The organism is Bifidobacterium apri (assembly GCF_009299485.1).
In the GTDB taxonomy this organism is placed as follows: domain Bacteria; phylum Actinomycetota; class Actinomycetes; order Actinomycetales; family Bifidobacteriaceae; genus Bifidobacterium; species Bifidobacterium apri.
Genome location: NZ_WBSO01000011.1, coordinates 1 through 57671 on the forward strand (window position 1 = coordinate 1; position 57671 = coordinate 57671).

A 57671-nucleotide genomic window follows, 5' to 3' on the forward strand; every position below is an offset into this window, starting at 1 on the left:
GGCCTTGGCCCAGGGGAGACGCCCGGCTCCATTCCGAACCCGGAAGCTAAGACCTGGCACGGCGATGGTACTGCATCCGGAAGGATGTGGGAGAGTAGCACGCCGCCGCACCAACACCTACGAGGGGTGGGACGCCACACGGCATCCCTCCCCCTCCTTCTTATTCCCAAAACACACACGCGCGCGGGCGGGATGACACGGGGACGCCCGACACAGGTGATAACCAATCGGCCGCATGCCGCGAAACGCACGAGGGCGGGACGACGCGATGATGCGACGACGCACCCCCGGACCGCATGCCGCCACGCACTGGCGGAAGCCCACGCCGACGAACGACCGACAGAAACCCGAACACCCGCACATCACCACATAGGGATACATTGTTAGGTGCACAGAAGCACCATATATCAGTGACGCGTGCAATATATCTGCGACGCTTGCAACGCCTGAAAACCTCTTGATTTGCCGAACAGTATATGATTCCCCAACACCATGTGTTCTTGAGCTGGATGGAAATACGGTCTGCTTTATGAACATGTATACTTCATGCGTATTCAACTTCAAGTGCATGTCACCTCAGCATATATTGCCTCTGCTTACAGGCTATGAAGCCGAAAGCACCATCGGGGAAGTGTGGTACTCAAGATATCCGACGTGTGATTAGACTGTTCTTGTAAGCGTTCGTGACGATGCCCCGCAGAGAATGTGCCCTGCATCCGTGACGACCATATTGTTTGGAGCATGTATGACCACCGAGATGATCAAGGAATATAGTGAACCGCTCACTCAACCCATTGACTCGGACCGGAGTATTTTCACCATCCTGGAGGAGCGTGCCGAGCGCACTCCCAATGAGCATCTCATCGAGTATCGCGATGCACAGGGAGCGTGGCAGCATTTCACCGCGCTCGAGTTCAAAGACAAGGTGATTGCACTTGCCAAGGGACTGATCGCTCGCGGCGTGATGCCGGGGGATTCGGTCGGTATCATCGCGCACACGTCATGGCAGTGGACGGCACTCGATTTGGCTATCATGTCCATCGGCGCGGTGACGGTCCCTGTGTATGAAACCAATTCACCAGCCCAAGTCCGTATGATCTTCAACGATTCCAATGTCCGTATGGCATTCGCCGAAGACGACAGCCAACGTGACAAAATCGAATCCGTCCGCAACGAGTGCAAAGACTTGGGCGACGTGTACGTCATCGCCATCGACGCGCTTGATGCGATCGAAACCTTCGGCAAAGGGGTATCCGACAAAGAGTTCTATGAGCGTGCCCGCGCTGTCAAGGGCGATGATTTGGCAACCATCGTGTACACATCAGGCTCGACCGGCACACCGAAGGGCATCGAACTGAGCCACGGCAATTTCGTGTTCATCATCATGTCCGGAACCATCAGCATGCCTGATGTCGTCACCAAACCTGGACGTCGTTTGTGGCTGTTCCTGCCCCTTGCCCACGTTTTCGCCCGGTACATCCAGTATGTGTGCTTCGCGGGGAGTGTGACACTCGGCCTGTCCAGCAATTTCAAGACGATGCTTACGGATTTCCACGCGTTCAAGCCGACATTCGTGCTGGCGGTTCCTCGCGTGTTCGAGAAGATTTACAATGCCGCCTCCCAAAAGGCCGGCAAGGGAGCAAAAGGACGCATCTTCGCGAACGCGACGAATGTCGCCCGTGAATGGTCGCGCGCCCAGCAGAAGGGCGATATCCCGGTTGCCTTGCGGATCAAGCATGCTATCTATAAGCAGCTGGTCTACAAGCAGATCATGGATGTATTCGGCGGACAGTGCGAATATGCTGTATGCGGTGGCGCTCCGCTCGATATGTCCATCGCTCATTTCTTCAACGGTGTCGGGCTGCCGCTGCTGGAAGGCTACGGCATGACCGAGACCTGCGCCCCGGCGTGCGTGAATCCGACGGTCGGATACCGGATCGGTACGCTCGGCAAGCCGTTCCAAGGTGTGAGCTTCAAAGTCGCCGATGACGGTGAATTGTGCATCAAGAGCCCGGCAGTGTGCCTGGGCTACCATAACCATCCTGAAATCACCAAGAGCCAGATTGTCGATGGCTGGCTTCACACCGGCGATCTCGGTGAAATCAGCGAGGATGGCTACATCAAAGTCACAGGGCGCAAGAAGGATATCATCATCACCGCAGGCGGCAAGAACATGTCGCCGGGTGAGGTCGAAGCCAGCGTCATGACATCCCCGGTTGTGGATCAGTGCGTGGTGATCGGCGATCGCAAGCCGTTCATCGCCGCATTGGTGACCATCGATCTGGCCGACGCGAACGCGTGGTTGGAATCGCAAGGCGCCGAACCGTGCAAGGATTTGGCCGAGGCCAGCCACAATCCGATCATCTACTCGGAAGTCGAACGCGCGGTCAATAAGGCGAACGAACTGGTATCAAGGGCGGAATCCATCAGGAAGTTCGAAATCCTGCCGGACACGTTCACTGAGCAGAACGGCATGTTGACTGCAAGCCTCAAGGCACGGCGGCAAGTGATCGTCGACCATTACAAGGATCTGATCGATCATCAGATTTATGTGCCGCGTAAGAAATAACATCGATCTGTAAGCGACAGGAACGAGGCCGTCCGACGGATCCGAACCGTCGGACGGCCTTCAGTTTTTGTAACATTGGAATCCAACGCACCGCATAGGTCCGCTGACAATGAGAGGGAGGATGGGACTGTGAACGAGCATGCAGTCGCCGGTGCTGACCGCAGTGCCGCCGCTGATCCTGTAGACACCCCCGCCGTCGCAGGTGATTACGCCGCCGACGTGGCAGACAACCATGGAAATACCCGTGACGGCAAGCCTGTGCCCGCGAATCAGCCGGAATCCAAGCGGGGGACCATGGTTACGGCGCTGCGCTGGGCGTGGCCGAACACGTTGCCGGTATTGACCGGATACTTGTTCCTCGGCATCACATACGGGGTCTTGATGGCCACCCACGGATTCCCGTTCTGGCTTCCCATCGTCACTGCGCTGGTGATTTACACCGGATCCATGGAATTTCTCTTGGTGGGGATTCTCTCATCGTCATTCAACCCGTTATCCGCATTCCTGACGGCGGTGGTGGTCGGAGCGCGTCATCTGTTCTACGGAATCGCCATGCTCGGCAAATACCGGAATATGGGCTGGAAGAAGGCGTATCTCATCTATACGACGAGCGACGAAACGTTTTCCGTCAACTATTCGGCGCGCATCCCACAGGACGAGCATGTCGATCGCGGTTGGTTCTACTTCTGGGTTTCGTTCCTGGACCAGATGTACTGGGTTGCAGGTTCCGCCATCGGCGGTATATTCGGCAGTCTCATCACTGTTGACTTGCGCGGTCTTGATTTCGTGATGACCGCGATGTTCATGGCGATTTTCCTGCAACAATGGCTCCAGGACGGCACTTCGCTGCAGCATGTGGCAGTCGATCATGTCTGCGAACTCATCGGGGTTGTGGGCTCGCTCGCCACGCTCCTGGTCTTCGGTCCGGAACGGTTCATGATTCCGGCTATGACGGTCATCCTCGTGTCGTTGCTCGCCATACGTCGTCCATTGGAACGCAGAAGCAAATCGGAGGGGGAACAATGACTTGGCAGCAACAGCTGATCACGATTCTCGTGGTGATTGTGGGCACAGTGGCCACGCGATTCACCCCATACCTCATGTTCTCCGAAAACCGCCCGATACCGCCGGTCATCAAGTATCTGGGGAAAGTACTGGCGCCCGCGGTATTCGGCCTGCTGGTCGTCTATTGCCTGAGGAATGTGAGCATCACCAGCGGCTCGCACGGCTTGCCGGAACTCATATCCTTGCTGGTGGTTACGGCATTGTATGTGTGGCGGCGCGATATGCTGACGCCGATGGTCGGAGGAACGCTGTGCTATATGGTGCTCATCCACCTGATGTAACGCATCCACGCATACGGTCAACGCATATGGTCTGATGCGGTCGTCTTGTGTCCTGACACCGGCATGTGCCTGGACACAAGACACTCCTGCTTACTGCTGGTCATGGTCCGCCGTCGTGGTGTCAATGACAGCGGAACGCGGGTTCTTCGCCGTATCCACTATGCCAAGCGCTCCATTGATCAGGAGCAACAGTCCAACGACCCGCCACAGCATATCGTTCGCACCGCCGGGATGAATCATGATGGCGAGTCCCACAATCAGGGCGATAACGTCAAGCACGAGCGCACCGATCTGACGGGAAGCGTGGCCGCCCCGCACGATGGGCACCAGATCCAACGCCGCCGATACCATGATGATGATGCCGAGCGCCACGAACACCAATGAGACGAACACTCCAGGCGAAATCAAGAATACGATGCCGACCACGGCACACACCGCACAGGAGAAAAGCGTCAGCGTCTGCTCATTGCCGACAGCATTGTCGGCTTTGCGCGCTTGAAGACCGCAATAGCCGAGAAACACGGCGCACAGGAGCAATGCGACGCCGGTGAGCTGAACCAGGAGCAGGCTTGAGCCTGGCTTGATAAGCAGCAGCAATCCGACAATCACATACAGTATCGGTCTGATCATTGGTGAATTCATTCTTGGCCGGTCCTTTCAACCATTTCGTCGATGAACGTTTCAGTCTGGTCAGTTTTCATGGTACTCGCCATGCTGCCGTCGCCATGGACCACAGCATACATTGTCCGGAAATATGATGCGCGTGTCCCCGGGATAGAATGACGGTTGACCGACTCAACATCCATACGCGCAAGAACCGCGGATCCTAGAAAGGCTGGCAGATGATCCTGACCACCACCCCAAGCGTAGAAGGCCACCGTATCATCGAATACAAGCCCATCGTATTCGGCGAAGTCGTCTCGGGCGTCAACGTTGTCAAAGACATGTTCGCCGGGGCGAGAAACTTCTTCGGAGGACGCTCTCAATCCTACGAGGAGGAACTGATGAACGCACACGAGCAGGCACTCAACGAAATGGCGCAACGAGCCCAGCAGTATGGCGCGAACGCCGTCGTCGGCATGGATATCGATTACGAGACGCTGGGTGAAGGATTGAACATGCTGATGGTCACCGCAAGCGGCACTGCGGTCGTGATTTCGTGATCTGACAGCCACAACGGCACGCCCGCATGTCTTCTGGGTACGGAAAACGGACATCCCGCACGACAGACAGAGACGATGGGATTCCCCACGCCGAAAGGCATTGCACCGGGTTGCATTGCAACGCGTGGCTCGCAGCGGCAACAAGAACGGCATAGATTCGGCGCAAGCCGGATCGGCAAGACTGCAATACGACAATACGGCAATACAAAGAAAAGGATGGCCTGTATGAGTAGTACTGAACCTGCATCAACGGGAACGACACCGGAAATTGACGGCCGGACATCATCCGGCGGCGACGTTGTTCACGAGCATGAGACGAAACAGCACGATTCCCCGGCGATCAAGCTGACTGACGTTGAATTCCGCAGACGCGGCCGAGTGATTCTCACTGACGTGAACCTCACCATCGCGCGAGGGGAGAAATGGGTGTTGTTCGGCCCGAACGGCATCGGCAAATCCACGCTCGTCAACATGATGAGCACCAGGGGATTCCCATCCGAAGGCACGGTCGATATCCTCGGCAACAGATTAGGCAAAGTCGATGTATTCTCATACCGTCCCCTGATCGGACTGAGCTCCGCATCGCTCGGCAGGGAACTGCCCCCGCAAGAGGATCCACTCGACGCGGTAGTCACCGCGCTCACGGCGACGCTTGGCCGCTGGCGCGATTCGTATACCCCGGCGGAGTATGAGAAAGCGCGGCGGCTCATGGCCGAATTCAATATTTCCTATCTTGAAGGCAAGCAGATGTACCGCTTGTCCGAAGGAGAACGCACACGCGTACTGATCTGCCGCGCGCTGATGGCCGATCCCCAGCTGCTGATCCTCGACGAACCGACAACCGGTCTTGATCTGGGCGGCCGTGAAATCGCGTTGCGTGCGCTCGCCAAAATCGGCAGGGAAGACCATGATCGAACCGTGGTGCTCGTCACGCATCGGCTGGAAGAAATCCCGCAGGGCTTCGACCATGTGGCAATCATGGGCAGGCTCAATGGCTCCGAAGCGGATGCGTATGAGACGAATGTCGCCGGCGGGAACCCACAACCGGGCACCATCGTCTACGCAGGGGACCTTCAGCGAGGTTTCACCTCCGAGCGACTGAGCAGCATATTCGGTTTGCAGCTCAATGTCACGCATGAGCACGGCAGGTGGGGCGCCTACGCCATCTCATCCGCCCTCTGATTGCGAGGTCGCCACGATGCCATGGCGATAGATTCGCCCGGCATCCAGACGGCGGCGATACCATAGAACATGGGAGTCAACAGCGCACGATGCGCGGAAAGGACAGTATGCCGAACCGAGGAGTGTTGCAGGCGGGTGAGAAAGTACAGTTCACCGACCGGAAGGGCAAACGAATCACCGACCAGCTGATTGTGGGCGGTACGACTCAAACCGAGCACGGCTTGATCATGCACGACCAGATCATCGGGCGAACCGAAGGCATCGTGGTCACGACAGTCAGAGCGAAGCGTGAGGCGCAGGTCAACCAGCAGCATCCCGAACGCGATGAAGGCAAACCGTGGAAGTCCGCGCGTGCGATCGGCGGTTGGGAATATGCGGTGATGCGCCCCCGACTCGCCGATTACGTCCTGTCCATGCCCAGGGGCGCGCAGATCATGTATCCGAAAGATATCGCGCAGGTCATCCAGCTGGGGGATATCAGACGTGGCATGCGGGTGTTGGAGTCCGGTGCCGGCTCCGGGGCGATGAGCCTGAATCTGCTGGACTCCGTGGGGTGCGAGGGGTCGCTGACAACCATCGAGATGAGACCGGAGTTCGCGAAGGTCGCGCTCGGCAACGCGACGGTGTATTTCGGTGAACGCCCAGGGTGGTGGGATCTTCGCATTGGGGATTTCGACAGTGTCTCGAGCCAATTGCCGGAGCATGCCTATGACAGAATCGTGCTCGACATGCTCGACCCATGGAATCGTTTGGAACAGGCGTATCGTGTCATCGCGCTCGGCGGGGTGCTGGTCGCGTATGTCACGACGACGACACAGTTGAGCCGTATGGCCGAATCCTTGCGGCAATCCGGGGTGTGGACCGAACCGGACATCCAGGAGACTTTGGAACGCAGCTGGAAAGCCCAAGGGCTTGCGGTGCGTCCGGACCACCAGATGATCGGGCACACCGGTTTCCTGATCGTCACCCGTGCCATGGCTGAAGGATGCCACGCCTTGCACAAGCGCGATCGTGCGACCAAGGACACCACCACCGATGTCGACGAGTTGAGCGCACAGCAGCGGGCGGCGCAGCTCGAGGATCTGGAACTGCGTGATATCTCCGACAGGAAACTGCGCAAAGTCTTGCGCGATCTTGACATGCAGGTCGCCAACATTTCCTCGTCGCGTGATGATTATGAGATCAGTGATGCCGCGTCCCGTGACGATGATTCCGCTACGTTGGAATAACGGCATAGTCAAGCTGAAAGAGGTATGGAATGACACAGTCGGTAAAGAAGATCGCCAAAACAGCCGGCCAGTATCGGTATGTGCTGCTGGTGATGCGACACGCGAAAACCGAACCGGCGAATCTGGCGGGTGACCGTGCCCGGGAGTTGACGGACAAAGGGCGTAAACAGGCGAAGAATGTGGCGCGCGGCATCGAGGCGCTCGGCATGGTTCCCGATCGGATCGCATGTTCCGGGGCGGTGCGCGCCGAACAGACGCTGGACCGGATGCTCAAAGTGTTCGGAGACGGCCCTCAAGTCGATTATCGGCAGAGCCTGTATGAAGGTGGCGTCCAAGCGGTGTTCGACGAAATCGCGCACACGCCGGACAAATACCACAAGCTCATGATCGTAGGCCATGAACCCACGGTGTCCATCGCATGCCAATGGATCGCTTCGGAACGTTCGGAGCAGTCTCTGCTCAATCTGCTCCAGTTGGGGTTGTCGCCGGCGACGGTCGTGGTGTTCGGATCCGACGAACCGTTCTCGAGTTGGCAGGTACATGCCGCGGATCTGCTCGCGGTGCTCAATCCGAAGGATTTGAGCGATTGATGTGAGTGAAGGACCGCTATGCGATGGCGATTCGATGGCGCGGATATCCATTCCGGCGACGGTATCGCATACGGCGTTGTCGTTGAAGTGGCATCCGGTCTGCGGCCATGTGGCAGCGGAGTATACCGTGGGCGTCATAACCCCTGCTTTGATGTCAGGCAAACTTTTTCATCTGACGCGTTTCCCCGGCTCTCTGCCCTCGATACATGCGAATCGACTTCGGAATCCACGCTGATCGACGCAATCGCATACGTACCGCCAATGCCGGCGGCATCCGCAGAAAACCGCGCGTTGTGCGGGCTCCGACAGCATGGCATCGAATGTTGTGCCTGCCGGGGGAGCCAATGATATAACTCGGGTTTATAACGACACCCATAATCGGCTGATGACCTTGTTGCGAGGATTTTTGATATGGTGAGCGCGTTGCAATAGATATCCATTTCGATTTTGGAGGACAGCCATATGACAGCACTGACTTCGGTTTCCGGATTCCCGCGCATCGGCAGCAACCGAGAGCTCAAGAAAGTCATCGAGGGGTACTGGAAAGGCGCCAAGACGCTCGATGATGTGCGTACCACCGCCAAGCAGTTGCGGGCAGAGCACTGGAAGCTGCAGCAGGAAGCGGGCATCGACCTTATCCCAAGCAACGATTTCAGCTACTACGACCAGATGCTCGACACCGCAATCCTGCTCGGGGCCGTCCCGGCACGCTACCAGCGTCTCGGCTTCGACCAGCCTGAGGACACGCTGTTCGCCATCGGCCGCGGCTATCAAGGCGACAAAGGCGATGTGACCGCCCTGCCGATGAAGAAATGGTTCACCACCAACTACCATTACATCGTTCCGGAGATTGAAAGCTCCACGCAAATTCACCTGGCCAGCACCAAACCGTTCGACGAGTTCAACGAAGCGAAAGCGTTGGGTATCATCACCAAGCCGGTGCTCATCGGCCCGTACACCTTCCTCAAACTCGCACGTGACCCGCAAGCCGAGGAACTCGAATTCGACCGCGGACTGATCAACGATATCGCCTCCGTCTACGCGCAAGTGCTCGGCAAGTTCGGCGAACTGGGAGCCCAGTGGGTGCAATTCGACGAGCCGTACCTCGTGCTCGACAAGGAAGACGGGGACGTCGAACTGTTCAAGAGCCTGTACGCCAAGATCCTCCCCGCCCGCGGCGGCAAGGTCAAACTGCTGCTCAACACCTACTTCGGCCACATCGCCGACATCTACGAAACCGTCAACCTGCTCGGTTTCGACGGCATCGGGCTTGACCTGATCGAAGGCAAGGACGAAAACCTCGCCGCCGTAGACAAGTACGGTGTCGCCGACGGCACGACCATCTTCGCCGGCGTCGTCAACGGACGCAACATCTGGCGCAACGATTACGCCGTCAGCCTCGGCGTGATCGACGCGCTGCGCACCAAGACCGACAACATCGCCGTCTCCACCGCATGCTCCCTGCTCCACGTGCCGTTCAGCACCGAAGGGGAGACCGGCCTCGAGCCGCAGGTGCTCAAGCATTTCGCATTCGCCGTGGAAAAGCTCGGCGAACTGCACGATATCGCGGTGTTGGCTGACCAGGACGATACCGCACGCCGCGACGTCAAGGCACTCGCCGACAACCAAGCGCTGTTCGACGGCACCCGCGTCACCCCGGACCAGGCTGTCGCCAAGCGTCTCGCCGCGCTGACCGCCGACGATTTCGTCCGCCAGCCCGCTCGCGCGGAACGCCAGAAGCTGCAGCGTGAGGCACTCGGCCTGCCGCTGCTGCCGACCACCACCATCGGCTCCTTCCCGCAAACCAAGGAAGTGCGCGCCGAACGCGCACGCCTGCGCAAGGGTGAAATCACCCGTGAACAGTACGACGAGTTCATCAAGCAGCAGATTGACGAATGCATCAAGCATCAGGAGCAGATCGGCCTCGACGTGCTCGTCCACGGCGAATTCGAACGCAACGACATGGTCGAATATTTCGGCCAGCATCTCAACGGCTTCCTGTTCACCAAGAACGCATGGGTGCAGTCCTATGGCACCCGTTGCGTGAAGCCTCCGATTGTGTGGGGCGACGTCTCCCGCGCCGAGCCGATTACCGTCGCATGGAGCGCCTACGCGCAGTCGCGCACCAAGCATGTCATGAAGGGCATGCTCACCGGCCCGGTGACCATCCTCAACTGGTCCTGGCCGCGTGAGGACGTCAGCCATGAACTGCAGACCCAGCAGCTTGCGCTCGCCATCCGCGATGAAGTACTCGACTTGGAGAAGGCCGGCATCAAGGTCATCCAGATTGATGAAGCCGCCCTGCGCGAGAAGCTGCCGCTGCGCAAGAGCGATTGGCACAAGAAGTACCTGGATTGGGCGATTCCTGCGTTCCGTCTCGTGCATTCCGCTGTGAAGCCCACCACGCAGATCCACACGCATATGTGCTATTCGGAGTTCAACGACATCATCCGCGATATCGACGCGATGGACGCGGACGTCATCTCCTTCGAGGCCTCCCGTGGCGATTTGGTCGTGCTTGACGCGATCCATGACGCGAACTTCGAGACCGAGGCCGGCCCCGGCGTGTATGACATCCACTCGCCGCGCATCCCGAGCGAAGCGGAGATTGAGCATCGCATCGACGAGATCCTCGCCAAGATGGACGTCAACAAGGTGTGGATCAATCCCGACTGCGGTCTGAAGACCCGTGGCAACGCGGAAACCTGGCCGAGCCTGGAGCATATGGTCGCCGCCGCCAAGGCGGTGCGCGCACGACTGGGGAAGTGACATGCACCAGCCGATGTTCTCCATCGAGGTGTTCCCACCCAAACGCAACGCGCCGGTGGGAACCATCTACGACACGCTCGACGGGCTGCAAGGCCTCAACCCCGACTTCATTTCGGTGACCTACGGAACCGGCAAGTCGTCTGACCGGACAGCGACTGCGCGCATCGCGAACACCATCCGCAAGGAGTATGACATTCCTGCCGTCGCCCACCTGACCGCGCAGTACACCACGCGGGAGCAGGTCGACGAGGCACTTGACATGTTCAGGCAAGCGGGGGTGTCCGCGGTGCTCGCGCTGCGCGGCGACCCGGTGCCCGATCGCGAACCCGCGGGGGCGTTCGAACATGCCAGCGATCTGGTCGCATACATTCGCGAGCATGACCCGGATATGACGATTTTCGGGGCATGCTACCCAGAGTGTCATCCGCAAGCGAGCGACCTTGACGAGGACATACGCAATCTCAAAATCAAGGTTGACGCGGGCGCAAGCCACCTGATTTCCCAGTTGTTCTACGACAACGCGGACTTCTACCACTTCCTTGACAAGGCGCGTGCCGCAGGCATCGATGTGCCAATCGAGGCGGGTATCATGCCGGTGACCAATGCCAAGCAGATTAGGCGCATGGTGCGCATGTGCTCGTCACGTGTGCCGCTGCCCCTGGAATCCCTGCTTGACAAGTGGAGCGACGACCCGAAGACACTCAAACAGGCGGGTGTCATCTACGCGTCGAACCAGATTGCCGATCTTGTCGCCCACGGGGTTGACGGTGTTCACCTGTACTCGATGAACAAGCCCGCTATCACACGGCAGATATGGCACAACGTCGAGGATCTGTTCTCGCCCGCGCACACGGGCACGGACTTCGCCTGAGTAATCTATTGCAACAAGCCGGCGGACGGTCGCATCATTCATGGTGCGTCGTCCGCCGGCTTTTTATGTGGCGTGCGGGGGTTGCGTGTGAGTGTTGCGGCTGTTATCATCCCGGGTGGTCTCTTGTCTCTGCCTCCGTGCGCGGCATCAGACCGAAGCGTGAGACTCTCGCCGTCGTTATCCTCACCTTCCTTGTATCCTTCTGACGAGATGTCCGCTACTCCTGCCTAGGGGCGGAATAGCGGTTCAGCATCTGCCTTGTCTGTCGGCGTATTTTTGTTCTGCAGCACAGACGGTCTCGATCAACACTATGAGAAAAACGTGGGAAGGACATGGGCTTCGCATTGCCACATGCATACGAGCGTGCATCTGCCAAGGTCGTCGAGGAGCCAGATGCTTTTCACAAGCCGGAACCCGAGGATGACGAAACGGTGTACTATCAGCGGTCTGGAAACAACTTCGCCGTCGTATCCGCCCACGGGTGCATTCATGCGTACTTCCTTCCCGATGATGGCATCGACTATTTCAATCGGCAGTAGTTGAGAGGCGCAATGTCATCGCTGTCGGCTGGCGCCAGTGGTACACAATACTGGTTACTCGCACGGGGGGCTGAGGTTCTTAATGACAGAGCAATATTTAGCGGCTGGTACCGTCTTCTTGAAGCGGGTACATCTTTCTTGCAAGATGTATTTCCGCTTCACAAAAATGGGTCGTCTGGAACTGTTTGAGAACGGTGGCTGTATCCAGCCCAAGTTGCGTCATTATTGCTCCGTAGCAGAGCACTTTAATAGCCATCGTAAGAGAATAGAGCTCTCTGTCAGACAGTGTCTTTGATTTATTATCGAGAGCGGATGTCTGGTGTATATAGGCGTTTCGATTGCGGCGCAAATCTTGCAGGAATCGCTTGTTGTCTGGGGTCACATAATCCGAGAAAGCGCCGAGCTTCTGCATCAAGGCGCTAGCGTAGTAACTGGCCGGAGGTATGTTATTCAACTTTCCGAGGACCCATTTAGCGTCTTCCTGATTATCGAGGCACGTATTAAGCTGTTTTCGAATCTTCTTGTATCTGGCTCTATCCATGTCTTTGGACGTCTCCCCAACCCGAGAGATTGCTTCGAAAGCTCCTGCGACTGTAGTAAACATTGGGTCGAGCAGGCTAATTCCTTTGCCACTCTGTACGCCGATCAGTATTGTCGCGGCGCGTTTTGCATCTTCATCTAGGTTTAGCCAGTGCTTGAAGATGTCCGGCAGCTCTTTGGAGACGAAGGTGTACGGCAGAGGCATGCGGTCGAGTTGGCGATCGCTGGGCTCCTCTTCCCCTTCAATAAGGGGGAGGAAACAACTGGCGTTATGCCCGTCGGCAGTCTGTATCTTGATTTCGTCTATAGAGCACCTAAACCCCATGCAGAAAGTGAGCATCTTCCACATTGGATAGACCCATTTGTCCATGGTGTTGTCTAACGGCATTGGGTTATTCATTGTAAAACGAAGGTTGACATCCTCTCTGATGTTGAACTCTTGCTGGTGGGGATGGTTCCTCATCGTTATTACGGGATGAAGCATGATTGTCATATCGTCATCACCGAATAGCGGCAGATCTTCGCAGTTCTCACTGCTCCAGATTGCGGATGTGTCTATCCATTTCCGTGCCTGATATCTCGACTCAACTTCGCCAAAGTGTTTCCCCACCCATCTCCAGAGTCCGGAGATCTTGAGGGTAAGGCTCCTAATGACAGGGTTTGGCTGTACAAATGCAGTATTGCAGACTATTGCAGAGGTCGCACGCAAGTTTTCGTATTTGGTTCCGGGAATTGAAAATCCCGGCCCCGGAGTAGAGAGATCGATGAGTGTGATTCGCTCCCCTGTCTGGCAGAAGCCGAAGGCTGCTGGTGCTTCTATCGGGGCCGAGCCGTAGATGATCGCGCCGTTGACGGGCTCCCTGTCAAGGAGGCATCCTATGGGAATGTCGAGTTCTACGCTTTTTCCAGTGAAGGATGCATCTCCTTGAACCCCTTCGCTTGTGAAATCAGCATTGCTGTTCAGCGCCCATGACGCCGTAGGAAATTTTCTGCTCTTCAAAATGTTCAAGCACCCCCAGCAAGTTATGTTCTGTGTTGCGTCGATGATAGAACTATAGTTGTATTCAACTTGTATTCAAGCATATGAGGAAGATGCATCAGGTGAAGTACTCGAAACTTGTCCACAGCGGAGCAACCCAGACCGAGCTCCGGGAACAGCTCGTCGGGGGAGACGCGACCACCATCACCATGTGCGATCCGAAGAACATCAAGGAGACGGAATCCGATGCCGTGCGGTTCCGGGGCATGGGCTTCTCCGTTTTCATGCGCTCTTGCACAATCAGCGAGTCGTCGGGACAGGAGTAGCCATGGCGGGGCAGGTCAAGTCACGAAAGCGTGTCCAGGAGCACGGAGAGGTCTTCACCAACGAGCGTGAAGTCAACGCGATGCTCGACATGGTGAAGCAGGAGACCGAGCGCATTGACTCGCGTTTCCTCGAGCCCGCATGCGGCGACGGCAACTTCCTCGTGGAGGTGTTGCGCCGCAAGCTTGACGTTGTGGACAAGCGCTATCGCAAGTCCCAGCACGAATGGGAGAAGTATGCGTTCGTGGCCATCGGCAGCATATACGGAGTTGAGCTGCTGCACGACAACGTCGAGGCGTGCCGTAGTCGGCTCTACGACATGGTCGAGGAACGATATAGACGCGTTGCGGAGGAAAGCCCGAACCCCGCTTTCTTCGGCGCGGCGCGCTTTGTGCTTGGGAGAAACATCCTCGATGGTAATGCACTGAGCCTCAAGGCAGTCGATGAGTATGGAAACGACACCGATGAGCCGATCATCTTTTCGGAGTGGTCCATCGTCATGGGTGACAAGGTGAAGCGGCGTGACTTCCGACTCGACGAGATGCTCGAGGGCAGCGCCGATGAGCCACAGATTCCGTTGTTTGGTTCAAACGGCACGCCCGCAAGTGAGTGGGAGCTCGACCAAGAGACTGGCTCGCTGATACCAAAACCCATACGCGAATACACGCCAACCAGCTTCTACGAGGTGATGAACGTTGAGTAGTCTCTTTGAGACGACTTACAACCCGGATGTGCTGAGTTGCATCGCAAATCTGAGCAACGACGAGGTGTTCACCCCGCCTGAACTCGCTAACAAGATGCTCGATCTCTTGCCGCAAGAAATCTGGAGTGACCCGAATGCGACGTTTCTGGATCCCGCATGCAAGTCTGGTGTTTTCCTGCGTGAGATTGCCAAGCGACTTATACATGGGCTCGAGAGCGAGTACCCAGACCTTCAGGAACGGTTGGAGCACATCTATAAGAAGCAGATATTCGGCATCGCCATCACCGAGCTCACGAGCCTGCTCTCGAGGCGAAGTCTGTACTGCTCCAAATATCCGAACAGCAGGTACTCAGTCGTACACTTCGACAACGCCGAGGGCAACGTCCGCTTCAAGAACATCAAACACACTTGGAGAGACGGGCGTTGTATATACTGTGGGGCCTCGAAGAAGGCTTACGACCGCGACGATGACCTAGAGCAATACGCCTATGAATTCATTCATATTGACAATCCCGCAAAGGTTCTAGACATGAAGTTTGATGTAATTATTGGCAATCCGCCATACCAACTCAGTGACGGAGGACAAAAAGCAAGCGCTACTCCTTTATACGATAAATTTGTCGAGCAAGCGAAAAAACTTAACCCTCGCTTCATGTCTTTTATTATTCCGGCGCGCTGGTTCGATGGGGGGCGTGGGCTTGATTCATTCCGCAAGGAAATGTTGAATGACAGGCGCATAAGACGTCTCGTCGATTATCCCAACTCTGCTGACTGCTTCCCTGGCGTTGATATTGCTGGTGGCGTCTGCTATTTCCTCTGGCAGCGCGATTACAGAGGCGACTGTGAAGTGACTACCTCAGTGAATGGGAAAACCGATACTTATATGAGGGATCTCGGTGAATATCCTACATTTATCAGGAGCTCGAAGGCACTTCGCATCATAAAAAAAGTTGAGCAGCTCAATGAGCCAACAATGGATACGATTGTATCCTCACAGAAGCCCTACGGGCTGAGAACCTTCGTTCGTCCGGAGAAGTCTGGCGACCTGATTCTTCGTTGGAATGGCGGAGAAGGCAAGTTTCCGCGGGAAAAGGTTACCTCCGGAGTGGGTTGGATTGATAAATGGAAGGTGTTCACTTCGTATCTAACTCATGACCATGCGGGTCAAACAGATTCAGAGGGCAAACGTCGAATCATATCTGTTCTTGAAGTTGCTCAGCCTGGCAAAGTCTGTACAGAGACTTATCTTTCCATCGGAGCCTACGATACTGAGACTGAAGCGCGAAACTTAGATGCCTATATCCGAACAAAGTTTGTTCGTTTTCTTATTCTTCAGGTTACTTCGACTCAGCACCTGTCCAAAGCGAATTTCAAATTCGTACCAATACAAGATTTCTCTCAAGCATGGTCTGACGAGCGTCTGTATTCAAAGTACGGACTTACTCAAGATGAAATAGATTATATAGATTCAAAGATTAAGCCGATGCCCCAGGCTGGTGATCCAGATGCCAACTAAGGACTTCTTTCCACCACGTCCAGATGCTAAGCCTATCATCTACGCCTATCGAGAGCCGAACAACCCAGAGCTCGAGGGGCTTCTCAAGGTGGGCTATACCTCGCGGGCCATCGACGAGCGCATGCACGAGCACTACCCGACACTCAAACCCGGTGAGAAACCTTATGAGGTTGTTTTCATCGAACCGGCAATGCGTACCGATGGCACGGTCTTCATGGATCACGAGGTGCACGCTAATCTCGAGGCCAACGGTTTCCGGCGCCTGAGGGACCGCGACGGTAAGAAGACGGAGTGGTTTCACTGCACTGTCGATGACGTGAGGGCGGCCTACCTCGCGGTCCGTGACCGCACGGAGAACGCCGAGAGGCGCACGCAGGACTTCAAGATGCGACCCGAGCAGGAGGCTGCCGTTCACAAGACAGAGGCGTACTTCCGCTCCGTCGAACGTGAGGGCGGTGCTCGCACGCCCAAATTCCTGTGGAATGCCAAGATGCGTTTCGGCAAGACCTTCGCCGCATACGAGCTCGCCAAGGACATGGGCTTCAAGCGTGTGCTCGTGCTTACTTTCAAGCCGGCTGTGCAGACCGCTTGGGAGGAGGATTTGACGACGCATGTGGATTTCGAGGGTTGGCAGTTCATCAGCAGGCCGAAGGAACCTGGCAGGCCGGACATCGCCGCGCAGTACGAGGCAGCCGACAAGGACCGCCCGATTGTGTGCTTCGGCTCCTTCCAGGACTTCCTCGGGCGTGAGAAAAGCACCGGTCGCATCAAGCCGCAGCACGAGTGGGTGCGCGAGGAGGACTGGGACCTCGTTATCTTCGACGAGTACCACTTCGGCGCGTGGAACGAGAACTCCAAGACGCTGTTCGAGCAGGAGGACGAGGACGAGCGCGACACCCAGGAAGACATGGACACGCGCGTCGGCCACGTGAACACCGGCAACGAGATAGACGAGGGCGACCTACCCATCGTGACACGGTACTACCTCTTCCTCTCCGGCACGCCCTTCCGTGCGCTCAACTCCGGCGAGTTCATCGAGGAGCAGATCTACAACTGGACATACTCCGACGAGCAGGCGGCCAAGGAGGCCTGGCCCCGGGAGCACCCGGGGAAGCCGAACCCTTACGCTTCGCTGCCCCGCATGGTGATGCTCACCTACCAGATGCCCGACGAAATCCGCAAGGTGGCGCTCGGCGGCGAGTACAACAGTTTCGACCTCAACGCCTTCTTCGAGGCGAGGGGCGAGGGAGACGACGCCGAGTTCGTGCTCAAGGAGTCGGTGCAGAAATGGCTCGACCTGATACGTGGCGCCTACAGGCCCTCTGCCGTCGACGATCTCAAGCTCGGTTCCGAGAAGCCGGCGCTACCGTACTCGGACATACGCCTCTTGCGCGTGCTCAACCACACGTTGTGGTATCTCCCGCGTGTGAACAGCTGCTATGCCATGCGGAACCTGCTGCGTGAGCCTCAGAACGTCTTCTTTCACGACTATACGGTGAATGTCTGCGCTGGCTCCGAGGCCGGGATAGGGGCGGCGGCGCTGGACAGGGTTCGCGAGTCGATGGAGGACCCTTTGAACTCGCGGACCATCACGCTTACTTGCGGGAAGCTCACCACAGGGGTCACCGTGAAGCCGTGGTGCGGCATCTTCATGCTTACGAACATGAAGAGCCCCGAGACGTACTTCCAGGCCGCCTTTCGTGTGCAGTCTCCATGGACGGTCAGTAATGATGCGGGGGAGACCGAGATAGTGAAGAAGGAGTGCTACGTCTTCGACTTCGCGCTCGACCGTTCGTTGCGCATGGTCTCCGACTACAGCTGCCGTCTCAAGGTCGATGAGAACCAGGGGCCTGAGCAGAAGGTGGGCGAGTTCATCAACTTCCTGCCCGTGCTCGCCTACGACGGCAGCGTCATGCGCCCTGTGAGCGCGGCTGATATCCTCGACATCGCCATGGCGGGCACTTCGGCGACGCTGCTGGCAAGGCGCTGGGAGAGTGCACTGCTGGTGAACGTGGACAACGACACGTTGCGCCGCATCCTGGCAAACGATGATGCCATGCGCGCCCTGATGAGCATCGAGGGGTTCCGCAACCTCAACGAGGACATCGAGACCATCATCAACAGGTCGGATGCAATCAAGAAGGCCAAACGCGGGAAGGGGGATCTGACTCCTAAGGAGAAGAAGGAGATATCCGAGGAGGAGAAGGAGCTGAAGAGCAAGCGCAAGCAGATCCAGGAGAAGCTTATCAAGTTCGCGACGCGCATACCGGTGTTCATGTACCTGACCGACTACCGCGAGCAGACACTCAAGGATGTCATCACACAGCTCGAGCCGGGGCTCTTCAAAAAGGTGACCGGCCTCACGGTGAAGGATTTCGAGCTCCTGGTTTCGCTCGGCGTGTTCAACGACGGGCTCATGAACGATGCCGTCTATAAATTCCGCCGTTACGAGGACTCCTCGCTCACCTACACGGGCATGGACAAGCACAAGGGTGAACGCGTGGGCCTCTTCGACACAACGCTCTCTGATTTCGAGTACATGGCCATGGCACAAGAGGAATCGATGGTGGCTCCGAATGGACTGGCTCGTCCGACAAAGAGCGTGGCAAGCGCAAACGGCGCACCAAGGGTATCGCGAGCTGCCGGCAATACCGTGGTCAAGCCTTCGGCGGCCACGCCGCCTGCGACTGATCCCATAACAAAAAGTCACGAGTCCGAACCGTCGATGTCCGGGAATAGCCATACATCCGCCACGGCTCCTGCTGCCGAGGCGGTATCGCCTGCGAAGCCTGCCGTGACCCGGGAGCAGCTGGATGCGCTATCCGAGGGTGATACCGTGTTCCACAAGGCGTTCGGCTACGGGCGCATCGTTAACCTGAATGGCTCGTATATCGATGTAACGTTTGACAGTGATGACAAGAAGAAGAAACCGTCGAGGAAGTTCATGTTTCCAAGTGTGTTTTACCAGGGTCTGCTGAAGATTGGATAGATGAGTATGACGACAGAAGAACCTAGAGTGCAATTTGACATTGAAAAGGTCGTTATCAGCGGGTTTAAGCGCATTCGCGAGCCGTTGACCGTCTATATGACGCGTCAGCTGAACATAATCGTAGGCGATAACGGCGAAGGGAAGAGCACCATCCTCGAAGCAATACACCTTGCCCTTACGGGCTTATACCGAGGAGAACCCATCCAAAGAGCTCTTTCGCAGGCGTTATTTAACAATGATGACGTCACTGAATTTATCGACAACGCAGGCTCGGGTGACTTCTCAAGGCTTCCCGAAATCAAGATTGAGGTGTATCTCAGTGGCGGCGAAGGCCATATCGCTGAATACCTTTCAGGTGCTGTCAATTCCGAGAAGAGTAGGCATTGCGGATTCACGTTCTCCGTCATTTTCGATGAGGACTATCGTGACGAGCTCGAAAGCTTGCATAAAGGCAGCCTCAAGAGTCTGCCTATCGAATACTACGAGGCGAAGTGGATGACCTTCGGGGACGCGCCTATTACGCCTCGAAAGATTCCCGTCCGGTCCGTGATGATCAACCCTGCCGGCGACTGGCAGGGCAGCAGGGCGGACGAGCGCACAGCCCGCGTCCTGATTAATGGATTGGATGAGAAATACCAGATGGCGCTAGCCCAGGAAGCCCGTATCGCTCTCGATATGTTGAGTGCCAAAGATGCGCTTAAGAAAGCCAATGGCTCACTGCCGACCATCGGTATCGAAGGCATTGGTGACATAGACATCACCACCGACCATGGCACGACGGACTCTTGGAAGAAAAACATCGTTGTCCGTCTCGAAGGCGTACCTTATGGGCATATCGGCGCGGGGTCGCAAAGTATGATACAGGCCGGCATCGCCCTGGCCAAGGAACGCCCAGAGAAGACGACCCTGCTGCTCTTCGAGGAGCCCGAGAACCATCTTTCCCATACAAATCTGAGCAAACTCATCAGATTGATTGCTGATGGTGCGGATGGCCGTAAAGTCATCGTCACGACCCATTCGAGCTATGTGGCAAACGTGCTTGGCCTCGAGAACTTGCAAATCGTAGGTAGCGATTCACAACAGCCTCATTGTTCTCCGCTCGCAGACCTTTCCCCGGAAACGCTGAGATTCTTCAGGAAGCTGCCTGGGTACGACACCTTACGGCTCGTGCTTTCGAAGGCGGCAATCCTGGTAGAAGGCCCTTCAGACGAGCTAATCGTACAGTTGGCATATCGGCAAACCCACAACAACAGACTGCCGATCGAGGATGGGATTGACGTCATTTCTGTCGGAAGCGGTTTTCTCCGATTCCTCCAGATCGCGAAATCCATCAAAAAGCGCGTGCTTGTTCTTACCGACAATGACGGCAATACCGCAGCCCTCGATAAGAAGTACGAAGATTATTCCTCAATCGACTATGTGCGCCTGGGTTACGTCCGAAAGGAATTTGAACCGGATCCAACTAGCGTAGACCCGGATAAGAAGCTCAACTGGAATACCCTCGAAGCAGAGATGCTGAGAGCGAATGGCTTAGAACGCCTTGAGGACATCTTGGGGCGAAAAGGTGACTGCAATGCAAGCCTTCTTAAATACATGGAGGGGAATAAGACCGATACCGCTCTTGCGCTATTTGATGCTGGTAAAAAAGTAGGCATTCCCGAATATATAAGCGAAGGGATACGTTGGCTCGATGAGAAATGCTGAAGACCGTAAGAGGATAATCGTTGCTGGCGCGGGCACCGGCAAGACGACTCTGCTCCGTAATATCGCAGTCGAAAGCTATACGAATAAGAGTGTGCTCTATCTGACATACACCGAAGCGAACGCTAGCGAGTTTCGGGCCGCGGTTATCGACAAGCTTGGGCATCTTCCCACAAATATCACCATCATGACCTGGTTCTCTTTTCTGCTCGCCCATGGTGTAAGGCCATTTCCAGCTCAGAGTTTCACGCATCGAGTCGATCGTATGCTCTTCAACAACAATGAGCCACGTCGCCGCAGTGGCGTTACTCGTGGTATGGAGGAATACTTCTGTGCCAAGCCGGGCGTCGTATACAGGACCTCTCTTGCTGATTTGGCCGTCTACTGCAATGAGCAATGGGGCGGCGAGGTCATTCATCGGATATGCGCGATCTACGATGTCATCCTGGTCGATGAGGCACAGGATCTCGCCGGTTACGATTACGATTTCATCCTTGCGATGATGAACAATGCTGACGACATGGTGGTCGTAGGCGACCCGAGGCAGCAGACCTTCCGGACATGTTGGAAAGCCAAATATAAGAACCTGCATGATATCTTCGAGTTCTTTGAATGTAAGACATCGTACGGCTTGGATACCACCACGCTCTCGGTTACATACAGGTGCTCAGCAGACGTAATGCGCTACGCCAACCGGCTCTACCCTGAATATCAGCCCGTTCGGCCGAGCGATGAGCGACTCGCAAAACCGAAAGGCAAAGTCACCGTGCTGAAAAAGAAAGACTTCGCTGCATGGGTCGACGCAAGAACAGAGCGGCCTACCATATTGACATGGAATAACAAAGTCGCAGATACCTTTGACTGTCATAGGATGAACATGGGTGAATCGAAGGGGCTTACGCTTGGCGACGTCGCCATATTCGCGACAGGCGAGATGAAGAAGTGGATTCAAGACAAGACTACAATACTTGCGGATGAAACTAAGGCGAAGTTGTATGTTGCCTTAACGAGGGCGAGTGGCGATCTCTGCCTCGTTATATAGGTGACCATGACTAAGAAAACCGCTCGCATATGTCTTCAACGCTAGGGGCAACGACCGAAGCCAGAGTTCATGGCTGTGGCCGTTGCGGGTTGCGTGCTGGTCAAGGCGCGTGGCAAGCACATCAACCGCTGGTAGGTCAATTCCGGTAAAACGTGGGACGGGTGACACCCGTTCTCCTCCACCCTGTTCCCCTGTTTTGTTTCCTTTCCTTTTGTCGGGGGAGCAGAGTGGAGGGGGCGGGCGTCATTGTCGTTTTTTCCTGTCGCATGCACGCAGTGAACACGTCGTCGCTGTATCCCGTCATCGTCGTGCGGCTGTATTGTCGCATGCCGAGCTGGTACCAGGAAACGCATTGTCGGCTGGTATCTGTCTGCGGTGTGACTCTGATATCGCACACTGGGCTGGTATTAGGGCGGGGGCGCCGGGAACTTTGGAGTATCTTCTTGCCATGCGGTCGTTTCATTGCACCGTGCGCCGATAGCCTAGTGACAGGCAGTCCGCGAGCGCCTTATTGCGCCGCCATGCGACTATTCAATCACATCACAAGCAGATAGATAGTTGGGCGGTACGCTCGCGTCCGCCATACCCCGCAACGGCTGGCGTATATTGGAAGTATGGATTCTTCGCCGGCATATCCGTTCAGCACCCGTGACCTCATCCATATCGGATTCCAACGGTTGGATGAGGCACGATCGGCGTTCACTGCGCTCGATGCATACGGCGTGGACGCCGAGCATATCCGCCACATCGCCGATGCATTGGCGAGCGCCCTCGACCCGGACACCGCTCTCGACAATCTTGTCGGCATCATCGAAAGCTTGCCTGCCCACGATGACGGCCTGCACTCCATTCTCGAGGATGATACCGCAGCTCGCAAGCTCATCGCGGTGCTTGGATCCAGTGACAAGCTGGGTAAACTCATGCGCACCCGTCCCGATCTGATCCGCGCGGCAGCTCTGGATCCATGCCGTAGTTGCGATTACAACCATGCGCAGCGGGTGGCCAAGCTTCTTGACGCCGTGCAAGCGGTCAGTCTCGAGCTGGGGGATGCGCAGTCGGAGGGCCAGACGCATCTCGCGTATCAAGCGACGTTGCCGCTTGCTGAGGCCACCGACCGCCTGCGTGCCGCCTACCGTCGTCAACTCGCCGCCATCATCGCGGTCGATGCCACGGCGGAGCATCCTGATGATATTCAGCCGAGAATCAGCAAGGCGCTCTCGGATCTCGCGGACGCCGCGCTTGAAGCGGCGCTCGCCATCGCCCGGCATGAGACCCCAGACAGCGCGCGATGCCGGTTCAGCATCATAGGCATGGGCAAGCTGGGAGCCCAGGAACTCAATTACGTCTCCGATGTCGATCTGATTTATGTGGTCGAACCCACCGACAGCGATACGAGTACTACCATGCTCACGCGCATCGGCACCCGTCTGGGCACCATGCTGCAACGCGTCTGCCAATCCGTCATCGCGGGATCCACCGAACCGCCATTATGGCAGATCGATGGCGGTCTGAGACCTGAAGGCAAGGACGGTCCACTCGTCCGGCGTCTCGAATCGCACCGCACGTATTACGAGCAGTGGGCGCAGAACTGGGAATTCCAGGCGTTGCTCAAAGCCAGGCCGGCCGCAGGCGATGAGCAACTGGCGCAAGCCTATCTTGACATGACCCGCCCGTTCGTCTGGTCCGCATCCAAACGCGACAATTTCGTCCAAGACTGCCAGCAGATGCGTCAACGTGTCGAACGGCTCATTCCTGACAATCTCAAGGACCGGGAGATCAAACTCGGCCGGGGAGGGCTCAGGGACGTCGAATTCACTGTGCAAATGCTGCAGCTGGTGCACGGGCGTTCTGACACGACATTGCGCAAACGCGGCACGTTGGACGCACTCAAGGCGCTCGCGGACGGCGGGTACGTCTCGCGTAAGCAATCCGTGAAACTCGCCGAGGACTACCGGTTCGAACGGGTGCTCGAACATCGTCAGCAGATGTGGGAACTCAAACGCACCCACTTGTTCCCCGATTTGGGGGCCGGCAGCATCGGCGGTCTTGAACGCAAGCGGGATATCGATATCGATACGCTCAGCCATAATGATGAACTTCGCAGACTGTCCCGCGCGTTCGGACTGCACCCCGAAGAGCTCGTCGAACGCTACGATGAGACGCGACGCGAAGTCAGACGGTTGCATCTGGACATCTACTACCGCCCGATGCTGCCGATCAGCGCACGCATGGACGACGACCAGATCACCCTGTCCGACCAGGCGACCCGCGAACGGTTCGAATCCATCGGCTTCGCCGATCCGGACGCCGCCATGCGACACGTCAAAGCGCTCACCGACGGGCTGTCACGCGCGGCGCGCATCAACCGCATCCTCCTTCCGGCCGTCCTCCAATGGCTCGGCGAAGGGCAAAACCCGGATATGGGATTGCTCAACTGGAGACGCTTGGAAGAACATTTCGGCGAAGACAGCGACTACTTGGGGTTCCTGCGTGACTCCCAATCCGCCGCACAACGGCTGTGCCACATCCTCTCCAATTCGCGGTTCCTGGGTGACGCGCTCAACCGTTCGGTCGAATCCGTGACCTGGCTGGGCGATGACGACGAGCTCCGACCGCGCACCCGCGCCAGTCTCGACGTGCAATGCGACGGCATCATCGCCCGCAACCGGTCAAGCCTGAAAGACGCAGCCACGCTGCTGCGAGCCATGAGACGACATGAAATCGAACGCATCGGCTTGGGCTGGATGAGCGGTGTCATCGACGACGACGCCACCCTGACCGGCATGACCGACGTGTATGACGCAATCATCGACGCCGCCTTGCGCTGGGCGTTGGAGCACCGCCGCGACATGATGGGTTTGGACGGGTATCCTGCGGATATCACGGTCATCGGCATGGGACGGTACGGCGGCAGGGAAATCAACTTCAGTTCCGATGCCGACGCGATTCTCGTCTATCGGGCAAATGGCACCGGAACAGACGGGCAGGAGACACCCGATGAGGCGCTCGCCGGCTCGTATGCCCGACAGGTCACCGACGATGTGCGTGCGCTGTTGCAAGGTCCGTCCACCTTGGAACCGCGCATCGACCTGGATCTCGACCTGCGCCCGGAAGGCAAGAACGGGCCGCTGATTCGTTCTTACGCCTCCTGTGAGGAATACTACGGGTCGTGGGCGAGCACATGGGAGCGCCAAGCGTTGATCCGTGCACGATTCGCCGCCGGGGACAGTGTGCTCGCCCACGATTTCCTGACGAACATCGCCGACCCGATGCGCTATCCGACCTCGCCGTTGACCGAACAGCAGATCGGCGAAATCCGCAAGCTCAAAGCCCGTATGGAAGCCGAACGCCTGCCGAGGGGAGTGCGTCGCGACCGGCATCTGAAACTCGGCAAAGGCGGCTTGTCCGACGTGGAATGGACCGTGCAGCTGTTGCAGCTCGAACACGCCGGCACCTGCCCGCAGCTTCGTACCGGCTCCACGATGGGGGCGCTTGATGCGCTTGAAGCCGAAGGAATCGTCGGGCGCAAAGATGCGGACACGCTGCGTCGCGCATGGCGGATTTGCACCGCCGCCCGCAACGGCAACTATCTGTGGTCAGGGCGTGCCACCCGGGCGGACATCCTGCCTGACGACCTTGATTCCCTCGGCGGCATGGCGGTGTACCTCGGATACGGGGCGAATCGTGGTCAGCGTTTTGAAAACGACATCCTCGCGTTGATGCGCCAATGTCGAGAAGTCGTCGAACGCCTGTTTTACGGGCAGCAATAAGCGTTCGCCGGCAAGTCCAAGCGCGCGCCCCCGAACGGGACCGTCCCATTTGGAGGGCGCGCGCCGGCGTTCACGGTCACTCGCCGTCGGGCGCCGGCATGTCCCTGAATCGTCCTACAGTTGGCTAGGTCACATAAGGTGGCCACCTCTCAACAGGAAGGTGAGCCTTGTCTGAACACAACACCCAGTTGCCGACATCCGGCGTTCCTCAAGATACAGAGCCGTCCATGGTCGGCAAAAGCGTGGTCACGCTTGATGATCTGACGACATCCCAGATCATCGATCTGCTGCATAAAGCGCAGTACATCGAAACGCATCGTCATGAGGTGGCGCATACCTGCGACGGCAGGGTGCTGGCCACCCTTTTTTATGAGCCCAGCACGCGTACCCGACTGAGCTTTGAAACGGCTATGCTCCGGCTCGGCGGCCACGTGATCGGTTTCGCCGGCGCTCAATTGTCTTCAGTGACCAAGGGCGAATCCATCGCCGACACCGTCAAAACCGTATCCAATCTCGTCGATGTCATCGCGATGCGCCACCCCAAAGAAGGCGCCGCACTCGTGGCGGCCAGGGCGGCCAAGGACTTCGGCATCCCCGTCATCAACGCCGGCGACGGCGGCCACATGCATCCCACCCAGACCCTCGCCGACCTGGCAACCATCACATCACGCTACGGCAGGATCACCGGCCTGACCATCGGCCTGTGCGGCGATCTGACGTTCGGCCGTACCGTGCATTCACTGGTCGAGACCCTGTGCCGGTTCGGCAACGTGAACTTCGTGCTCATCAGCCCCGACGAGCTCAAGATGCCCCGATACGTGATCGACCGCATCAAACGCGCCCCCTCATGCACCTACACCGAAGTGCGCGACCTGGCCGCGGTGATCGGCGACCTTGACGTGCTGTACATGACCCGCGTGCAGAAGGAACGCTTCTTCAACGAGGACGACTACCTGCGTCTGCGTGACACCTACATTCTCGACGAAGCGAAACTCCAACGCGCCAAGCCGGACATGGCCGTGCTTCACCCGCTGCCGCGCGTCAACGAAATCTCCGTGGACGTCGACCACGACCCGCGCGCCGCCTACTTCGAACAGGTGCACAACGGCATGCTCATGCGCATGGCGTTGGAAAGCTCGGTCGTCGGCGACACGCTGCCCGGATATGAGGAATGGAAGAACCAGGAGGTCCACGCCTGATGGAAGTCACCAGCATTCGCAACGGCATCATCATCGACCACGTGCCTGCGGGCACCGCACTCAAGGTGCTGCAATATCTGAAAATCGACCCGACCAGCACGAAGCTCGCGCTCATCATGAACACGGACAGCCGCCAGTACGGTTCGAAAGACATCATCAAAATCGAGGATGCGGGGGATATCAACCTTGACGTGCTCGGGTTCATCGCCCGCCAGGCGACCATCGACATTGTGCGCGGCGGGAAAATCGTGCGCAAAGACAAGCCGAACCTGCCTGAGCACATGGTCAACGTCATCAAATGCAAGAACCCGCGATGCGTGACCACCACCGAGCGCGGCATCGACCAGATGTTCCACTTGGTGCATTCCGAACGCCAGGAATACCGTTGTGACTATTGCGACGAGGAAGCCAAGCTCTAAGCCACGTGCCGCAGGCGCCGACGAAAGGAACCAAGAGTATGCTCACGCTGCATGACATCCGCGTATGGGATACGGGGGAGAGGATCGACCTGGTCATCCCCGGAACGGACAGCCGGCGATTCTTCGATGAGCCCGGCGCGGTGTCCGAAGGCGCGTTTGACGCTTCAGCGCTGACGGTCGCCCCCGGATTCGCCGACCCGCACGTCCATTTCCGCGACCCCGGACAGACCTACAAGGAATCCATGCGTTCCGGGTGTGCGGCAGCGGCTTCCGGAGGGTATACGCGGGTGCTCATCATGCCGAACACGTTGCCTGCGATGGACGGCAAACCGGTCCATGCGGGCGCGCCCGGCGCCGATGACGTGCTGGCGGCCCAAGCGTGCGACACCATCGATTATCTCCAGCATTACGACGCGACCCATGATTGTGCGCTGCCCGCACGGTACGACCTGTGCGTGTGCGCCTCCGTGGATCGCGCCGGAGCCCAGGCGACCGATCCGCAAGACTGGCGCGCGCACCTGCCCGGTGTCGCGGATGAGAGCAAAGACCCATACCAGCGGGCGCACCCGGTCACCGCGATCAGCGACGACGGCGCCGCCGTGCCGGACGCGATCCTCGACCAGGTGCTCGCCAATGCGAAAGCCACCGGGCTGTACTTGATCGAGCATTGCGAACATCATGACAGCGGCATCATCAACGAGGGGCCGGTCAGCCATAAGCTCGGCGTGCCCGGCATCCCCGAGGACACCGAGCTGCGCATCGTCACACGCGATATCGAAGCGGCGCGACGTACCGGTGTGCACATCCACTTCCAACACGTCAGTACAGCCGGATCCTTCGAAGCGATCCGCGCAGCCAAGGCGGAAGGCCTGCCCATCACCTGCGAGACCGCGCCACACTATATCGCGTTGAGCGACGAAGCGATCCTCACGTATGGCGTCATGGCGAAAATGAATCCTCCACTGCGTTCCGAAGCCGACCGGCGCGCAACGGTCGCGGCGATCGCGGACGGAACGGTAGACCTGATCGCCACAGACCACGCCCCGCACGCACAATCGGAGAAGGATGCCGGCCTGGAAGAAGCGCCGAACGGCATCATCGGCCTGGAATGCGCGTACGGCGTATGCCATCGGGTGCTGGTGGACGGCGGATTCATCTCCGAGCAGCGGCTCATCGAACTCATGTCTGCCGCTCCCGAACATCTGATGGGCCACGCACCCACCGATATCGCGGGATTGCTCAATACTTCCGCGCGGTGCGCGACCAAACGGACACTCGACCTGGCAGCGGTGGAACACCCGGAAACCGCGGATCTGGTGATTCTTGACACGTCCCGCCATTGGACGGTAGACAAGAACCGCTTCCATTCCAAGGCGCGCAACACGCCATTCGACGGCTGGCAGGTCACTGGCCTTCCGGTCGCCACCATCATCGGATCGAAACTGGTGTTCTCCCGCATCGGGGCCTGATCCGGCCATTGACACGAACCCACATGCCCACAGCGTTCTGAAAGAGGGAAGATGGACAAGCTCATCGAAGCGATTCAAACGACGCACAATCCGAGTGTCGTCGGGCTGGACCCGACCGACCAAGTGGTGCCCGCACCACTCATCGACTCCTTCCATGAGGAGGTCGCCGACCAAGTCGATGACCCGACAGAAATCCCCGCCATGCAGCGCGCGGTGGCGTATTTCGAGTTCAACCGTGCGATCATCGACGCGATCGCAGGTATCGTTCCGGCCGTCAAACCGCAGATCGCAATGTATGAGGCGCTTGGGCCCGCAGGCATCGACACCTACGAGATGACGTGCGAATACGCGCAATCCCAAGGCCTGTACGTGCTGGGGGACATCAAGCGCGGGGACATCGGCTCGACAGCCGCGGCCTACGCCCGACATTTGGGCGGATTGACCGTGGACGACAGCGATACCCTTGATCTGTGGCATGAGGATGCGGTCACCGTCAACCCGTATCTTGGCACGGACGGCATCACCCCGTTCGTGGACGCAGCCGCATCCGCCGACAAGGATCTTTTCGTGCTGGTACGCACGTCCAACCCGTCCAGCAAGGAGATTCAGGAGCTGGAACTCGCCGACGGGACGCGCCTGTACGAGCATGTCGCCGATCTGGTGGAACAGTGGGGTGCCGGTTCACTGGGCGCGTCCGGCTATTCGCGTGTCGGCGCGGTCGTCGGTGCCACGCATCCCGAACAGGGCAAGCGCCTGCGTGAACGCATGCCGCACACCTTCTTCCTGGTACCCGGCTACGGGGCTCAGGGCGGTACCGCGCAGGACGTTGCCGGTATGTTCGATGCCAACGGTCACGGGGCGATCGTCAACTCCTCGCGAGGCATCATCGGCGCCTGGCGCAAGAGCGGCGCATACAACGCCGGCATGTCCGCCGACGATGCGCTCGCCTTGGTCGCCACCAGCGCGCGGGATGCGGCGATTGCCATGCGCGACGATCTCGGGGCGGCGCTCGCCTGACACACCGGTACCACGGCGAAACACCGGAGATTTACAATGCACGCGTCGGCATACGCCGCACGCTCAGCTACCCACAGCCACCCAAGCCCAAAGGAGAGGCAATGCCCAACGCAACGTTTATCCCAACCTTCGACGTGACCGCCGAAGCGTCCCGTGCGGGACGATTCCCCGGCAGGCGCACCGTACCGGTGGTGGATAACCGCAGATTGTCCGATGGCATCTATCGGCTGACCTTCCGCGACAGCTACATCGCGGGACGCGCCAAGCCCGCCCAGTTCGTGGATCTGTATACGGCGGATCCCACGCGCCTGATGCCGCGTCCCTTCGGGGTCAGCGAAGTCCATGGAGACGACGTCAGCCTGATTTTCGCCGTCGTCGGCAAAGGCACCGAGGAGTTCTCCCATCTTGTCGCAGGCGATACCGTGGATGTGATGGGCCCGTTGGGACGGGGATTCGACATGAAGGCGTCGGCCAATTACGTGCTGGTGGCTGGTGGCCTTGGTGTGCCGCCGCTGCTGTACGCCGCCCAGAAGCTTTCCCTGCGCGATGATGCGACCGCGACCGCAGCGTTCGGATACCGTGACGAGCGGTTCGCTGATGATCTGGTGGCGCCATACGCTGAACGCGTGGAAAGCATCACCAACGCGCAAGGCAATGTCGTCGATCTGCTCGACTCGATTGAGGATTCACTGGTCAACGGGGATCTGCCCCCGGTCATTCTCTCCTGCGGTCCGATGCCGATGATGCGTGCCGTCGCCTCGTGGGCGGTCGCACGCGGCATCCCATGCCAGCTGAGCCTCGAGGCGCGTATGGGATGCGGATACGGCACCTGTTATGTCTGCGTCGTCGATACGGCGTCAGGACGGCAGAAAGTGTGTGTCGCCGGTCCGGTGTTCACCCCGGAACAGCTTGGATGGGACAAGTAGAGGCCAAAACGATGCAGGAGCAGCACATGAACAAGCAGATCAACGTATACGAGCCGCATGAATGGAAGCACAGCACTGTCGTCGCGGGTGTGGAATGGAAAAACCCGGTCGGCACGGCCTCCGGTACGTTCCAATACGATGCATGCCACTGGTTCTACGATGTCAGCCAGATGGGCGCGGTCACCACGAAAGGCGTCTCCCCGGTGCCGTGGGAGGGCAATCCCGGACCGCGCACCACGGAAAGCCCTTCGGGGACGGTCAACTCCGTCGGCTTGCAGAACCCCGGTGTCGATCATTATCTGGTCGACGAGCTGCCCAAGCTGAAGAAGGAAGGCGCGACGGTGGTCACCAATGTGGCAGGCCACTGCGATGATGATTACGCCGAAGTGGTGGCGAAACTCGCCGACTGCCCTGCGGATATGCTGGAGATCAACGTCAGCTGCCCGAATGTCACGCATGGCGGTATGAGCGTGGGAACCGACCCTGTGGCACTCAACCGGCTGATCACCCGGCTTCGTCATCTCACGACGAAACCCATGATCGTCAAACTCACCCCGAACGTGACCGATATCGTGTCCATCGCGAAAGCCGCGGTGGATGGCGGTGCGGACGCGCTGAGCATGATCAACACGCTGGTTGGCATGCGCATCGATATCCGCACCGGCGAACCGATTCTCGCGAACCGCACGGGCGGCGTGTCCGGTCCGGCGATCCTGCCGGTCGGGCTGAGCTTCGTGTGGCGGGTGCGGCAGGCGCTGCCTGACATTCCGATCATCGGCATCGGTGGTATCGATTCGGGCGAAAAAGCGCTGGAATACCTGTATGCCGGGGCGAATGCGGTCGAAGTCGGGGCAGCGGCGTTGTATGAGCCGACCGCGCCGATGCGCGTGGCCCGCGAGCTGGACGACTTGCTTGATTCTCGGCCGGAGCTTGCGGCGAAGCTCGCAGCGGGACAGACCTGGCGGTGACGGTCAACCCCCTTGCGGTACTCTGATGTGCGGAAAGGACTTGTGCCCAGCACAGGTATCGGTCGCGTCGGATCAGGCGCGACCGAAGATAGAAAGGACATTCTCGCATATGACTGAGCAGAAAGTGCCGCTCGACCGGAGATTCACCTCGTTCCTCCTGCAGTCGCAGGCGTTGAAGTTCGGGGACTTCACGTTGAAATCCGGTCGTCGATCCCCGTACTTCATCAATGCGGGCGCTTTCGACACCGGCCGTAAGATTGCGCTGCTCGGCTCGTTCTATGCTGAGAAGATCAACGCTGCTATTTCGTCGGGTATCCTGCCTGACGATATCGACACGGTGTTCGGGCCTGCCTATAAAGGCATTCCGCTCGCCGTGTCGACGGCGATCGCGTTGACCGCCCAATACGATATGGGTGTGGGCTACACCTTCGACCGTAAGGAACGCAAGGATCACGGGGACGGGGGTATGTTCGTCGGCACCCAGCTGCGTGACGGCATGAACGTGCTGCTGGTTGACGACGTGATGACCGCAGGCACCGCCGTTCGCGAGGTCGTTCCCAAGCTGCGTGAAGCGGCTGACGTGCATATCGTCGGCCTTGTCCTGTCCGTCGACCGTATGGAGAAGACGCGTGACAGCGACCTGTCCGCCGTCGCAGCCGTGCAGCAGGAGTTCGGATTCCCGGTTATTTCCATCGCGAATGTGCGTGAGATTTTCGATGCGGCTTCGCAGATGACCGGCGATGACGGTCTGCCGTTGCTTGACGACGACATCAAAACGCGGGCCAAGGATTATCTTGAACGCTATGGTGCGTGACGCGGCACGCGTATGAACACGACGGCCGGCCGGGAACCCGATACGGATTTTCCGGCCGGCCGTCATATATGCCGCTATATTTGCCGTCGTATATTGTTCCAGTATTGTCCCAGACAGGAAGGATGTTCTTCCTTCCTGTCCGTCCTTCTGTCTGATGGGCTTGGCTCAGTCGATGAGCTTGTACCCGTGCGAAGCGATCACCGTCCGCAGCTTGTCCAAATACGTCTGTGCCGCGGACGACAGCTTGGCGCGTTCGTTGGTGATCCAGCCGAGCAGCATGGTCTCGTCGGTGTCCAGCGGCACGGTGACGATTTTCTCATTGTTGAGATCACCGTTGTCGATGCCTGTGCACACGGTGTAGCCGTTGAGTCCGATGATGAAGTTGAGGATGGTCGCACGGTCGGTCACGTTGATCTGCTTGGGGGAGTATTCCGGCCACACCGCTTCCTCGGCGAAATAGAAGCTGCCCTCCGACCCCTGCTCATACTGGATGAACGGGAAGGGCTTGAGGTCTTCCATGGTGACTTTCTTCTTGCCTGCCAGCGGGTTGCTCCGTGAAATGAACACGTGCAGATTCGCGCGGAACAGCGGGTGGAACACGAGATGCTTCTCGCGTAGCAGCTTGTTGATCACGTTCTTGTTGAAATCGGACAGATACAGGATGCCGATTTCGGATTGCATATTCGCGACCTGGTTGATGATGTCCTTGGTGCGCGTCTCGCGGATGGTGAACTCGTATTCGTCGGATTTGATGGAATTGATCATCTCGACGAACGCCTCGACGGCGAACATGTAATGCTGGGTGGATACGCTGCACAGCTGCTTGCGCGGCTTGGCGTTCTTATAGCGTTCCTCGAGCAGCGAAGCCTGATCGAGCACCTGCCGGGCATAGGTGAGGAATTCCGCGCCGTCCACGGTCAGGGCGATGCCCTGGGATGAGCGGGTGAAAATCTCGATACCCAGTTCGTGTTCCAGTTCCTTGACCGATGAGCTCAAGGCCGGTTGTGACACATACAGTTCGTGGGACGCCTCGTTCATCGATCCGCATTCCACGATTTTGACGATGTACTTCAGTTGCAAGAGAGTCATAAAAGAATCCTATATCACAAGGATGTCAACAACCAGACGGTTATATCCGCATTGTGGCGTGACAGGACTCAGATCCGCACGCCCAATGATTGCAGGTCGCGCCTGGCATGTGTCGCATCGTCGAACAGGAACGCATGCATGCCGACGGATGCCGCCCCGTCGATATTGCGCGGTGTGTCGTCGAAGAACACGCTCGACGCAGGATCAGCGATGCCGAAACGGTCCAACGCCAAACGGTAGAAGCCGGCGTTCGGCTTGAACTGCTTCTCCACGCCCGACACCACGGTCCCGTCCAGCAGCCGCTTCAGGCTCGGGAATTTCTCGAACGCGAAATGGAACGTCTCATACGACCAGTTCGTCAACCCCCACACGCCGTATCCGGCTGTTTTCAAATCCTCAAGCAGGGCTTGCATACCCGGGATGATACGTGTCAGGGAATCATCATACCGGGCGATGTAATCGGCGAAGATATCCGCGATCTCATCGCCATGCTCGTTCCTGACATCCGGAAGAATATCCGCGAGCGCCTCGCCATGATCCATTCGATCCTCGTAATCGAAGAAACCGTACGGGTCATCCACGGCGCAAATCCGGTCCACCAGATCATCGGGGTAGTGGCCACGCAACGCGGCGGCGCACTGCCAGTCGATCAGTACACCGCAAAAATCGAACACGACATCGCTGATGCCGGTCGGCGTTGATGCCGTCTCCTGTCGTCCTGCCGATGTCTGACTTGCCAGTGTTGTCATGCTGTCCCTTCCTGATGGGCCTCGGCCATGGTCGCCGGCGGCGCGCGTCACATCATCAGTCGGCTCCGCCTGTGACGAAGCTCGCACCACAGTCTAGCGGCAACCGCCTCGGACTTGCAAAGACCGGCGTATCGGAGACATGAACGTATCGGAAACGGATCGCAAACAGGGCTTCCCTCACTCCTCGCCCTGCTGGAATACCTGGACGTACAGGATCTGGGTGTCACTGTTCGCGCACCCGGTGATGCCCGTGGCGTCGATGCTGATGGATTCCTTCTGGTCCGGCGGATAGACGAGCATCGTATCCGCGGCTGTCGGCGTGCAATCCGAGGCATCGAAATTCCCCGCGTTCACGATACGCAGAACGCTGTGTGCGGATTGCCCCGGTTGGAGCGTGATGGTGGAGGCGCTAACCGTGCGATCACGCTCCGCCGCCGCTCCGATTTGCGTGTCCCTGTGGCGCAAGGAAACGCCGGGATATCCGCGCAGCGTGCAGGTGCGGGAACCGGAGTTGGTCAATACCAGATACGGGTAGGAGCTTCCCGCTCCGCCGCCTGCGCCTTGCGTCAGCTTCGCGGTCAGTTCCTTCGTGGTGCATGTGTCGGATGCCGCAGTGGAATCTGAGGCTGATGCCGAGGCGGACGGCGAGGACGCTGAGGACGCCGAGGCAGTGGAGGAGGGGGATTGCGAAGTGGTGGGGGATGATGCCGAGGCGGACGGGCTCGCGCCATCATCGGACGTCGAGCCGCACGCGCACAGGGAACCGGCCAGCAGCGCCGCGGTCAACGCGATCGCCAAGCGTGTACGACCCGCAGCATGCGACCCGAACCGTTGTGATGAACCGATGCCGGACGACAAACTGTCGGAATCATTGTGATGCCGGGAAACCATCATAATATGTCCTTCCTCTGTGAAGCGCGCAAACCCTTCTACCGTTCTCCTGTTGACGCGTGCGACCACGCATGGCTTCATTGTACCTGTACCTTCGCTGGATGCAGGGAACCTGACGTGCGCGGGTTTCACCCGATGAGCTCGGCGATCGCACGCGGAATCGCGCGCACCACGTCGCTGGCGATAATCGGCTCACCGGCATCATACCGCGTGCCGCGCTCGCTGACGCCGTAGATTTCCGGTGCATCCCACCCGCATTGCGTCGAATGCGAAGCGATGGCAGCGGCAAGACCGTGCACGTACACCGCGGCGGCGACGGTATCGGCTATCGCGGCGTCATCGGACGATTCGGATACATCGGATTGGGCCAGCAACGCCCCGATGATGCCTGCGAGCACATCTCCCGCGCCGGCAGTGCCCAGCCATGCCGGGGCGCGGCCGCACAGGAGCACCCGTGTACGGTTGCTGTCGTAGGGGTCTGTTCCGGCGATAACGCTGACCGCACCCTTGAGCACGACGGTCGCACCGGTCAACTGATGCGCACGCCGCGCATAATGCACGGGGGCCGCCGCCACTTGGCGGGCGTCCACCGACCCGTCCGCAGCGTCGAGCCTGGTCAGCAGCCCTGCCAGTTCCCCGGCATGCGGTGTGATCACCACGTTGGCCGAGACCTGCGCAGGCAGCAGGTCGAGCGCGCCGGCGTCCACGACAATCGGCGGCATCGCGTCGGGACGGGTGCCCTGTGCCGACGAATCCTCATCCTGTGGCTGATCCTCGTCGGTGCGCGCATAATGGGCAAGCAGTTTTGCTATCGTTTCCCGCTGGATATCCTCACCGTCGGCCGTGTCCGAGGCTGCCGGAACTCCAGAACCGACAACCCAGGCATTCACATGTCCTTTGCCGATGACGGCTTCAGGCAGCGCGTGCAACACCAGGTCCTGTGCGCGCTGCGGCCCCAAGTAGCGGACCATGCCGATGCCGGATTTCGCTGCCGCACATGAACCGAGCACCGCGGCTCCCGGATATCGTGTGGACCCGGTGACCAGTCCCACGACCCCGCGCGTGTATTTCATATCACGCACGGAAGGCACCAGAATCGAAGAGGATGCGAGGTCGGCGTCCATCATTTCCGCGGCGGGTTCCGCCTCATCGATGTCGAATCCGAAATCGACCAGTGTGACCTTGCCACAGGCGTACGATGCCGGAGGCAGCATGGCGCAAGGTTTGAGTGCGCCGAACATCACCGTCCGGTCGGCAGGCAGACACGGGCCGGGGATCGTGCCGTCGTCCACGCCGATTCCTGAAGGCGTGTCCACGGCAAGGATCAGTGGCCGGTCGTTTGCCTGGGTTTGTGCTGTTGCGGCATCTGGCCTTCCGTCGGGACTCCACGAGTCGAGCAACGCTGAGGCGAGCGTCGCCGCGATACCATGCAATGCGCCCGAAACGCCGATACCCGTCATCGCATCCACAATCAGATCCGCGTGATTGGCGAGCTCGACGGCTACGCGGAGCCGTTCCCCGGCTTCGCCCGCGGAAAAGCCGCTTACACAGCCGGGGATCTCGGCTTCCGGGTCGAGCACCAGCACGTGTCCGCCACTATGCGCGAACGCTGCGAAGCCATCGTCATGCAGGGCGCGTCCCACAGCGACTACGGTGACTTGGGCGTCATCGCCGGCGAGTTGAGCTGCTGCGAACAGGCCATCGCCGCCGTTGTCACCGGCTCCGGCGAGGACAACCACATTGGCGTTCTCGAGCGCGACCGCCTGGCTGTCGAGCATGCGTTTCGCCTCATGTGCGGCAGCAGCCGCCGCCATGCGCATCAGCGGCACGCCGTCGTCCAGCAGCGGCCGTTCCAATTCGCGTACCGTATCTGCTGCGTACGCGTTGAATTTGAGCATTTGCAGACGTTCGTGATCGATGCTTCCACCCATGGCATGGCCCCTTTCCTATCAATGGTGTTCAGGCCTGCTGCGCCGGCACCAGGACCGATATCTTCACTGTAGTCCTTTCTTGGGCGGTTCAGCATCCGACGCCGTGGAGGGGTGTGATCCGGCTGGTTCCGTATGGCCGCATCGGTCTGACGGTGACGGTCCATCGCGCGGGACGTTGTGAGGGCTCCGGCCACGTTCATATTCGCTTGGTCAGGCCTGAGGGCATGTCGAACCGCTTGAATTGCGGCATCGGATACCACGCATGGCGTTCGTCACCCCGTGAGCGGTACAGTGGTGGCATGAGCGTCGGCGTATCGCCGGGAGAAGACCAAGGAGTATGGGCATGAATATTGTGGCGGCGGCTGAAGCGTTGTGGGCGCAGCATACGATACATCTTGATCCTGAGCCGCAGGGGGAGCGGCATGGTGTCGTCAATGCGGCGGCGGATGGCGAAGCGTTGTCGTTCGTCGCCGTCGGCGATTCCATGATCGCCGGTTGCGGGGTCGAAGACCAGTCTGAGGGATTCACCCCGGCTATGGCATCGGTGTTCTCCGATATGCTTGACAGGCCGGTTGACTGGCGCGCCGTCGGCAAGCTCGGCGCCACGATGCGCCGCGTACGCTACCGTCTGCTTCCGCAAGTCGATGATCATGCCGATCTCATGGTGCTGTGCGCCGGATCGAACGACCTGATGGCCCGCAGAACCATCGCCCAGTGGCGCGACGACTTGTCAGCTTCGCTTGATCTGGCCAAGGACCGCGCCGACCATGTGGTCGTATTCAGCGCCGCCCAGCTGTACCGCAGTCCCTCTCTGGGAAAGTCCTTGCGCCATGTGATCGAAGGCATGACCGATGAACAGACCCAGGCGAGTCGCGAAATCTGCGAGCGCTACGGCGTCAGGTTTCTTGACATGACCCATGAGGATGTGCATGCGGACCGCGACAGGTTCTATGCGCATGACAGGTTCCACCCCAGCGTATACGGATACCAGTGCATGGCGGAACGGGTCGGGCAACTGCTCGGCGGGTGGATGACCTCCGAACTGTGAGCACAGGGCTGTGAACACAGGACCGAGACGACCCTGAGGTCACTCTTCGGCAACAAGCTCCAGATAGCCGTCGTTCCACAGATCCTCGTCGCCGTCAGGCATGAGCAGTACGCGTTCGGGGTTCAACGCCTCAACGGCGCCCTCATCGTGGGTGACCAGCACGATCGCGCCCTCGTATTTCGCGATCGCTTTGAGGATTTCATCGCGTGACACCGGATCGAGGTTGTTGGTCGGCTCATCCAGCAAGAGCACGTTCGCGCGTGACGTCACCAGCGTGGCGAGCGCCAGTCTGGTTTTCTCGCCGCCGGACAGCACTTTCGTCGGTTTCATCACATCATCGCCGGAAAACAGGAAGCTGCCCAGAATGGAACGCGTATGCGTGTCATCGAGTTCAGGCGCGACATGCTGCAGATTCTCCAGCACAGTCGCATCCATGTCCAGCGTGTCGTGCTCCTGCGCGAAATAGCCGATCTTGCAGCCGTGGCCATACACCACCTCACCGGTATCCGGCTGCTCTTCGCCCGCCAGGATGCGCAAGGTTGTCGTCTTGCCGGCGCCGTTGTACCCGAGAATCACGACGCGAGAGCCTTTATCGATGGCAAGATTGATGCCGGCGAACACGATATTCGATCCGAAAGCCTTGGAGATGTCCTTCGCCATAATCGGGGTGCGGCCGCATGGCGCCGGTTCCGGGAAACGGATATCGGCGACTTTCTCCTTCTTCTCCGCCTCGCTTGTCTCGGCCAGCAAGCGTTCGGCGCGCCGCATCATATTCTGGGCGGCGACCGCCTTCGTGGCCTTCGCATGCAGGCGAATACCCTGTTTCATCAGTCGCTCGGCCTTCTTCTCCGCCACCTCGCGTTCACGGCGGCGGCGCTCCTCGTCGACCACCCGCTGATGCAGATAGGCTTTCCACCCCAGTGAGTACATATCGATCTGGCCAAGCTGGGCATCGAGATGCCACACCTTGTTCACGACCTCGTCCAGCAGCTCGGTGGAATGGGAAATCACCAGGAAGCCGCCTTCGAAACGCTTGAGATAACCGCGCAGCCATTCGATGGAATCCGCGTCCAGATGGTTCGTCGGCTCGTCAAGAATCAAGGTGTCCGCATCGGAGAACAGGATGCGCGCCAATTCGATGCGCCGCCGTTGGCCGCCGGACAGCGTACCAAGCTGCTGCTGCATCACTTCCTGCGGCAAGCCAAGGCTGTCGGCCATCGAAATCGCCTCGGACTGGGCGGCGTACCCGCCTGCCTTGTCAAAATCCTGCATGGCTTTGTCATACCGGTTCATCGCTTTGCTCATCACGTCGGGGTCGGGATCGGTCATATCCTTTTCCGCCTTGCGCAAACGCGAAATGATCGTCGCGATGTCACGGGCGCTCATCATCCTGTCCAACGCGGTCTGCGTCGGGTCGGCGGCATGAGTGTCCTGGGGCAGATACCCGAGTTTCCCGGAGATGCGTACAGAACCCGCGGCAGGGAGCATATCGCCGGTGATCACACGCGTCAGCGTCGTCTTGCCTGCGCCATTACGGCCGACAAGGCCGATTTTGTCGCCCTTGACGACATGGAAGTCGGTGGGATGCAGCAATGTGCGCGCACCGATCTGAATCTCCAGTCCCTTCGCCTCGATAGCCATGCCCACCTGCCGTTTCTTTCATCGTCGGGTCAAAGTCCAACGGCATATCTTACCCATGAGGAGCCGACGTGCCGATCGTACCGTGGCGCGACACGCGCAACGCGCTCCGACGATACGACACATCATCGAACATATGTTCGATTTTCGTCGTGCTTGGCTGTATCCTAGAACCCAGTACCACACCTATCGGAGGCAAGACGTGAGCACAGCACAACAGGCGCAACACCAGCACCGCCCCACCGCGACCGAGCATATCCTCAACAGCGATTCATTCCTGCACAAGGAGCTCGCCAAAGCGCCGCTGCGGGAACACGACGGTTCCCTCGTCGCCGATATCAGCCGCATCCCCAACGACCTGAAAATCACCATCCAGGGCGCTCGCGAACACAACCTCAAGAACGTTGATCTGTCCATCCCTCGCAACCGCATGGTGGTTTTCACCGGGCTGTCCGGATCAGGCAAATCGTCTCTGGCGTTCGACACTCTGTTCGCCGAGGGGCAACGCCGGTATGTCGAATCCTTGAGTGCATACGCCCGTCAATTCTTGGGAAGGATGGACAAGCCGAACGTCGATTTCATCGAAGGACTGAGCCCGGCGGTGTCCATTGACCAGAAAACCACGAACCGCAACCCCAGGTCGACCGTAGGAACCATTACCGAGATCTACGATTATCTGCGGCTGCTCTTCGCACGCACCGGCCAGCCCCATTGCCCGGTATGCGGCGAACCTGTCAGCGCGCAGACCCCGCAGCAGATGGTTGACGCCTTGCTCGCCATGCCCGAACGTACCCGTTTCCAGATCCTCGCCCCCGTAGTGCGTGGGCGCAAAGGCGAATTCGTGGATCTGCTTGAGCTCCTGCGTTCCGACGGGTACGCGCGCGCTCTGATCGACGGCGAGATGCGTCAACTGTCCGATGACATCAAACTGGCCAAACAGAAGAAACACACCATTGAGGTGGTGGTCGACCGTCTGGTCATCAAAGACGGCATCCGGCAACGGCTCACCGATTCCATCGAAACGGCGTTGAAGCTGTCCAAGGGCCTGGTCGTCGCCGATTTCGTGGATCTTGACGACAATGATCCCGACCGTCGGCGTCCGTTCTCGGAAAAGCGGGCATGCCCGAACGGTCATCAGCTCGAGCTTGACGAAATCGAGCCGCGCACCTTCTCCTTCAATGCGCCGTACGGTGCATGTCCCGCCTGCACCGGCATCGGGTACAACTTGGAGATCGACCCCGAATTGGTGATTCCGGACCCGTCGAAAACCCTCAATGAAGGCGCCATCGAACCGTGGGGAATGACCAAAGGCACGGGTGACTACTACAGGCACGTGTTGGAAGGTCTGGGCGAAGACATGGGATTCGACCTTGACACGCCTTGGAAGGATCTCCCCGAAGACATCCGGCACGCCATCATGTATGGCCATGATTTCAAGGTCAAGGTCTCGTACCGGAACCGCTGGGGGCGGCTGCGCGAATACTCGACAGGATTCGAGGGGGTTGTGCGCACGCTGATGCGTCGCCATGACGAGACGGATTCCGATCAGATGAAGCAATACTACGAGTCCTATATGCGTGAGGTGCCCTGCCAGGCGTGCGGCGGCAAACGTCTGCGTCCGGAAGTGCTCGCCGTCACGGTGGACGGACAATCCATCGCCGATGTGTGCGACATGCCGGCGGAACGCAGTCTCGCGTGGATCAAGAACCTGCATCTGGAAGGTTCGGCCGCCGAGATTGCCGGTGAAGTGGTCAAGGAAATCACGGCGCGTCTCGCGTTCCTCAACGATGTCGGACTGAGCTATCTGAGCCTGTCCCGTGCGGCGAAAACCCTGTCCGGCGGCGAGGCGCAGCGCATCCGACTCGCCACGCAGATCGGATCGGGACTCGTCGGCGTCATGTACGTGTTGGACGAGCCTTCCATCGGGTTGCATCAGCGGGACAACAAGCGGCTGATCGACACCCTGCACCATTTGCGCGACTTGGGCAACACCCTGATCGTCGTAGAGCATGACCAGGAGACGATCGAAACCGCGGATTGGCTGGTCGATATCGGCCCGGGCGCCGGCGAACACGGTGGTGAGGTCGTCTATTCCGGTCCGGCCGCGCATATCGTCGACGCGCCGCGTTCCATCACCGGGGATTACATCGCCGGGCGCCGCGCGATTGAAGTGCCGAAACGCCGTCGCCGTACCCATGCGGATCGGCGGCTCACCGTTGTTGGCGCCAGGGAGAACAATCTCAAGAACATCAACGTGAACTTCCCACTCGGAGTCATGACCTGCGTGACCGGTGTATCCGGTTCAGGCAAATCCACGCTGGTGAACACGATCCTGTATCCGGTGCTCGCCGACAAGCTCAACGGCGCACGCATGGTCCCGGGCAAACATACCAGGATCGAAGGCATCGAACAGTGCGACAAAGTCATTCACGTCGATCAGAACCCCATCGGCAGAACCCCGCGATCCAACCCTGCCACGTACACCGGGGTATGGGACAAGATCCGCGCGCTGTTCGCCAAGACCCCCGAAGCCCAGGTGAGAGGCTACGGTCCGGGACGGTTCTCCTTCAATGTCAAGGGCGGCCGTTGCGAAGCCTGTCATGGCGACGGCACGTTGAAAATCGAAATGAACTTCCTGCCGGATGTCTATGTCCAGTGCGAAGAATGTCACGGCAAGCGGTACAACCGTGAGACGCTCGAAGTCAAGTACAACGGCAAATCGGTGGCCGACGTTCTCGACATGCCTATCGAGGAGGCGGCACGGTTCTTCAAAGCCTACCCGTCCATTTCCCGGTATCTGGACACCCTCACCCAGGTCGGCTTGGGGTACATCCGTCTCGGGCAGCCAGCCACCACCCTGTCAGGCGGAGAATCACAGCGCGTCAAACTGGCGACGGAACTGCAACGGCGATCCACAGGCAAGACCGTGTACATTCTCGATGAACCGACCACCGGACTTCATTTTGAAGATGTCCGCAAGCTGCTGCTCGTGCTGCAGGGTCTTGTCGACAAAGGCAATACGGTGATCGTGATCGAACACAATCTCGATGTCATCAAATGCGCAGACTGGATCATCGATCTGGGGCCGGAAGGCGGTGACGGCGGCGGCACCGTCGTCGCGCAGGGCACCCCCGAACAGGTCGCGAAGAACACAAACAGCTGGACCGGGCGGTTCCTCAAGGACATGCTCTGATAGCGCCGGAAGTACCGGGGAAACAGCATTGGGAAAATAGCACTGGGAACGCTGCAAACGCGCCTAATACGCGCGGGAATGACTGGCAACCGTGGAAAGGAACCGACGAACAGATGGGTATCATCGAACGCCACAGCCCTGATCGTTGGCGTGCCACAGCCAAGGGGATTCTCGCCCAGCAAGCCGGGCTGGCGCATACTTCTACGGCGACAGACGATGCAACGGGCGGCGCCACCGGTATGTCGCGCGGCGTGAACGTGAACGGCGCTCCGCTGCTGGGCGATTCACGTGATTTGTTCCGGCCGAAAACCAGTGATATCCCAGCGGAACCGGGCGTGTATAAGTGGCGTGACGGCGAAGGGCGAGTCATCTACGTCGGCAAGGCGAAGAATCTGCGTAACCGTCTGACGAACTATTTCCAGCCGCTCGACCAGTTGCACCCACGCACCCAGACCATGGTGCTGACCGCTCGAAGCCTGGAATGGACCGTGGTCGGCACTGAACTCGAGGCGCTGACCCTTGAATACACATGGATCAAGGAATTCGATCCCCGGTTCAATGTTGTGTTCCGCGATGACAAAACCTACCCGTATCTGGCCGTTTCTGTCGGGGAAAGCGTTCCACGCGTGTGGGTGACGCGCAGCAGGAAACGGCGCGACACCAGATATTTCGGGCCATACGCAAAAGTCTGGGACCTTCGTCACAGTCTGGATCGCCTCTTGAAGACCTTCCCGGTGCGCACGTGTTCAGATGGGGTGTTCAACAAGGCGCGTCTCACCGGCAGGCCGTGCCTGCTCGCATCCATCGGCAAATGTTCCGCGCCGTGTGTCGGACGTATCAGCGAGGCCGACCATCGACACCAATGCGAGCGCTTGGTCGGCGTACTGACAGGCAGGGTAGGCAAATCGTACATCACCCAGCTCAACCGTGAGATGAAGGCGGCAAGCGATGACCTTGATTTCGAACGTGCGGCGAGACTGCGGGACGAAATCGCGATGCTGCAGACCGTGATGCAGCAGAATTCGGTCGTCCTCGACCAAGACGTGGACGCCGACGTCTTCGGCATGTCTTCGGATGAGCTTGAGGCATCGGTCCACGTGTTCTTCGTGCGGGACGGATCCATCCGCGGTGAGCGCAACTGGACCGTTGAGCGCGTCGAGGACATTGGGGACGACGAATTGATGGCCGACCTCATCGTGCAAGTGTACGCGGATCTGCTCCACGAACATGGTGATGTCCAAGGTCACCGTGACGGCGACGGTGTCCAATCGATCCATGTCCTCGAGCGCAGGGACGCCATAGGTGCAACCCAGAGCGTGACCGCCGCGGACAGCCTCACCCGTGCCCAGGCGACGAGAACCCGTCACGAACGGTTGGAACAAACCGGACGCGCCGACCTGCTCGCTCCGATCGCCCCGGTTCCCCGTGAAATCCTCATGCCGATCGAACCCGCAAGACGCGCGGAGCTTGAATCATGGCTCAGCGGCGAACGTGGCGCGCTGGTCACGATACGAGTTCCCGGACGCGGTGAAAAACGGACTTTGATGGAACGCGCCAACGACAACGCAGCCCAAGCGCTGCAGCGCAGCAAGATGAGCAGGATCAGCGATATCGGCGCACGGACCGAAGCCATGAACGACGTCGCGGACGCACTCGGATTGCCCCAAGCCCCGCTGCGCATCGAATGCTACGACATCTCCAACACCATCGGAGGCGCCTATCAGGTGGCGTCGATGGTGGTGTTCGAGGACGCCATCGCCAAGAAATCCGAATACCGTCGTTTCGCCATCCGGGGTGATGACGGCAAAGGCGCACTCGATGACTTAAGTGCGTTGTACGAGACCTTGACCAGGCGGTTCCGCCATGGCAATATCGCCGGCGACTCCGGTGACAGCATGGACAACGAGCGCAGGATCCGGCAGGCGGAACGACATACGCCCCATGACGCGCCCGGCTCTGACGGCACGCCGCAGGGCACCGGCGGCGAACCGGCCGGCCCCGCATCTGCGGCTGACGTGTCGAAGGCTCCGCAATCAGCCAGGGACACCGGCTCGGACGATGTCATCCAGCAGAACACCCAACGGCGTCATTTCGCATACAAGCCCAATCTGGTCGTCGTCGACGGCGGCAAACCGCAGGTCATGGCGGCGGCGAAAGCGCTGCGCGACTGCGGCGTGGACGACGTGGCGGTATGCGGTTTGGCGAAGCGCCTCGAAGAGGTGTGGATTCCGGATGACGACTATCCCATCATCCTCCCGCGTCAGTCCGAAGGCATGTACCTATTGCAACGGGTGCGTGATGAATCGCACCGATTCGCCATCACCTATCATCGCCAGACACGCAGAAAAGGGGCGTTGCGGTCCGCGCTCGACGACATTCCGGGCATCGGGCCGTCCTATCAGAAGCGTCTGCTCAACGCCTTCGGATCGGTCCGCGCCATGCGACAGGCGAGCGTGGAACAGCTCGAACAAGTCAAGGGCATCGGCCATGCCAAAGCCCAGGCCGTGTATGAGGCGCTCCACACGAACGACGAGTGATTCGGCTACCATGGGCTATGCCGGGCGTATCACCGCTCGAATGTAGAGAAGAACATGCTGACATGACAGGAAAGAGCAGGGCACACGCATGATGGACATCGAGGATTCCGCGGGGGCGCCGATCACGCAGAACCAGTGCGCGGTGCTTGGCAAGCCGATCAGGCATTCGCTGTCACCGATCCTGCATCAGGCGGCATACCGTTCGCTTGGTCTCGCGGACACATGGTCATACCATCGGTATGAGGTCGATGAGGAGCACCTCGGAGCGTTCCTGTCCGGTCTTGATCCCAGTTGGCGCGGTCTGAGCCTGACCATGCCGTTGAAACGCACGATCCAACCCTATGGGATTCCTTCAAACATGTGGGCGCGCAGGCTTGCCGTCGCCAATACCGTCGTCTTCGACTGGAACCAGCCGGGCGTACCGGGGCCGGCGCGTCAACAGGGTCTTCCCATGATGCACCTGTACAACACGGATGTCGACGGCATCGATCTGGCAATCCGGCACGCGTGGATCGCAGCCGGAAAGCGCCAGAGCCATGAACGCGGCCTGCACGCACTGGTCATCGGGAACGGGAACACCGCGATGTCTGCGATCGCGGCATTATCCCAGCTGTCTGTTCCGGGCGGGGCGATGGTCCGGGATGTGACCGTCGCCGCACGCCACCCCGAGCGCAACGGGGATATCGTCGCGCTCGCCAGGCATCAGCACGACGGTCGGCTGTCGGGGATCGACATCGACGTCAATATCATCACACTCGACCACGTCCTTGAAACGATTGCGGATCGCGATATCGTGATTTCCACGCTTCCGTCAAGGGCGGCGGATCCCGTCGCGAACGCCTTGGATGAAGCGGGCGTCCCTGTGCACGGCACCTTGCTCGATGTCGCCTACGATCCGCGTCCGAGCGCATTGAACCGTGCATGGTCGCGTGCGGGGGGCCTGTCGATCGGCGGCGAGGACATGCTGCTGTATCAGGCGATCGGCCAGGTATGTCTGATGACCGGCAGGGGAGCGGACCACTGGAGCGGTGGCCTGCCGGCTGGTGCGCAAGAAGTCGATGCCACGCTGGAAGATGCAATGAGAGAAGCGTTATTGGAGGCACTGAATGGCTGAAATGAGCGAACACGGTCCTGCGACCGCCGCCACGGGGGGTGCCGATCGGCCGGACCCCGCCGATTCCTTTGAAGTACTGCTGATCACGGGCATGAGCGGCGCCGGTCGAACCCATGCAGCCGATGCGCTCGAGGACATGGGATGGTATGTCGTGGACAACATGCCGCCCAAACTCCTGATCCCGCTGGTTGATATGATGACATCCTCCGGCTCGAAGGTCCACAAGCTTGCCGCCGTGGTGGACGTTCGTTCCCGCAGTTACTTCGACGACCTGTCCGAGGTGCTCAGCCATCTTGACGATCTTGGCGTCAAAACCCGTATCCTGTTCCTTGACGCGAACAACGAAGTGCTGATCAAGCGCTACGAATCCGTCCGCCGTCCGCATCCGCTTCAGCATGGCAACAGGCTGATTGACGGCATTCTCGAGGAACGTTCGCTGCTCGCCAATCTCAAAGAGCACGCGGATATGGTGATCGACACGTCGACGTTGAGCATCCATCAGCTGTCGACCAAGCTGTACGAGGCACTGCTCGGCTCCGGGCCGACCACGGTATCCGTTCATATCTTCAGTTTCGGCTTCAAGTACGGGATTCCGATCGACGCCGATTTCGTGGCCGATGTGCGATTCCTGCCCAATCCGTACTGGGTGCCGTCGTTGCGGGAGCTCACTGGTCTGGACAAGCCGGTGAGCGATTACGTGCTGTCCAGTGACGGGGCCAAGGAGTTCCTTGACGCCTATCAGCGTGCGATCAGTATCGCGATTGAAGGGTACGCCAGGGAGGACAAGCATTATGTCACCATCGCGATCGGTTGCACGGGCGGGCAACATCGTTCGGTCGCGATGAGCAATGCGCTTGCCCAGCGCCTGCGCGCGCAAGGATTGTCGGTGACGGTTTCGGCTCGTGAACTGCATCGTCATCTGCATCAGGCCTGACCGTATGCCGAAAAGCCAGAGGCTGAATTTACACGGCTTGGCGTAATCTTGTCCAAGATATTGGATATCACAGTTACACGTTGCCACCTTGCCGGATTATGCCGGCATGTTGCAGAGGCAGTGAAGAGAAACAGGAAGTAGGAGGTTGGCTCTTGGCTCTTCTCGATGATGTCAATAGCGAACTCGCCACGATTAACGATGACCTGCCCGCTGCAATGGTGGCACAGGCGGCCGCCATGTTCCAATTTGGCGGCGGCCTGCGTCAGACCAGCAGCAGACAGGTCGTGTTGTTCGCGCAGTTCGATTCGCTGGAAGCCGCAAAATGGCTGCGCAATGCCATCGTCAACCAGTTCCAGCACCAGGCTCAGGAGATCGTGAAGAGGCAGCCGCAGCACGAGCAGAACGGCGCCAAACAGCCGAAATTCGACGCGGTCATCAAGTCCGTTCGACGCCAGACGCCGCAAGGTCAGATCATTCAGCGGTATAACGTCGTTGTCGACCACGGTGCCATGGGACTGGCAGTATGGCTTGGATTGTACAACCCGCGCATCCATCGCGTGGTCCGCGGTTTGCCTCCGGAGATCGTGAACGGGAAAATCCCGCAGATCAAGGCCGCTTGGCGTGGCGCGTTCATGGCGCATGGGCGCATTTCGGATATTGGCACGGCAGGCTATCTTGAGGTCATATGCCCGACCCATGAGGCGGCATTGGCCTTGCAAGGCGCCGCCCACCGTCTGGGCATCAGCGCGAAAACCCGTCAGGTGCGCAGCTCTGAGCGCGTGACTTTGCGTGATCCGGATGCCATCGAGCGTCTGCTCAATCTCATCGGAGCGCCCCAGTCCGCGAGGGAATGGACCGGCAAACGCACTGATGGCGAACCACGCAGCAAGACGAACCGTCTGGCGAATTTCGATGACGCCAACATGCGCAGAAGCGCAAAAGCCGCTGCCGAAGCGACGGAAAAGGTACGCAAGGCCTTCGAAATCCTCGGCGACGACATTCCGCCGAAGCTGCGTGCAGCGGGGCAATTGCGTCTTGAGCATCGTGACGCCAGCTTGGAAGAGCTCGGACGTCTCGCCGATCCACCTATCAGCAAGGACGCCATCGCCGGACGCATCCGTAGGCTGCTGCAGAAAGCGGAGAAAGCCGAGACCGCGCGGCAACAGGGATTGTAACCCTCAGCACGCGATTCAGGCGGGTAGTCTGTTTTCTGGCGCCATCCTTCTCGCTGCACGCGAAGGATGGCGCCTTTTGTTCTTCGTTGCCTGTATTATCGCAATTGGCGTAGCCACGTCACCATCTTCCCGTATGGCCTGTGTGGCATGCGGTTAGGAAAGGATATTCATGAAGACACTGAAGGATCTTGGAGATCTCAAGGGCAAGCGCGTTCTCGTCCGCGCGGATTTCAACGTTCCGCTGGACGGCACTACGATCACCGATGACGGCCGTATTCGTGCCGCCCTGCCGACCATCAAGGCTTTGCGCGCCGACGGCGCCAAGGTCATTCTCATGGCGCATCTTGGTCGTCCGAAGGGCAAGGTTGTTCCTGAACTGTCTCTCGCACCGGTCGCCAAGCGCCTCGGCGAGCTGCTGGGTGTCGATGTCCCGCTGGCTGAGGACACGTATGGTGAGGATGCGCATGCCAAGGTCGCGGCGATGAACGACGGTGACGTCGTGCTGCTGCAGAACGTGCGTTTCAATCCTGAGGAGACCAGCAAGGACGAAGCCGAGCGCGACGCGTATGCTCAGAAGATCGCCGATTTGGGCGATGTGTTCGTGTCCGACGGTTTCGGCGTGGTGCATCGTGCCCAGGGCTCCAATTACTCCATCGCCAAGTTCCTGCCGTCCGCTGCAGGCCTGCTGGTGGAGAAGGAAGTCAAGGCGCTGTCCCGCGCTACTGAGAACCCGGAGCGCCCGCTGACGGTCGTGCTCGGCGGTTCCAAGGTTTCCGACAAGCTCGGAGTCATCGAGAACCTGCTCGGCAAGGCGAACCGTCTGGTCATCGGCGGCGGCATGGTCTTCACCTTCCTCAAGGCGAAGGGCTATGAGGTCGGTACCTCGCTGCTCGAGGAAGATCAGCTGGAAACCGTCAAGGGCTACATCGAGACCGCCGAAAAGACCGGTGTCGAGCTTGTGCTTCCGACCGATATCGTCGTGAATGCCGGCTTCCCGGCTGGTGACACCCCGGTCGCTCCGGAAGTGGTGAAGGCTGACGCGATTCCTGCCGACAAGATGGGTCTGGACATCGGTCCGGAATCCCAGAAGCTGTTCCATGACAAGATCGTCGATTCCAAGACGGTGGTATGGAATGGCCCGATGGGCGTTTTCGAGGTCGCTGCGTTCGCGGAAGGCACTCGCGCCGTCGCCCAGGGTCTGGTCGACGCGACGAAGGCCGGTGCGTTCACCATCGTCGGCGGCGGTGATTCCGCATCCGCCGTGCGTAACCTCGGCTTCCCTGAGGACGGTTTCTCCCACATCTCCACCGGTGGCGGCGCTTCCCTCGAATTCCTCGAGGGCAAGGAGCTTCCGGGCCTGAAGGTGCTCGAGTAAATCGCCTATACGGGCGGATTCGTGTGCGGGCATGTCGGGACGGGCGTGCCCGCACACGTGTTTCCCGGTGCTCATTGAGCGCCGGCCCGGGCAATGGCATTGTGGTCGTCAACATGGATGGAGATGGTATGGCAGCGAATCGGATTCCGCTGGTCGCGGGAAACTGGAAAATGAACTTCAATCATCTCGAGGCGACCTATTTCGTCCAGAAATTCGCGTGGTTGCTGCGGGACGCGCATGTCGATCCGCGGCAATGTGAAGTCGCGTTGATGCCTTCATTCACATCAATCCGGAGCGTGCAAGTGCTGGTCGAGGCAGATGACCTGCCGATCAAGTATGGTGCGCAATCCGTATCCGTGACATCACAAGGCGCGTTCACCGGAGATGTCTCCGCTGACATGTTGGCGGCCTTGGGATGCACGTATGTGATTGTCGGGCATTCGGAGCGTCGCAAATACCACCCGGAAGACGATGCGAATATCGTCGACCAGGTTCGTGCCGTGCTCGCTGCGGGTATGCAACCCATTTTATGCGTGGGCGAAAGCTATGAGGAGCGCAAACAGGGGATTGAGCTTGATTTCGCCGTCGGCCAAGTCAGGGACGTGACCCGCGACCTTTCGGTAGACGAGGCCGCCAAGTTGTTGATCGCCTACGAACCGGTGTGGGCGATCGGCACCGGTATGGTGGCGACCCCGCAGTCGGCCCAGGATGCCGCCAAAGCCATTCGCGACGACATCCGTGAGACCTTCGGTGCTGAGACCGCGGCGACGCTTCGTATTCTGTACGGCGGGTCGGTGACGTCGAAGAACGCGTCGCAGCTGATTACCGAGCCCGATGTCGACGGGTTCCTGGTCGGAGGGGCGTCCCTGCATGCCGAGGAGCTCGCAAAAATCGTACGCCTTGTCGCAAAATCCGGTGCCGCTGCCCGCAATAGGTGACGCTTGCGTTTGCGCGTGCGGCGTGCCGCTGGTGTCGAGGTCGGTCGGCATAGGATGTGAAAATCCCGCGGTTGCGCTATGCTTAGACAAGTTACACACAATGGAGGTTCAACTCGTGTCAGGTTTGGCTGTTCTCAAGCTGGTTATCCAGATTCTGGTCGTTGTACTCAGCTTCCTGTTGACGCTGCTCATTCTTATGCACAAGGGCAAGGGCGGCGGCCTTTCCGACATGTTCGGCGGCGGTCTCACTCAGAATGCAGGCTCTTCCGGTGTCGCCGAGAAGAACCTTAATCGTTGGACGGTTATCATCGCGGTGCTTTGGGTCGCTTTGATCATCACCCTTGACCTGTTCACGAAGTTCAACATCGGTGGCTGAATCGCTTCAATTTCCGGTATCGTTGCACTGCACCGTGCCGGTTGATTGAGATACAGCATCGTTATGAAACCGCCCTGCTTCCCAGATGGAGACAGGGCGGATTTCGTTTCCGCCGGTCCATCTAGCCAGGCAGGACCAGCTAGGGCCGGCAGCTCAATACAGCCAGATGTCGCATCAATCAGCGGTAGGTGTGCGAGCGAAGGGGGACACATGACTCAACTATCACCAACACCATCAGGGGAGCGCGAGCGCCTTGATCGTTCTCTTCGCTTGGTTGTCGCCGACCTTGACGGAACCTTGATGCATGATGCGCCGACATTCGAAGAACGGTATCTGACCAGACATTCCATCGACACGGTGTGGCGTATGCACGACGCAGGCGTGCGGTTCGCTGTGGCGACGGCCCGACCGGTGAGCACGGGGTACGATGTCATCGACAAGCTGCCCGTCGACGCATGCATTTATCTCAACGGCGCGCTGATCGATACCAATCCGTCGGCGTCCGATGTCGACATGCTCACCAGCGGCGTGCTCCCCGATGACGGGCATCTGCTGAAAATCGGGTTCTCATCCCGTCGCGCATGCGAAGTGTGCAGATATCTTGTCCATGAGCTGCCGGGATTGAAGATCGGCATCGTCATGGATGACGTCCGATACACGAATTTCGATGTCAGCGTGTATTGGAAAACGCAGACTTTTGTCATCACGGATTTTACGGATGTGCCGGATGGTGTCGCCGACAAGATCATCATCTTCCCCGACCCCCATCAATGGTCGGTGCTGGGTGGTCTTGTCCCGGATGATTTCTCGGTGAGCATCTCCGAAGGATCGATGTGGATGCTGATGAATCCTCTGGCGAATAAGGAACGGTCGCTGGAAACGATCTGTACGTCGATGCACATCCCGCTGTCTCAGACCGTGGCGTTCGGCGATGATCTTATCGATATCGCCATGATGCGACGTTCTGGCACCGGTGTGGCGGTATCGAACGCCAATCCCGACGTGTTGGCCATCGCTGATGACATCTGCCCGTCGAACAATGATGATGGTGTCGCCCAGTGGATTGAAGGACACTGGGGTTTGAACAAGACCGTGGCCTGATGCAAGACCACTATGGAATTGAACTCCGCATGGCATGAAAGTTCAATTCTTGAATACACGGTTCATTATTCTCTTGGATGTGGTATAGTATCGCTTCAGATTGAACATACGTTGAACTTTGGAGTGGTATGGCAGAAGGATTGTTCGCGCAGCGGCTCACCCAAGCGATGAACCAGCGTCACCTCAAGCAGATCGATATCGTCAGGCGCGCCCCCGAATTCGGCGTGCATCTCGGCAAAAGCCACGTCAGCCAATACGTGAGCGGGAAGACCATTCCGCGGGACGAAACCGTCCACGCATTGGCGGATATGCTCGGCGTAAGCGCCTCATGGCTGATCGGGAACAGCGACGACATGACCCGCATCGAGCCATCCACACCTGCATCATCTCAGTCCGGTACCCAGCCGGAGCACCATGACAATAGCGCTGCATCAACGAAAGGAACCACCATGCGGCATTTCGGCAAGTCTTCAAAGCTTGATAATGTGCTCTACGATGTCAGGGGGCCGGTCGTTGACGAGGCGGCACGGATGGAAGCTTCCGGAACCCATGTGTTGAAACTCAATATCGGCAACCCGGCACCGTTCGGCTTCCGCACTCCTGATGAAGTCGTGTACGATATGGCGCAGCAGCTGACCGATTGCGAAGGCTATTCCGATTCCAAGGGCTTGTTCTCCGCTCGCAAGGCGATCATGCAGTACGCGCAGATCAAGAACATCCCCAATGTGACTATCGATGGGATTTACACCGGCAACGGTGTCAGCGAACTGATCAATCTGAGTATGTCGGCGTTGCTTGACAACGGCGATGAAGTCTTGGTGCCTTCTCCCGATTACCCGTTGTGGACCGCCTGCGTCACACTCGCTGGCGGAACGGCTGTGCATTACATATGTGATGAGCAGTCGGAATGGTATCCCGATATCGAGGATATGCGGAAGAAAATCACCGATCGCACCAAGGCGATCGTCATCATCAACCCGAACAACCCGACCGGCGCGTTGTACCCGCCGGAAGTGCTTCAGCAGATCGTGGATCTCGCCAGGGAACACCAGCTGATGATTTTCTCCGACGAGATTTACGACCGTCTGGTCATGGACGGTCTCAAGCATGTCTCCATCGCGTCGATGGCACCTGATCTGTTCTGCGTCACATTCTCCGGCTTGTCGAAATCCCATATGATCGCCGGGTACCGTGTCGGATGGATGGTGCTCAGCGGCAACAAGGAGATTGCGAAGGACTATATCGAGGGATTGAACATGCTCACGAACATGCGCATCTGCTCGAATGTCCCGGCGCAGTCGATCATCCAGACCGCGCTCGGCGGCCATCAAAGCGTCAACGACTACATCGTTCCCGGTGGCAGAATCTATGAGCAGCGTGAATACATCTATGAAGCGTTGAACTCGATTCCAGGCGTGTCGGCTGTCAAGCCGAAGGCGGCGTTCTACATCTTCCCGAAGCTGGATGTCAAACGTTTCGGTATCAAGGATGACGAGAAGTTCGCCCTCGATTTGCTGCGTGAGCAGAAGCTGCTGATTGTTCAAGGCAGTGGATTCAATTGGCATCAGCCGGATCATTTCCGTGTGGTCTACCTGCCGAGAATCGAAGTGCTCAAGGACGCCAGCACCAAGCTGCGTGATTTCCTGTCCACGTATTATCAATAATCGGGCGAAAGCGAAACCGCGGTTTGCCCGGTGACGGAAACCCACACGGCCATGGCGATGGCGGCGTGCACGCGCCACCATCGCCATGGCCGGTGCCGTTTGGCGTGCGTGATGCGTAGCCCGTTAGCGATGTTCCACAAACTGTCTACGCTGAGAGTGCCTTTTCCGTCACCGGTTTGTGATGGGGACAAACTGGTGACGCTAAGACGGCCCTTATCGTCGCCAATATGTGTAGTACTACAAACTGGTGACGCTGATGTCGTGGATTCCGTAGCTGGTTTGTGTAACAGTACAAACTGGTGACGCTGACGTCGTGGTATTCGTAGCTGGTTTGTGCAGTGGCGGATGGTTCCCGCCCTAGCTCGACCTGTATACGCCGCTTCTTTCTGCTTTTGCCGACGCTGAGAGACGTCTCAGCGTCGGCAGAAACATATGGTGATGGTGGTGATCAATCAGTATGGCTGCCTGCCCCAATCGCATCGCATGATTACTGCATGTCGCCACATATGAATGTGCCCCACCTTCCGATATGGAAGATGGGGCACATCAAAGATTCCGGCTGATCAGATCAGCGCGGATTCATGGTCTCAGCCGTTGACGCGGTCGATGCCAGACTGCACGTCGGCGATCACGGAATCCCAAGATGCGATGAACTTGGCGACGCCGTCAGCCTCGAGCTGGTCGGTGACATCCTTGATGTTGATGCCGAGCTCAGCGAGCTTGTCCATGATGGCCTGGCTCTCCTCATAGGTGCCCTTGATGGACGGAGCGCCGTTGCCGTGGTCGGCGAGAGCGTTCAGCGTCTTCTCCGGCATGGTGTTCACCACGTGCGGGGCGACGAGCTCGTCGACATACTTGCAATCGGAGTACGCGGCGTTCTTGGTACCGGTGGAAGCCCACAGCGGACGCTGCTTCTTGGCGCCCTTGGCCTCGAGAGCGGCCCAGCGAGGATCGTTCGCGAACTTCTCTTCGAAGAGCTTGTAGGCGAGGCGAGCGTTGGCGACAGCAGCCTTGCCTTCGAGGGTCTTGGCTTCATCGGAGCCGTTGGCTTCGAGCAGCTTGTCGACAGCGGTGTCCACGCGGGACACGAAGAAGGATGCGACGGAGCCGATGTGCTTGAGATCGTGGCCGTTGGCGTCAGCCTGGGCGATGCCTTCGATGAAGGCGTCGATGACCTGCTCGTAGCGCTCGATGGAGAAGATCAGCGTCACGTTGACGGAGATGCCCTTGGCGAGCGTAGCGGTGATTGCCGGAAGGCCTTCGAGCGTCGCCGGGATCTTGATCATGGCGTTCGGGCGGTTGACCTTCTCCCACAGTTCCACAGCCTGCTTCTCGGTGGCTTCGGTCTCATGGGCGAGACGCGGATCCACTTCGATGGAGACGCGGCCGTCAACGAAGTCCGTAGCCTCGGCGATATCGCGGAAGATATCGGTCGCGTTGCGGACGTCGGTGGTGGTCAGTTCGCGGATGGCGGTCTCAACGTCGACCTTGCCGAGCTCCTTGAGCTGTGCATCGTACGGGCCGACCTGGGACAGGGCCTTCTGGAAGATGGACGGGTTGGTGGTCACGCCAACGACGTTCTTGTTCTTGATGAGGTCCTGCAGGGAGCCGGACTCGATGCGGGTGCGGGACAGGTCGTCCAGCCAGATGGAAACACCGTTGTCGCTGGTGCGCTGAGTTGCTTCAGTCATTGTTGTGTTACTCCTTGATATTCCTTGATGGGAACACATTTATTCTATACGGAAGGGTACCTTGAAGTTTCCCTTACGCGAATGCCAAGGTACCCTTCCGCGGTTGAAATGAACGAATCAGGCGTTCACTTCGGCGATGGAAGCCTTGGCTGCCTCCACGACGTGCTCGGCGGTGATGCCCAGATCGATCATGTTCTGAGCGCCGTCACCCTGCAGGCCGAACTGCTCGATGGAAATGGCCTTGCCGTAAGCACCGAGGTACTTGTACCACGGCATGGCAACGCCGGCTTCGATGGAGACACGCGCCTTGACGCCGGCCGGGAGGATCTCCTCCTTGTACTCGTCGTCCTGCTCCTCGAACCATTCCATGGACGGGAAGGACACGACGCGGGCCTTGATGCCTTCGGCGGCGAGGGTCTTGGCGGCGGCCACGGCCCACTGCACCTCGGAACCGGAAGCCATGACGATCACATCCGGGGTACCTTCGGTGTCGACCAGCACGTAAGCGCCCTTGCGGACACCGTCCTTGGCCTTGGCCTTGGTCTCGGCGAGCGTCGGCACACCCTGACGGGTGAGGATCATCGCGGTCGGGAGGGTGTTCTTCTTCTCGAAGAAGTAACGGTAGGCTTCAGCGGTCTCGTATGCATCGGCAGGACGCACAACCTCGAGCTGCGGCATGGCGCGGAAGGCGGCCAGATGCTCGATCGGCTGGTGGGTCGGGCCATCCTCGCCGAGGGCGACGGAATCGTGGGTCCACACGTACAGGTTCGGGATCTCCATGAGGGCGGCCAGACGCACTGCCGGACGCTCGTAATCGGAGAACTGGAAGAAGGTGCCGTTGAACGGACGGGTGTCGGAGCCCAGCAGGATGCCGTTCGTGATGGCGCCCATGGCGAACTCGCGCACGCCGAAGTGCAGCTGGCGGCCGTACTCGGACTGCTCAGGCCACGTGCGGGTCTCGTCGGAGGACGGGCCGAAGGACTTGGCGCCGTTGATGTTGGTGTTGTTGGAGCCACCGAGATCGGCGGAACCGCCCCACAGCTCAGGCATGACCTCAGCGATGGCGTTGAGGACCTGGCCGGAGGACTTACGGGTTGCGACGCCCTTGCCGACTTCCTGAGCGGCCTCGAACTTGTCGATGGCCTCGTCGAAGCCTTCAGGCAGCTTGTGTGCCTTGATGCGCTCGTACAGGGCGGCCTTGTCCGGGTTGGCCTTCTGCCAGGCGGCGAACTTCTCGTCCCATTCCTTGTGGGCTTCGAGACCGCGCTCGGCGACCTTGCGGGCATGGGCGAGGGCTTCCTCGTCGATCGGGAAGTCGACATCCGGGTCGAAGCCGAGTTCCTTCTTCAGGCCGGCAACGGCTTCGGCGCCGAGCTTGGAGCCGTGGGACGCCTCGTTGTTGGTCTTGCCCGGGGTCGGCCATGCGATGAGCGTATCAACCTTGATGAAGTGCGGACGGTCGGTGACCGCTTCCGCCTTGTCGATGGCAGCGGCGAGCGCCTCGACGTCCTCCTTGTAGGAGCCGTCAGGCTGGATGAAGGACACTTCGTCGGTGTACCAGCCGTAAGCTTCGTAACGCTTGAGGATGTCCTC

General features: G+C 58.9%; 44 protein-coding genes and 1 rRNA gene (1 of these 45 running past the window's edge). 36 read left to right on the top strand and 9 right to left on the bottom strand.

Annotated features, from left to right (window positions below; genetic code table 11):
* From rrf to DSM100238_RS06710, 4 genes are all read left to right on the top strand, one after another.
* Window positions 1-111 (top strand): 5S ribosomal RNA (gene rrf / locus DSM100238_RS06695); the annotation flags it as partial.
* 646 nt (window positions 112-757) lie between these two features.
* Window positions 758-2569: an AMP-dependent synthetase/ligase gene (locus DSM100238_RS06700; RefSeq protein WP_152355975.1), complete on the top strand. Its 1812-nt coding sequence runs from the start codon at window positions 758-760 to the stop codon at window positions 2567-2569.
* Window positions 2570-2698: 129 nt separating this feature from the next.
* Entirely contained in the window at window positions 2699-3595 is an 897-nt protein-coding gene (locus DSM100238_RS06705; RefSeq protein ID WP_205730707.1) for an AzlC family ABC transporter permease, read from the top strand.
* On the top strand, window positions 3592-3915 hold the full coding sequence (locus DSM100238_RS06710; protein WP_152355914.1) for a branched-chain amino acid transporter permease: 324 nt from the start codon (window positions 3592-3594) through the stop codon (window positions 3913-3915). Before DSM100238_RS06705 ends, DSM100238_RS06710 begins: the two co-directional genes overlap by 4 nt.
* Window positions 3916-4005: 90 nt before the next feature.
* Here DSM100238_RS06710 and DSM100238_RS06715 read toward each other — a convergent pair whose 3' ends face one another.
* Window positions 4006-4545, bottom strand: a complete 540-nt coding sequence (locus tag DSM100238_RS06715) for a DUF308 domain-containing protein (protein WP_167511094.1) — start codon at window positions 4543-4545, stop codon at window positions 4006-4008.
* 212 nt (window positions 4546-4757) lie between these two features.
* On the opposite strand from DSM100238_RS06715, the gene DSM100238_RS06720 reads away from it, so the two are divergent.
* From DSM100238_RS06720 to DSM100238_RS06750, 7 genes are all read left to right on the top strand, one after another.
* The gene (locus tag DSM100238_RS06720) at window positions 4758-5078 is read left to right on the top strand and encodes a putative heavy metal-binding protein (protein ID WP_152355916.1); all 321 of its coding nucleotides are present in this window, start codon (window positions 4758-4760) and stop codon (window positions 5076-5078) included.
* A gap of 225 nt (window positions 5079-5303) precedes the next feature.
* Window positions 5304-6260 (top strand): ABC transporter ATP-binding protein, encoded by a 957-nt coding sequence (locus DSM100238_RS06725; protein WP_152355917.1) that lies wholly within the window; start codon window positions 5304-5306, stop codon window positions 6258-6260.
* A gap of 107 nt (window positions 6261-6367) precedes the next feature.
* Window positions 6368-7489: a tRNA (adenine-N1)-methyltransferase gene (locus tag DSM100238_RS06730; protein WP_152355918.1), complete on the top strand. Its 1122-nt coding sequence runs from the start codon at window positions 6368-6370 to the stop codon at window positions 7487-7489.
* A gap of 29 nt (window positions 7490-7518) precedes the next feature.
* Entirely contained in the window at window positions 7519-8079 is a 561-nt protein-coding gene (locus DSM100238_RS06735; RefSeq protein WP_152355919.1) for a SixA phosphatase family protein, read from the top strand.
* 462 nt (window positions 8080-8541) lie between these two features.
* On the top strand, window positions 8542-10848 hold the full coding sequence (gene metE, locus DSM100238_RS06740; RefSeq protein ID WP_152355920.1) for a 5-methyltetrahydropteroyltriglutamate--homocysteine S-methyltransferase: 2307 nt from the start codon (window positions 8542-8544) through the stop codon (window positions 10846-10848).
* Between the two features lies 1 nt (window position 10849).
* Window positions 10850-11719, top strand: coding sequence for a methylenetetrahydrofolate reductase [NAD(P)H] (gene metF / locus DSM100238_RS06745; RefSeq protein ID WP_152355921.1), 870 nt, complete (start codon window positions 10850-10852; stop codon window positions 11717-11719).
* Between the two features lie 332 nt (window positions 11720-12051).
* The gene (locus DSM100238_RS06750) at window positions 12052-12258 is read left to right on the top strand and encodes a hypothetical protein (RefSeq protein WP_152355922.1); all 207 of its coding nucleotides are present in this window, start codon (window positions 12052-12054) and stop codon (window positions 12256-12258) included.
* A gap of 97 nt (window positions 12259-12355) precedes the next feature.
* On the opposite strand, the gene DSM100238_RS06755 is transcribed toward DSM100238_RS06750, so the two are convergent.
* The gene (locus DSM100238_RS06755) at window positions 12356-13807 is read right to left on the bottom strand and encodes an ApeA N-terminal domain 1-containing protein (RefSeq protein ID WP_152355923.1); all 1452 of its coding nucleotides are present in this window, start codon (window positions 13805-13807) and stop codon (window positions 12356-12358) included.
* Between the two features lie 74 nt (window positions 13808-13881).
* Between DSM100238_RS06755 and DSM100238_RS06760 the strand changes: the two genes are divergently transcribed.
* From DSM100238_RS06760 to pyrE, 14 genes are all read left to right on the top strand, one after another.
* The gene (locus tag DSM100238_RS06760; RefSeq protein WP_167511095.1) at window positions 13882-14103 is read left to right on the top strand and encodes a hypothetical protein; all 222 of its coding nucleotides are present in this window, start codon (window positions 13882-13884) and stop codon (window positions 14101-14103) included.
* Between the two features lie 2 nt (window positions 14104-14105).
* The gene (locus tag DSM100238_RS06765; RefSeq protein WP_152355925.1) at window positions 14106-14804 is read left to right on the top strand and encodes a DNA methyltransferase family protein; all 699 of its coding nucleotides are present in this window, start codon (window positions 14106-14108) and stop codon (window positions 14802-14804) included.
* Window positions 14797-16320, top strand: coding sequence for an Eco57I restriction-modification methylase domain-containing protein (locus DSM100238_RS06770; protein WP_152355926.1), 1524 nt, complete (start codon window positions 14797-14799; stop codon window positions 16318-16320). Before DSM100238_RS06765 ends, DSM100238_RS06770 begins: the two co-directional genes overlap by 8 nt.
* Window positions 16310-19309 (top strand): GIY-YIG nuclease family protein, encoded by a 3000-nt coding sequence (locus DSM100238_RS09765; RefSeq protein ID WP_152355927.1) that lies wholly within the window; start codon window positions 16310-16312, stop codon window positions 19307-19309. The genes DSM100238_RS06770 and DSM100238_RS09765 overlap by 11 nt, the downstream gene beginning before the upstream one ends.
* Window positions 19310-21013 (top strand): ATP-dependent nuclease, encoded by a 1704-nt coding sequence (locus tag DSM100238_RS06780; RefSeq protein ID WP_152355928.1) that lies wholly within the window; start codon window positions 19310-19312, stop codon window positions 21011-21013.
* A complete protein-coding gene (locus DSM100238_RS06785; protein ID WP_152355929.1) occupies window positions 21000-22052 on the top strand; it encodes a UvrD-helicase domain-containing protein in 1053 nt (350 codons plus the stop codon). The genes DSM100238_RS06780 and DSM100238_RS06785 overlap by 14 nt, the downstream gene beginning before the upstream one ends.
* Before the next feature lie 614 nt (window positions 22053-22666).
* Entirely contained in the window at window positions 22667-25822 is a 3156-nt protein-coding gene (locus DSM100238_RS06790) for a bifunctional [glutamine synthetase] adenylyltransferase/[glutamine synthetase]-adenylyl-L-tyrosine phosphorylase (RefSeq protein WP_152355930.1), read from the top strand.
* 227 nt (window positions 25823-26049) lie between these two features.
* Window positions 26050-27021 (top strand): aspartate carbamoyltransferase, encoded by a 972-nt coding sequence (gene pyrB, locus DSM100238_RS06795; protein ID WP_152355977.1) that lies wholly within the window; start codon window positions 26050-26052, stop codon window positions 27019-27021.
* Window positions 27021-27440 carry an aspartate carbamoyltransferase regulatory subunit gene (locus DSM100238_RS06800; protein WP_152355931.1) on the top strand — a complete coding sequence of 140 codons (420 nt, stop codon included), beginning with the start codon at window positions 27021-27023 and terminating at the stop codon, window positions 27438-27440. Before pyrB ends, DSM100238_RS06800 begins: the two co-directional genes overlap by 1 nt.
* 38 nt (window positions 27441-27478) lie before the next feature.
* Window positions 27479-28909 (top strand): dihydroorotase, encoded by a 1431-nt coding sequence (locus DSM100238_RS06805; RefSeq protein ID WP_152355932.1) that lies wholly within the window; start codon window positions 27479-27481, stop codon window positions 28907-28909.
* 51 nt (window positions 28910-28960) lie between these two features.
* A complete protein-coding gene (gene pyrF, locus DSM100238_RS06810) occupies window positions 28961-29926 on the top strand; it encodes an orotidine-5'-phosphate decarboxylase (protein ID WP_152355933.1) in 966 nt (321 codons plus the stop codon).
* Window positions 29927-30027: 101 nt separating this feature from the next.
* On the top strand, window positions 30028-30852 hold the full coding sequence (locus DSM100238_RS06815; RefSeq protein ID WP_152355934.1) for a dihydroorotate dehydrogenase electron transfer subunit: 825 nt from the start codon (window positions 30028-30030) through the stop codon (window positions 30850-30852).
* 26 nt (window positions 30853-30878) lie between these two features.
* Complete coding sequence (locus tag DSM100238_RS06820) at window positions 30879-31820, top strand: dihydroorotate dehydrogenase (protein ID WP_152355935.1); 942 nt, start codon at window positions 30879-30881, stop codon at window positions 31818-31820.
* 109 nt (window positions 31821-31929) lie between these two features.
* Complete coding sequence (pyrE, locus tag DSM100238_RS06825) at window positions 31930-32634, top strand: orotate phosphoribosyltransferase (protein WP_152355936.1); 705 nt, start codon at window positions 31930-31932, stop codon at window positions 32632-32634.
* Between the two features lie 165 nt (window positions 32635-32799).
* Here pyrE and DSM100238_RS06830 read toward each other — a convergent pair whose 3' ends face one another.
* The 4 genes from DSM100238_RS06830 to DSM100238_RS06845 all read right to left on the bottom strand — a co-directional run bounded on the left by DSM100238_RS06830 (window position 32800) and on the right by DSM100238_RS06845 (window position 37294).
* Entirely contained in the window at window positions 32800-33723 is a 924-nt protein-coding gene (locus DSM100238_RS06830; RefSeq protein ID WP_152355937.1) for a LysR family transcriptional regulator, read from the bottom strand.
* A gap of 68 nt (window positions 33724-33791) precedes the next feature.
* Window positions 33792-34472: an HAD family hydrolase gene (locus DSM100238_RS06835; RefSeq protein ID WP_152355938.1), complete on the bottom strand. Its 681-nt coding sequence runs from the start codon at window positions 34470-34472 to the stop codon at window positions 33792-33794.
* A gap of 177 nt (window positions 34473-34649) precedes the next feature.
* Window positions 34650-35366: a DUF4232 domain-containing protein gene (locus DSM100238_RS06840; protein WP_167511096.1), complete on the bottom strand. Its 717-nt coding sequence runs from the start codon at window positions 35364-35366 to the stop codon at window positions 34650-34652.
* 125 nt (window positions 35367-35491) lie between these two features.
* Window positions 35492-37294, bottom strand: coding sequence for a bifunctional ADP-dependent NAD(P)H-hydrate dehydratase/NAD(P)H-hydrate epimerase (locus DSM100238_RS06845; protein WP_152355940.1), 1803 nt, complete (start codon window positions 37292-37294; stop codon window positions 35492-35494).
* A gap of 343 nt (window positions 37295-37637) precedes the next feature.
* On the opposite strand from DSM100238_RS06845, the gene DSM100238_RS06850 reads away from it, so the two are divergent.
* Window positions 37638-38342 (top strand): SGNH/GDSL hydrolase family protein, encoded by a 705-nt coding sequence (locus DSM100238_RS06850; RefSeq protein WP_152355941.1) that lies wholly within the window; start codon window positions 37638-37640, stop codon window positions 38340-38342.
* Window positions 38343-38381: 39 nt separating this feature from the next.
* Here DSM100238_RS06850 and DSM100238_RS06855 read toward each other — a convergent pair whose 3' ends face one another.
* Window positions 38382-39983: an ABC-F family ATP-binding cassette domain-containing protein gene (locus DSM100238_RS06855; protein ID WP_044279846.1), complete on the bottom strand. Its 1602-nt coding sequence runs from the start codon at window positions 39981-39983 to the stop codon at window positions 38382-38384.
* A gap of 253 nt (window positions 39984-40236) precedes the next feature.
* On the opposite strand from DSM100238_RS06855, the gene uvrA reads away from it, so the two are divergent.
* From uvrA to DSM100238_RS06905, 10 genes are all read left to right on the top strand, one after another.
* Window positions 40237-43173 (top strand): excinuclease ABC subunit UvrA, encoded by a 2937-nt coding sequence (gene uvrA, locus DSM100238_RS06860; RefSeq protein WP_152355978.1) that lies wholly within the window; start codon window positions 40237-40239, stop codon window positions 43171-43173.
* A gap of 239 nt (window positions 43174-43412) precedes the next feature.
* Window positions 43413-45710 (top strand): excinuclease ABC subunit UvrC, encoded by a 2298-nt coding sequence (gene uvrC, locus DSM100238_RS06865; protein ID WP_376831119.1) that lies wholly within the window; start codon window positions 43413-43415, stop codon window positions 45708-45710.
* 88 nt (window positions 45711-45798) lie between these two features.
* Entirely contained in the window at window positions 45799-46824 is a 1026-nt protein-coding gene (locus DSM100238_RS06870; protein WP_152355943.1) for a shikimate dehydrogenase family protein, read from the top strand.
* Between the two features lies 1 nt (window position 46825).
* On the top strand, window positions 46826-47758 hold the full coding sequence (gene rapZ, locus DSM100238_RS06875; protein WP_152355979.1) for an RNase adapter RapZ: 933 nt from the start codon (window positions 46826-46828) through the stop codon (window positions 47756-47758).
* A gap of 152 nt (window positions 47759-47910) precedes the next feature.
* Window positions 47911-48933 (top strand): DNA-binding protein WhiA, encoded by a 1023-nt coding sequence (gene whiA, locus DSM100238_RS06880; RefSeq protein WP_152355944.1) that lies wholly within the window; start codon window positions 47911-47913, stop codon window positions 48931-48933.
* A gap of 169 nt (window positions 48934-49102) precedes the next feature.
* Complete coding sequence (locus DSM100238_RS06885) at window positions 49103-50308, top strand: phosphoglycerate kinase (protein ID WP_152355945.1); 1206 nt, start codon at window positions 49103-49105, stop codon at window positions 50306-50308.
* A 128-nt stretch (window positions 50309-50436) separates the two neighbouring features.
* Entirely contained in the window at window positions 50437-51246 is an 810-nt protein-coding gene (gene tpiA, locus DSM100238_RS06890) for a triose-phosphate isomerase (protein WP_152355946.1), read from the top strand.
* 124 nt (window positions 51247-51370) lie between these two features.
* Window positions 51371-51622: a preprotein translocase subunit SecG gene (secG, locus tag DSM100238_RS06895; RefSeq protein ID WP_015450598.1), complete on the top strand. Its 252-nt coding sequence runs from the start codon at window positions 51371-51373 to the stop codon at window positions 51620-51622.
* 210 nt (window positions 51623-51832) lie between these two features.
* Window positions 51833-52723, top strand: coding sequence for an HAD family hydrolase (locus DSM100238_RS06900; RefSeq protein WP_152355947.1), 891 nt, complete (start codon window positions 51833-51835; stop codon window positions 52721-52723).
* A gap of 128 nt (window positions 52724-52851) precedes the next feature.
* Entirely contained in the window at window positions 52852-54387 is a 1536-nt protein-coding gene (locus DSM100238_RS06905) for an aminotransferase class I/II-fold pyridoxal phosphate-dependent enzyme (protein ID WP_152355948.1), read from the top strand.
* Between the two features lie 587 nt (window positions 54388-54974).
* On the opposite strand, the gene tal is transcribed toward DSM100238_RS06905, so the two are convergent.
* Together tal and tkt are read right to left on the bottom strand one after the other, a co-directional pair.
* On the bottom strand, window positions 54975-56078 hold the full coding sequence (gene tal / locus DSM100238_RS06910; protein ID WP_152355949.1) for a transaldolase: 1104 nt from the start codon (window positions 56076-56078) through the stop codon (window positions 54975-54977).
* A gap of 117 nt (window positions 56079-56195) precedes the next feature.
* Window positions 56196-57671, bottom strand: the 3' portion of a protein-coding gene (gene tkt / locus DSM100238_RS06915; RefSeq protein WP_152355950.1) for a transketolase. The gene runs 624 nt beyond the window's last position; 1476 of the gene's 2100 nt are visible here — the last part of the coding sequence; its start codon lies off the right edge, out of view; its stop codon occupies window positions 56196-56198.

Bases quoted from the DNA above. Each gene is read 5' to 3' on its own strand.
- DSM100238_RS06720 (WP_152355916.1), top strand. From the start codon at position 4,758: ATGATCCTGACCACCACCCCAAGCGTAGAAGGCCACCGTATCATCGAA.
- tpiA (WP_152355946.1), top strand. From the start codon at position 50,437: ATGGCAGCGAATCGGATTCCGCTGGTCGCGGGAAACTGGAAAATGAAC.
- DSM100238_RS06760 (WP_167511095.1), top strand. From the start codon at position 13,882: ATGAGGAAGATGCATCAGGTGAAGTACTCGAAACTTGTCCACAGCGGA.
- DSM100238_RS06715 (WP_167511094.1), bottom strand. From the start codon at position 4,545: ATGATCAGACCGATACTGTATGTGATTGTCGGATTGCTGCTGCTTATC.
- DSM100238_RS06885 (WP_152355945.1), top strand. From the start codon at position 49,103: ATGAAGACACTGAAGGATCTTGGAGATCTCAAGGGCAAGCGCGTTCTC.
- DSM100238_RS06785 (WP_152355929.1), top strand. From the start codon at position 21,000: ATGAGAAATGCTGAAGACCGTAAGAGGATAATCGTTGCTGGCGCGGGC.
- DSM100238_RS06790 (WP_152355930.1), top strand. From the start codon at position 22,667: ATGGATTCTTCGCCGGCATATCCGTTCAGCACCCGTGACCTCATCCAT.
- pyrE (WP_152355936.1), top strand. From the start codon at position 31,930: ATGACTGAGCAGAAAGTGCCGCTCGACCGGAGATTCACCTCGTTCCTC.
- DSM100238_RS06845 (WP_152355940.1), bottom strand. From the start codon at position 37,294: ATGGGTGGAAGCATCGATCACGAACGTCTGCAAATGCTCAAATTCAAC.
- DSM100238_RS06835 (WP_152355938.1), bottom strand. From the start codon at position 34,472: ATGACAACACTGGCAAGTCAGACATCGGCAGGACGACAGGAGACGGCA.
- metF (WP_152355921.1), top strand. From the start codon at position 10,850: ATGCACCAGCCGATGTTCTCCATCGAGGTGTTCCCACCCAAACGCAAC.
- DSM100238_RS06750 (WP_152355922.1), top strand. From the start codon at position 12,052: ATGGGCTTCGCATTGCCACATGCATACGAGCGTGCATCTGCCAAGGTC.
- tal (WP_152355949.1), bottom strand. From the start codon at position 56,078: ATGACTGAAGCAACTCAGCGCACCAGCGACAACGGTGTTTCCATCTGG.
- DSM100238_RS09765 (WP_152355927.1), top strand. From the start codon at position 16,310: ATGCCAACTAAGGACTTCTTTCCACCACGTCCAGATGCTAAGCCTATC.
- DSM100238_RS06765 (WP_152355925.1), top strand. From the start codon at position 14,106: ATGGCGGGGCAGGTCAAGTCACGAAAGCGTGTCCAGGAGCACGGAGAG.
- DSM100238_RS06830 (WP_152355937.1), bottom strand. From the start codon at position 33,723: ATGACTCTCTTGCAACTGAAGTACATCGTCAAAATCGTGGAATGCGGA.
- DSM100238_RS06815 (WP_152355934.1), top strand. From the start codon at position 30,028: ATGCCCAACGCAACGTTTATCCCAACCTTCGACGTGACCGCCGAAGCG.
- DSM100238_RS06730 (WP_152355918.1), top strand. From the start codon at position 6,368: ATGCCGAACCGAGGAGTGTTGCAGGCGGGTGAGAAAGTACAGTTCACC.
- pyrF (WP_152355933.1), top strand. From the start codon at position 28,961: ATGGACAAGCTCATCGAAGCGATTCAAACGACGCACAATCCGAGTGTC.
- pyrB (WP_152355977.1), top strand. From the start codon at position 26,050: ATGGTCGGCAAAAGCGTGGTCACGCTTGATGATCTGACGACATCCCAG.
- DSM100238_RS06700 (WP_152355975.1), top strand. From the start codon at position 758: ATGATCAAGGAATATAGTGAACCGCTCACTCAACCCATTGACTCGGAC.
- metE (WP_152355920.1), top strand. From the start codon at position 8,542: ATGACAGCACTGACTTCGGTTTCCGGATTCCCGCGCATCGGCAGCAAC.
- DSM100238_RS06820 (WP_152355935.1), top strand. From the start codon at position 30,879: ATGAACAAGCAGATCAACGTATACGAGCCGCATGAATGGAAGCACAGC.
- DSM100238_RS06840 (WP_167511096.1), bottom strand. From the start codon at position 35,366: ATGATGGTTTCCCGGCATCACAATGATTCCGACAGTTTGTCGTCCGGC.
- DSM100238_RS06870 (WP_152355943.1), top strand. From the start codon at position 45,799: ATGATGGACATCGAGGATTCCGCGGGGGCGCCGATCACGCAGAACCAG.
- DSM100238_RS06805 (WP_152355932.1), top strand. From the start codon at position 27,479: ATGCTCACGCTGCATGACATCCGCGTATGGGATACGGGGGAGAGGATC.
- uvrC (WP_376831119.1), top strand. From the start codon at position 43,413: ATGTCGCGCGGCGTGAACGTGAACGGCGCTCCGCTGCTGGGCGATTCA.
- DSM100238_RS06855 (WP_044279846.1), bottom strand. From the start codon at position 39,983: ATGGCTATCGAGGCGAAGGGACTGGAGATTCAGATCGGTGCGCGCACA.
- DSM100238_RS06850 (WP_152355941.1), top strand. From the start codon at position 37,638: ATGAATATTGTGGCGGCGGCTGAAGCGTTGTGGGCGCAGCATACGATA.
- DSM100238_RS06735 (WP_152355919.1), top strand. From the start codon at position 7,519: ATGACACAGTCGGTAAAGAAGATCGCCAAAACAGCCGGCCAGTATCGG.
- DSM100238_RS06800 (WP_152355931.1), top strand. From the start codon at position 27,021: ATGGAAGTCACCAGCATTCGCAACGGCATCATCATCGACCACGTGCCT.
- rapZ (WP_152355979.1), top strand. From the start codon at position 46,826: ATGAGCGAACACGGTCCTGCGACCGCCGCCACGGGGGGTGCCGATCGG.
- DSM100238_RS06905 (WP_152355948.1), top strand. From the start codon at position 52,852: ATGGCAGAAGGATTGTTCGCGCAGCGGCTCACCCAAGCGATGAACCAG.
- DSM100238_RS06725 (WP_152355917.1), top strand. From the start codon at position 5,304: ATGAGTAGTACTGAACCTGCATCAACGGGAACGACACCGGAAATTGAC.
- DSM100238_RS06900 (WP_152355947.1), top strand. From the start codon at position 51,833: ATGACTCAACTATCACCAACACCATCAGGGGAGCGCGAGCGCCTTGAT.
- DSM100238_RS06780 (WP_152355928.1), top strand. From the start codon at position 19,310: ATGAGTATGACGACAGAAGAACCTAGAGTGCAATTTGACATTGAAAAG.
- DSM100238_RS06710 (WP_152355914.1), top strand. From the start codon at position 3,592: ATGACTTGGCAGCAACAGCTGATCACGATTCTCGTGGTGATTGTGGGC.